51 protein-coding genes, 3 tRNA genes and 1 pseudogene (1 of these 55 running past the window's edge) are annotated in these 57,671 nt (G+C 72.9%); 23 read left to right on the forward strand and 32 right to left on the reverse strand.

The window, feature by feature from the left end:
• The 3 genes and pseudogenes from OO48_RS39635 to OO48_RS09355 form a co-directional block, all read left to right on the forward strand.
• Positions 1–115 (forward strand): annotated as a pseudogene (locus OO48_RS39635) (neutral zinc metalloprotease); the annotation flags it as partial.
• Between the two features lie 458 nt (positions 116–573).
• Positions 574–1,449 carry a hypothetical protein gene (locus OO48_RS09350; protein ID WP_081952007.1) on the forward strand — a complete coding sequence of 292 codons (876 nt, stop codon included), beginning with the start codon at positions 574–576 and terminating at the stop codon, positions 1,447–1,449.
• A 274-nt stretch (positions 1,450–1,723) separates the two neighbouring features.
• Complete coding sequence (locus OO48_RS09355; protein WP_033214393.1) at positions 1,724–3,064, forward strand: peptidoglycan-binding protein; 1,341 nt, start codon at positions 1,724–1,726, stop codon at positions 3,062–3,064.
• Between the two features lie 25 nt (positions 3,065–3,089).
• Here OO48_RS09355 and OO48_RS09360 read toward each other — a convergent pair whose 3' ends face one another.
• From OO48_RS09360 to OO48_RS40605, 5 genes are all read right to left on the reverse strand, one after another.
• A complete protein-coding gene (locus tag OO48_RS09360) occupies positions 3,090–3,746 on the reverse strand; it encodes a TrmH family RNA methyltransferase (protein ID WP_033214134.1) in 657 nt (218 codons plus the stop codon).
• Positions 3,743–5,893: an FUSC family protein gene (locus OO48_RS09365; RefSeq protein ID WP_033214135.1), complete on the reverse strand. Its 2,151-nt coding sequence runs from the start codon at positions 5,891–5,893 to the stop codon at positions 3,743–3,745. The genes OO48_RS09360 and OO48_RS09365 overlap by 4 nt, the downstream gene beginning before the upstream one ends.
• A gap of 35 nt (positions 5,894–5,928) precedes the next feature.
• Positions 5,929–7,017, reverse strand: a complete 1,089-nt coding sequence (locus tag OO48_RS09370; protein WP_033214137.1) for an HTTM domain-containing protein — start codon at positions 7,015–7,017, stop codon at positions 5,929–5,931.
• Positions 7,014–7,640, reverse strand: coding sequence for a DUF5819 family protein (locus OO48_RS09375; RefSeq protein WP_157845411.1), 627 nt, complete (start codon positions 7,638–7,640; stop codon positions 7,014–7,016). The genes OO48_RS09370 and OO48_RS09375 overlap by 4 nt, the downstream gene beginning before the upstream one ends.
• A gap of 61 nt (positions 7,641–7,701) precedes the next feature.
• Positions 7,702–8,823: a rhodanese-like domain-containing protein gene (locus OO48_RS40605; RefSeq protein ID WP_081952008.1), complete on the reverse strand. Its 1,122-nt coding sequence runs from the start codon at positions 8,821–8,823 to the stop codon at positions 7,702–7,704.
• A gap of 216 nt (positions 8,824–9,039) precedes the next feature.
• On the opposite strand from OO48_RS40605, the gene OO48_RS09385 reads away from it, so the two are divergent.
• Positions 9,040–11,679, forward strand: coding sequence for an ATP-binding SpoIIE family protein phosphatase (locus OO48_RS09385; protein WP_033214143.1), 2,640 nt, complete (start codon positions 9,040–9,042; stop codon positions 11,677–11,679).
• 31 nt (positions 11,680–11,710) lie between these two features.
• On the opposite strand, the gene OO48_RS38150 is transcribed toward OO48_RS09385, so the two are convergent.
• The gene (locus OO48_RS38150) at positions 11,711–12,481 is read right to left on the reverse strand and encodes a hypothetical protein (protein WP_157845412.1); all 771 of its coding nucleotides are present in this window, start codon (positions 12,479–12,481) and stop codon (positions 11,711–11,713) included.
• 209 nt (positions 12,482–12,690) lie between these two features.
• Positions 12,691–14,472, reverse strand: a complete 1,782-nt coding sequence (locus tag OO48_RS09395; protein WP_425338525.1) for a phosphatidylglycerol lysyltransferase domain-containing protein — start codon at positions 14,470–14,472, stop codon at positions 12,691–12,693.
• Between the two features lie 179 nt (positions 14,473–14,651).
• Between OO48_RS09395 and OO48_RS09400 the strand changes: the two genes are divergently transcribed.
• Both OO48_RS09400 and OO48_RS09405 read left to right on the forward strand, forming a co-directional pair.
• Positions 14,652–15,320 (forward strand): response regulator, encoded by a 669-nt coding sequence (locus tag OO48_RS09400; protein WP_033214145.1) that lies wholly within the window; start codon positions 14,652–14,654, stop codon positions 15,318–15,320.
• Complete coding sequence (locus OO48_RS09405; protein WP_033214147.1) at positions 15,317–16,474, forward strand: sensor histidine kinase; 1,158 nt, start codon at positions 15,317–15,319, stop codon at positions 16,472–16,474. The genes OO48_RS09400 and OO48_RS09405 overlap by 4 nt, the downstream gene beginning before the upstream one ends.
• Positions 16,475–16,592: 118 nt before the next feature.
• On the opposite strand, the gene OO48_RS09410 is transcribed toward OO48_RS09405, so the two are convergent.
• Positions 16,593–16,676: transfer RNA gene (locus OO48_RS09410), tRNA-Leu, on the reverse strand.
• A gap of 353 nt (positions 16,677–17,029) precedes the next feature.
• Between OO48_RS09410 and OO48_RS09415 the strand changes: the two genes are divergently transcribed.
• The 6 genes from OO48_RS09415 to pknB all read left to right on the forward strand — a co-directional run bounded on the left by OO48_RS09415 (position 17,030) and on the right by pknB (position 25,333).
• Complete coding sequence (locus tag OO48_RS09415) at positions 17,030–17,908, forward strand: FHA domain-containing protein (RefSeq protein ID WP_033214149.1); 879 nt, start codon at positions 17,030–17,032, stop codon at positions 17,906–17,908.
• A 12-nt stretch (positions 17,909–17,920) separates the two neighbouring features.
• The gene (locus OO48_RS09420) at positions 17,921–18,445 is read left to right on the forward strand and encodes an FHA domain-containing protein FhaB/FipA (RefSeq protein WP_033214152.1); all 525 of its coding nucleotides are present in this window, start codon (positions 17,921–17,923) and stop codon (positions 18,443–18,445) included.
• 45 nt (positions 18,446–18,490) lie between these two features.
• A complete protein-coding gene (locus OO48_RS09425; protein WP_033214153.1) occupies positions 18,491–20,014 on the forward strand; it encodes a PP2C family protein-serine/threonine phosphatase in 1,524 nt (507 codons plus the stop codon).
• 34 nt (positions 20,015–20,048) lie between these two features.
• Positions 20,049–21,554, forward strand: coding sequence for an FtsW/RodA/SpoVE family cell cycle protein (locus OO48_RS09430; RefSeq protein ID WP_245194574.1), 1,506 nt, complete (start codon positions 20,049–20,051; stop codon positions 21,552–21,554).
• Positions 21,551–23,008: a peptidoglycan D,D-transpeptidase FtsI family protein gene (locus OO48_RS09435; RefSeq protein WP_033214154.1), complete on the forward strand. Its 1,458-nt coding sequence runs from the start codon at positions 21,551–21,553 to the stop codon at positions 23,006–23,008. Before OO48_RS09430 ends, OO48_RS09435 begins: the two co-directional genes overlap by 4 nt.
• Positions 23,009–23,287: 279 nt before the next feature.
• Positions 23,288–25,333 carry a Stk1 family PASTA domain-containing Ser/Thr kinase gene (gene pknB, locus OO48_RS09440; RefSeq protein ID WP_033214155.1) on the forward strand — a complete coding sequence of 682 codons (2,046 nt, stop codon included), beginning with the start codon at positions 23,288–23,290 and terminating at the stop codon, positions 25,331–25,333.
• Between the two features lie 75 nt (positions 25,334–25,408).
• Here the strand turns inward: pknB and OO48_RS09445 are convergent, their stop codons facing one another.
• From OO48_RS09445 to OO48_RS09465, 5 genes are all read right to left on the reverse strand, one after another.
• Positions 25,409–26,137 carry a class E sortase gene (locus tag OO48_RS09445; RefSeq protein WP_033214156.1) on the reverse strand — a complete coding sequence of 243 codons (729 nt, stop codon included), beginning with the start codon at positions 26,135–26,137 and terminating at the stop codon, positions 25,409–25,411.
• Positions 26,138–26,153: 16 nt separating this feature from the next.
• Complete coding sequence (locus OO48_RS09450) at positions 26,154–27,116, reverse strand: class E sortase (RefSeq protein ID WP_081952009.1); 963 nt, start codon at positions 27,114–27,116, stop codon at positions 26,154–26,156.
• Between the two features lie 5 nt (positions 27,117–27,121).
• Entirely contained in the window at positions 27,122–27,802 is a 681-nt protein-coding gene (locus tag OO48_RS09455; protein ID WP_033214158.1) for an aminodeoxychorismate/anthranilate synthase component II, read from the reverse strand.
• Positions 27,803–27,860: 58 nt separating this feature from the next.
• Positions 27,861–28,031: a hypothetical protein gene (locus tag OO48_RS38835; RefSeq protein WP_033214160.1), complete on the reverse strand. Its 171-nt coding sequence runs from the start codon at positions 28,029–28,031 to the stop codon at positions 27,861–27,863.
• Between the two features lie 102 nt (positions 28,032–28,133).
• Positions 28,134–28,904 carry a DUF881 domain-containing protein gene (locus OO48_RS09465; RefSeq protein ID WP_209439455.1) on the reverse strand — a complete coding sequence of 257 codons (771 nt, stop codon included), beginning with the start codon at positions 28,902–28,904 and terminating at the stop codon, positions 28,134–28,136.
• Between the two features lie 154 nt (positions 28,905–29,058).
• On the opposite strand from OO48_RS09465, the gene crgA reads away from it, so the two are divergent.
• The gene (crgA, locus tag OO48_RS09470) at positions 29,059–29,313 is read left to right on the forward strand and encodes a cell division protein CrgA (protein WP_033214161.1); all 255 of its coding nucleotides are present in this window, start codon (positions 29,059–29,061) and stop codon (positions 29,311–29,313) included.
• A 260-nt stretch (positions 29,314–29,573) separates the two neighbouring features.
• On the opposite strand, the gene OO48_RS09475 is transcribed toward crgA, so the two are convergent.
• Together OO48_RS09475 and OO48_RS09480 are read right to left on the reverse strand one after the other, a co-directional pair.
• Positions 29,574–30,485, reverse strand: coding sequence for a rhomboid family intramembrane serine protease (locus tag OO48_RS09475; RefSeq protein WP_051731926.1), 912 nt, complete (start codon positions 30,483–30,485; stop codon positions 29,574–29,576).
• A gap of 121 nt (positions 30,486–30,606) precedes the next feature.
• On the reverse strand, positions 30,607–31,134 hold the full coding sequence (locus tag OO48_RS09480) for a peptidylprolyl isomerase (protein ID WP_033214162.1): 528 nt from the start codon (positions 31,132–31,134) through the stop codon (positions 30,607–30,609).
• A gap of 162 nt (positions 31,135–31,296) precedes the next feature.
• Between OO48_RS09480 and OO48_RS09485 the strand changes: the two genes are divergently transcribed.
• Complete coding sequence (locus OO48_RS09485) at positions 31,297–32,229, forward strand: DUF5324 family protein (RefSeq protein WP_051731927.1); 933 nt, start codon at positions 31,297–31,299, stop codon at positions 32,227–32,229.
• A 95-nt stretch (positions 32,230–32,324) separates the two neighbouring features.
• Here OO48_RS09485 and OO48_RS09490 read toward each other — a convergent pair.
• The 14 genes from OO48_RS09490 to dnaA form a co-directional block, all read right to left on the reverse strand.
• Positions 32,325–32,397: transfer RNA gene (locus OO48_RS09490), tRNA-Ala, on the reverse strand.
• Positions 32,398–32,507: 110 nt separating this feature from the next.
• Positions 32,508–32,636, reverse strand: a complete 129-nt coding sequence (locus tag OO48_RS39185; RefSeq protein ID WP_014137031.1) for a DLW-39 family protein — start codon at positions 32,634–32,636, stop codon at positions 32,508–32,510.
• 100 nt (positions 32,637–32,736) lie between these two features.
• On the reverse strand, positions 32,737–33,108 hold the full coding sequence (locus tag OO48_RS09495) for a DUF6191 domain-containing protein (RefSeq protein ID WP_342449634.1): 372 nt from the start codon (positions 33,106–33,108) through the stop codon (positions 32,737–32,739).
• 95 nt (positions 33,109–33,203) lie between these two features.
• A complete protein-coding gene (locus OO48_RS34990) occupies positions 33,204–34,139 on the reverse strand; it encodes an endonuclease/exonuclease/phosphatase family protein (protein WP_051731928.1) in 936 nt (311 codons plus the stop codon).
• Between the two features lie 283 nt (positions 34,140–34,422).
• Positions 34,423–34,496: transfer RNA gene (locus OO48_RS09505), tRNA-Ile, on the reverse strand.
• A gap of 16 nt (positions 34,497–34,512) precedes the next feature.
• Positions 34,513–35,916: an SAM-dependent methyltransferase gene (locus tag OO48_RS09510; RefSeq protein ID WP_033214164.1), complete on the reverse strand. Its 1,404-nt coding sequence runs from the start codon at positions 35,914–35,916 to the stop codon at positions 34,513–34,515.
• A gap of 223 nt (positions 35,917–36,139) precedes the next feature.
• Positions 36,140–36,772, reverse strand: a complete 633-nt coding sequence (locus OO48_RS09515; protein ID WP_033214166.1) for a DUF3566 domain-containing protein — start codon at positions 36,770–36,772, stop codon at positions 36,140–36,142.
• Between the two features lie 151 nt (positions 36,773–36,923).
• The gene (gene gyrA, locus OO48_RS09520) at positions 36,924–39,524 is read right to left on the reverse strand and encodes a DNA gyrase subunit A (protein WP_425338526.1); all 2,601 of its coding nucleotides are present in this window, start codon (positions 39,522–39,524) and stop codon (positions 36,924–36,926) included.
• A 37-nt stretch (positions 39,525–39,561) separates the two neighbouring features.
• Positions 39,562–41,553 carry a DNA topoisomerase (ATP-hydrolyzing) subunit B gene (gyrB, locus tag OO48_RS09525; protein ID WP_209439456.1) on the reverse strand — a complete coding sequence of 664 codons (1,992 nt, stop codon included), beginning with the start codon at positions 41,551–41,553 and terminating at the stop codon, positions 39,562–39,564.
• 273 nt (positions 41,554–41,826) lie between these two features.
• The gene (locus tag OO48_RS09530; protein ID WP_033214170.1) at positions 41,827–42,339 is read right to left on the reverse strand and encodes a DciA family protein; all 513 of its coding nucleotides are present in this window, start codon (positions 42,337–42,339) and stop codon (positions 41,827–41,829) included.
• A gap of 68 nt (positions 42,340–42,407) precedes the next feature.
• A complete protein-coding gene (gene recF / locus OO48_RS09535; protein ID WP_033214171.1) occupies positions 42,408–43,544 on the reverse strand; it encodes a DNA replication/repair protein RecF in 1,137 nt (378 codons plus the stop codon).
• A gap of 35 nt (positions 43,545–43,579) precedes the next feature.
• Positions 43,580–44,455 carry a phosphogluconate dehydrogenase (NAD(+)-dependent, decarboxylating) gene (gene gnd / locus OO48_RS09540; protein ID WP_033214173.1) on the reverse strand — a complete coding sequence of 292 codons (876 nt, stop codon included), beginning with the start codon at positions 44,453–44,455 and terminating at the stop codon, positions 43,580–43,582.
• A 143-nt stretch (positions 44,456–44,598) separates the two neighbouring features.
• The gene (dnaN, locus tag OO48_RS09545) at positions 44,599–45,729 is read right to left on the reverse strand and encodes a DNA polymerase III subunit beta (protein ID WP_033214174.1); all 1,131 of its coding nucleotides are present in this window, start codon (positions 45,727–45,729) and stop codon (positions 44,599–44,601) included.
• 1,253 nt (positions 45,730–46,982) lie between these two features.
• Positions 46,983–48,854 (reverse strand): chromosomal replication initiator protein DnaA, encoded by a 1,872-nt coding sequence (gene dnaA, locus OO48_RS09550; RefSeq protein ID WP_081952010.1) that lies wholly within the window; start codon positions 48,852–48,854, stop codon positions 46,983–46,985.
• A gap of 429 nt (positions 48,855–49,283) precedes the next feature.
• On the opposite strand from dnaA, the gene rpmH reads away from it, so the two are divergent.
• The 9 genes from rpmH to OO48_RS09590 all read left to right on the forward strand — a co-directional run bounded on the left by rpmH (position 49,284) and on the right by OO48_RS09590 (position 55,865).
• Positions 49,284–49,421, forward strand: coding sequence for a 50S ribosomal protein L34 (gene rpmH, locus OO48_RS09555; RefSeq protein ID WP_033214180.1), 138 nt, complete (start codon positions 49,284–49,286; stop codon positions 49,419–49,421).
• Between the two features lie 19 nt (positions 49,422–49,440).
• Positions 49,441–49,869 (forward strand): ribonuclease P protein component, encoded by a 429-nt coding sequence (rnpA, locus tag OO48_RS36060; RefSeq protein WP_081952011.1) that lies wholly within the window; start codon positions 49,441–49,443, stop codon positions 49,867–49,869.
• The gene (gene yidD / locus OO48_RS09560) at positions 49,866–50,180 is read left to right on the forward strand and encodes a membrane protein insertion efficiency factor YidD (RefSeq protein WP_033214182.1); all 315 of its coding nucleotides are present in this window, start codon (positions 49,866–49,868) and stop codon (positions 50,178–50,180) included. The genes rnpA and yidD overlap by 4 nt, the downstream gene beginning before the upstream one ends.
• Positions 50,181–50,183: 3 nt before the next feature.
• Positions 50,184–51,353: a membrane protein insertase YidC gene (gene yidC, locus OO48_RS09565; protein ID WP_051731929.1), complete on the forward strand. Its 1,170-nt coding sequence runs from the start codon at positions 50,184–50,186 to the stop codon at positions 51,351–51,353.
• Positions 51,354–51,410: 57 nt separating this feature from the next.
• The gene (locus OO48_RS09570; protein WP_033214184.1) at positions 51,411–51,932 is read left to right on the forward strand and encodes a Jag family protein; all 522 of its coding nucleotides are present in this window, start codon (positions 51,411–51,413) and stop codon (positions 51,930–51,932) included.
• 139 nt (positions 51,933–52,071) lie between these two features.
• A complete protein-coding gene (gene rsmG, locus OO48_RS09575; protein ID WP_033214186.1) occupies positions 52,072–52,851 on the forward strand; it encodes a 16S rRNA (guanine(527)-N(7))-methyltransferase RsmG in 780 nt (259 codons plus the stop codon).
• Between the two features lie 257 nt (positions 52,852–53,108).
• Positions 53,109–54,074: a ParA family protein gene (locus tag OO48_RS09580; protein ID WP_051731965.1), complete on the forward strand. Its 966-nt coding sequence runs from the start codon at positions 53,109–53,111 to the stop codon at positions 54,072–54,074.
• Positions 54,071–55,129: a ParB/RepB/Spo0J family partition protein gene (locus OO48_RS09585; RefSeq protein ID WP_033214188.1), complete on the forward strand. Its 1,059-nt coding sequence runs from the start codon at positions 54,071–54,073 to the stop codon at positions 55,127–55,129. Before OO48_RS09580 ends, OO48_RS09585 begins: the two co-directional genes overlap by 4 nt.
• A 118-nt stretch (positions 55,130–55,247) precedes the next feature.
• Complete coding sequence (locus OO48_RS09590) at positions 55,248–55,865, forward strand: GNAT family N-acetyltransferase (RefSeq protein WP_033214190.1); 618 nt, start codon at positions 55,248–55,250, stop codon at positions 55,863–55,865.
• Between the two features lie 252 nt (positions 55,866–56,117).
• On the opposite strand, the gene trxA is transcribed toward OO48_RS09590, so the two are convergent.
• The 3 genes from trxA to OO48_RS34995 all read right to left on the reverse strand — a co-directional run.
• Entirely contained in the window at positions 56,118–56,444 is a 327-nt protein-coding gene (gene trxA / locus OO48_RS09595; RefSeq protein ID WP_033214191.1) for a thioredoxin, read from the reverse strand.
• Positions 56,445–56,539: 95 nt separating this feature from the next.
• Positions 56,540–57,508 (reverse strand): thioredoxin-disulfide reductase, encoded by a 969-nt coding sequence (gene trxB / locus OO48_RS09600; RefSeq protein ID WP_033214193.1) that lies wholly within the window; start codon positions 57,506–57,508, stop codon positions 56,540–56,542.
• 153 nt (positions 57,509–57,661) lie between these two features.
• Positions 57,662–57,671: the final stretch of an anti-sigma factor family protein gene (locus OO48_RS34995; RefSeq protein WP_051731930.1), read on the reverse strand. 911 nt of this gene lie beyond the right edge of the window; 10 of the gene's 921 nt are visible here — the last part of the coding sequence; its start codon lies off the right edge, out of view — the gene reads right to left on this strand; the stop codon is at positions 57,662–57,664.

Consider the following 57,671-nt stretch of genomic DNA (forward strand, 5'->3'; position numbering starts at 1 on the left):
CATCGACCTGTCGGCCTACGCGGGCCAGAGCGTCACGGTGAAGTTCAACGCGGTCGAGGACTCCTCGCTGCAGACCTCCTTCGTGATCGACGACACCGCGCTCGCCGTGTCCTGACCCGCCGTCGGCACCACGGCCGGGAGGGCCCTCCGGGGTTCTCCCGGCCGTGGTGTGTCAGCTGTGTTGCCGGTTCGCTCCGCCTGCGAAATGCTTGTCGTGACCACTGTCATATGTCCTGATTAATGACGTAGCCTCTCAACCCTCATAGGGTTCCCACACGCTCGGCGGCGCACCACCGACGCACCGCCGGGCAACGTGGAGCCGGGGGTGATCCCGCCGAACCCGCCGGGTGGGGAAGGTGTCGCATGGGCTCACAACAACCGCAGCACGCCGGCCGGCTCCGACTGGTCGGACAGCGCGACCGCGGTGCCGAGCAGCCGCCGGCCCCACCGGCCCCGGCCGCGCCGGCCGTGCCTCCGGCCCCGGCGGTACCGGCGGCCCCGCTGGCTCCGCTGGCCCCGCTGGCCCAGACGGCCGCGATAGTCCCGGCGGCACCGGGGGGCGGTTTCGCCGAGGTGCTGAACACCGCCATCGAGAACAGCGGCCTGAGCCTGGACCGGATCCGCGCCGCGCTCGCCAAACAGGGCGTCAGGGTGAGCGTCACCACGCTCAGTTACTGGCGGCGCGGCCGCAGCCAGCCCGAGCGCGCCACCTCGCTGCGCGCCGTCCACCTGCTGGAGGAACTGCTCGGCCTGCGCCACACCTCGCTGACCGCGCTGCTCGGCCCGCCCCGCCCGCGCGGCCGCTGGGTCGCCCAGGGCCCCGCCCCCGACGGCCTGCGGCTGGAGCAGGTCTGGCCCGGCCAGGCCGAGCTGGTCGAGGTGTTCGCCGAGCTCGACGCCCCGCCGGCCGGCCAGCTGGAGCGCCAGTCGATCCACGACGCCTACTACGTGGACGCCTCCCGCCGCGGCCACCTGCTGCGGATGCGCCAGGTGGTGCGCGCGACGGTGGACGGCGTCACCCGGCACGTGGTCGTCCACAAGTCCGACGAGGGCGTGCAGATCTGCCCCGAGATCACCTCCGTCCGGCACGCCCGCCTCGGCCGGGTCCGCCGCCGCCCGCTCAGCGGGCTGCTCGTCGCCGAGCTGCTGCTCGACCGGCCGCTGGCGCTGGGCGACTCCACCGTCCTGGAGTACGAGGTCCACATCCCCGACACCGGCCCCACCACGGACTACGGGCGGTTCTTCCCCGCGCCGGTGCGCGAGTACGTCCTGCAGGTGCACTTCGACCCGGCCGCCGTACCGGTGCAGTGCGAGCGCTTCGACCGCGCCCCCGGCACCGAGGTCGACCGGCACCGCGAGCCGCTGTGGATCGGTGCCTCCGCCAGCGCCCACGTGCTCACCGCCGACCAGCAGCCCGGGCAGGTCGGCATCCGCTGGCAGTGGGAGTAGTCGGCGGGGTCCTCCTTCCCTCCCGATTCTTCCCTATCCTTCCCTTTCCCTCCCATTCGCTCCCTTTTACTACCTTTCCTTCCACTTCGTGCGCTTTCGCCCCTTTCATCCCTTCGGACCCGTTTCGTCCCTCGCCACGCCCGACCCCGTGGTACGCCCGTTCACCCGAACCGCCCTGCCCGGCGCCCCATCAGGTGGTCCGCGCCGCCGCCCACGGGGAACGTGAGTCCCACTCAGCGAGCTCACCGAGGAAAGGCGGGACCAACCCGTGCTGATGGAGTTCAGCGATGTCGAGCCGGACGACTCCTGCGCCTGCGGCGGCTGCGCCGACCGCCGCCGGATCCGGCTGCACGCCGTCCGGTCGCCCCGCCGCCGCCCCCTCGGGGCCCGTCGCGCGGCCGTCCTGATCGCCGCCGCCGGCAGCGTGCTGGGCGGCTCCGCCGTCTCCCTGGCCGCGGCCGCGCCGCGCACCGACAGCAGCCCGCTCATACCCGACACGCCCCAGGGCGAGGTCGCCGGGCCCTACGGCGCCGACGCCGGAGCCCTCCGCTCGGCGGCCCCCCGGCCCGCCACCACCCGGGCCGAGATCATGCGCCGGGCGCAGACCTGGGTGGACCAGAAGGTGCCGTACAGCATGAGCAAGTACTGGTCGGACGGCTACCGCCAGGACTGCTCCGGCTTCGTCTCGATGGCCTGGGGCCTGGGCAGCAGCCAGACCACCTGGACGCTGCCGGACTTCGCCGACCGGATCTCCAAGGACGACCTGCAGCCGGGCGACGCGCTCGTCTACAACAACCCCAAGGACCCGGAGGGCGGCTCGCACACCGTCCTGTTCGGCGGCTGGGTGGACGCCGCGCGCACCACGTACACCGCACTGGAGCAGACCCGGCCGGGCACCACCAAGCGCAGCACCCCGTACGCGTACTGGAGCAACGCGAGCGGCTACCTCCCGTACCGCTACAGGGGGCTGAGCCAGCCGGTGCCCGCGCCGGAGGACTCCGACGCCTTCCCGGGGGCGGACGAGTTCGGGCCCGGCAAGGTCAACCCGTACGTGACCCGGCTGGGGAAGATGCTGGTGGAGCGGGGCGGCGGGCGGTTCTACCGGGAGGGACCCGGCCCGGACTGGGGCGAGGCCGACCGGAAGGCCACCGAGGCGTTCCAGCTGGCCCAGGGCTGGCGCGGCGCGGAGGCCGACGGCTACCCGGGCAAGGACACCTGGGACCTCCTGGTGCACCACAAGGGCAACGACATCCCGCCCGTCGTCACCGCCCCGACGAGGCCGCCGACCCCGACGGTCCCGACGACACCGACACCGACGCCGACAACACCGACGACACCGCCCCCCGGCACCCCGAGCCCCCCGCCGCCCGGCCAGGCCCCGCCGTTCCCCGGCGCCGACCGGTTCGGCCCCGGCAAGGTCAACGACGACGTGCTGCTGCTCGGGCAGCGGCTGGTCGCCAAGGGCTTCGGCGCCGCCTACCGGGAGGGCCCGGACCGGAGCTGGGGCGAGGCCGACCGGCTCAACACCGCCGCCTTCCAGCGCGCCCAGGGCTGGAGCGGCGCCGAGGCCGACGGCTACCCCGGCCCGCACACCTGGCAGCTGCTGTTCTCCTGACGGCCCGCGCGGGGGCCCGCCGCGCTCAGGGCGCGGCGTGCTCCCGCACCCAGGCGTGCATGGCGATCGCGGCGGCCGCGCCCGCGTTGATCGAGCGGGTGGAACCGAACTGCGCGATCGAGCAGACCGCCGCCGCGTGCTCCCACGCCTCGGCGGTCAGACCCGGCCCCTCCTGCCCGAACAGCAGCACGCAGCGCTCCGGCAGCCGGAAGGTCTCCAGCGGCACCGCGCCCGGCAGGTTGTCGATCCCGATCACCGGCAGTCCGCGCTCCGCGGCGTGGGCGGCCAGCGAGGCCACCGAGCCGTGGTGGCGCACGTGCTGGTAGCGGTCGGTGACCATGGCGCCGCGCCGGTTCCACCGCCGCCGCCCGACGATGTGCACCTCCTGGGCCAGGAAGGCGTTCGCGGTGCGCACCACCGAGCCGATGTTGAAGTCGTGCTGCCAGTTCTCGACCGCGACGTGGAAGCCGTGCCGCCGGGTGTCCAGGTCCGCGACGATCGCCTCGTGCCGCCAGTACCGGTAGCCGTCCACCACGTTGCGCCGGTCCCCCGCGGCCAGCAGCTCCGGGTCCAGCCGGGGGTCGTCGGGCCACGGCTCGGGGTGCGGGCCGACGCCGATCTCGCGGTCGTCGCCAAGGTCGTCGTACTGCTCGCCCAGCTGGGGCACCGAGGTGTCGCTCACGCCCCCAACGGTACGGGCTCGGGCCTGGCCGGCCGCTGCCGCGTCCGCACCGAGCGCTCCAGCTCGGTCAGCGCCTGCATGACCAGCCGGGCCCCGGCCCGGACGACGTCGATCCGGTCGTCCCGGGGCAGCCCGGCCAGCTGGTGGTCCCAGGTGCGGTGGGCCTCGCGCAGCGCGGTGAAGTCGACGTCCTGGCCGAGCAGCACGGCGGCGGCGGCCAGCGCGGTGGCGTCCCGCAGCTCCTCGCCGAACGCGGCGGCGCCGGGCACCGGCGGGGCGTCCTCGCCCGGCAGGTGGGCCTCCAGCAGGACGGTGGAGCGGTCCAGCATGCCGACCGCCGAGCGGGCCTTGTCGAACTGCTTGCGGGTCAGCTCCCGCAGCACCTGCTCGTCGTGCCGCACCGGCTCCACCTCGGCCCGGTCCAGCGCCGCCAGCATCTCGCCGCGCGCCTCCCGCACGTCCAGCAGCGCCGGCCGCACGTCCTTCTCGGCCCGCCCGCCCGCCGGGTCCCCGTACGCCCCGAACACCGCCGCCGCGTACCGCCCCGCCGAGGCCAGCCACTCGGCCAGCCGCTCCGGCAGCCGGGCGGTCTGCCAGGTCGGGAACAGCGCGTACGCGGCCAGCGCGACGAAACCGCCCAGCAGCGTCATCGACACCCGGTCCACGGCCAGCTTCACCGGGTCGCCGGGCTGCAGGCCGAGCAGGAACACCACGTACGAGGAGATCGCCACCGTCATCACCGCGTACCCGGTGCGCATGGTCAGGTAGGCCAGGCCCATGCAGCACACCGCCAGCACCGCCAGCACCCAGCCGCCCGGGTCGAAGACCTGGACGACGGCGGTGGAGAGCAGCACCCCGGCGGCGGTGCCCGCCACCCGGGCCACGCCCCGGCTGAAGGTCTGCGCGAAGTCCGGGCGCATCACCATCGCGGAGGTCATCGGCGCCCAGTAGCCGTGCTCGATCCGCAGCAGCCGCGCGGCCAGGTAGGCGGAGGTGACCACCACGGCCATCCGCACCGCGTGGTGGAAGATCGCCGAGTGCCGGTGCAGCTGCCGGCCGACGGTGGCCAGCGCGGCGGGCGCGACCTTGACCAGCGGCGGACGGCGCAGGCCGGTGGCCGGCTCGGTGCGGGACTGCACGGTGGTGCGGTCCTGCCGGTCCAGCCGGTCGGCGGCCCGGCTCAGCAGGCCGGACAGCCGGCGGGCCGAGCGGCGGGCGCCGCCGCGCAGCAGGTCCTCGCCGCTGCCGCTGCCCGGGCGGGCCAGCGCCAGGCCCGGGGTGTCCTTGGGCAGCCGGAGCGGGTCGCCGCTGCGGATCGCCCGGGTCAGCGCGTCCAGCACCTCGGCGGCGGCGGCCAGCACCTCGCGGGCCCGGTCCCGCTCGGGGCCCTCCTCGGCGGCGCCGACCCGCGGATCGGCCAGCGCGGCCAGCGCCGGGCGGATCCGCTCGGCGATGGTGCGCAGGCCGCGCAGCTCGGGCGGGCGGCGCCTGGCCTGCCGGGCGGTCAGCCGGGCCGCCTGCCGGCCGACGATGAACGGCTCCGGGTCGACCTGCGCCACCGGGTCGTGCCGCAGCCGCCGGGCGTAGTCGCCGAGCCCGGCGTAGATGTCGGCGAGCGCGTCGCGCTGGGCCCGCCAGCTGTCGATCGGCCAGAGCGTGACCACCAGGGCCTGGACGGCGCCGCCGACCGAGCAGAGCAGCCCGTGCTCGATCGCGGTGGGCACCGACACCGGCAGCTGCACCACCACCATCATCACGGCCAGCGTGTTGGCGGCGACCACGCCCGCGGTCGGCCCGATCGCCCAGGCCAGCCCGGCCCCGAACGCCCACAGCGCCAGCAGCACCGGGTACGCGCCCGGGATGCCCACCGCGACGTACCCCAGGAAGGTCGACAGGCCCAGCCCGGCGGCCGCCGCCAGCGCCAGCGAGGCGCGCGGGCGGAACGAGCGCTGGAAGGTCGCGGTGCCCGCGATGAAGGCGCCCATCGCGGCCGAGGTGGCCTGCGCGGGGCCGTACACGAACAGCGCCGGGAAGACCACCAGCGCCGCCGCCAGCGCCCCGCGCAGCGCCCGCTTGGGGTTGGTCAGCGAGCGGTCCACGGTCAGCCCGGCCTTCGCGGTGTCGCGCAGGGCCGTGAACCAGGACATACCGCGAGCTTAACGACTTTTCGCCCACGGGCTCGTCAGTCGCCGCGACCGCCCACCGGCTCCCCGCCCGCGCCCGCGTCCACCGCCGTGCCCGCGCCCGCGTCCACGCCCGCCGCACCGTCCGCGCCCGTCCCGTCCGCCGCCCCGGACGTCCGCCGCCCGGCTCGCAGCGCCGCCCAGCGGCCCGCCAGCCGCTCCCGCACCGCGAGCAGGAAGGCGGTGGGCAGGAACACCGCGTCCGCCGAGACCATCGCCAGCGAGAAGAACGGCAGCCCGAGCAGCACCGCGATCGCCAGGTGCTCGCACACCATCACCGCCAGCAGCACGTTCTTCAACCGCCGCGCGGCCAGCGAGAACGGGAAGCCGACCTGCATGATCACGGTGCCGTAGGTCAGCGCGAAGGTCACCAGCAGGCTGCCGCCGAGCAGCCCGGACAGCTCCGGCCAGGGCGTGAAGTAGCCCAGCTTCAGCGGGTAGAAGACGGCGGTGCCGTCCTGCCAGCGGGTGCCCTGGACCTTGTACCAGCCGGCCGCCGCGTACACCAGCACCACCTGGACGGCGATCACCAGCATCGCGCAGTTGTGCAGCATCGCGGCCAGCGCGTCGGCCACCGCCCGCGGCTCGCCCCACTCGGACGGGTCCCTGCCCGGCCTGCGGGCCCGGCGGCGGGCGTCCAGCGACCAGACCCGGCCGCACCGGGTGAACACCAGGTAGATCGCCATCAGGTGGACCAGGTTGTCGCCGCCGTCGCCGAGGAACACGTTCCGGTTCTGCAGCGACAGCACGGTCAGCGCGAACAGCACCGTGGACGCCCGGGTGCGCCAGCCCGCCGCCACCGCCACCGCGGACAGCAGCGCCAGCAGGTAGACCGCCTCGAACCACCAGCGGCCGTCGCTCCAGGACAGCGCGGTGAACGCGTGGGTGTCGGCCAGCAGCCGGTCGTTCAGCTCCGCCGACCACGGCGAGCGGTCCCCGTACAGCACCCGCCGGTGGGGCCACTCGCGCAGCAGGTAGGCGCCCCAGGTGCCGGCGACGCCGATCCGCACCACGGCGGCCTGGTACGGCGCGAGGGTGGTCAGCAGCCGCGGCAGCGCGGCCCGGACGGCGGTGGCGGCGGACGTCACGACAGGCCCCGCCGGTCCTCGGCCTGGACCGGCCACCAGGGCAGCTCGCGGACGTGCGGGGCGGTGTCCACCTGCTCCCGGCTCCAGGCCGGCGGCGCGACGGAGGTGACGGTGGCCCGCAGCTGGACCTGGATCACCCGGTCGCCGCCGGGGCCGATCCGCTGCAGGGCGATCCGCTCCAGGTACCGCTCGGCCATCCGCCCGCGCGAACCGTCCGGCGCCTGCGCGTCGCCCTCGCCGTGGGTGGACTCGTAGAAGTCCCAGGCCCGGCGCAGCAGGTTCTGGTCCAGGTGGCTGGGCGCCGGGTCGTGCCGGATCGCCGCCCAGTCCCCGGCGGTCAGTCCGTGCCACGCGCCGGTGGCCACCTGCCCGTCCGCGCCGATGGTCTGCACCCGGGCGTCCACCTCGACGTTGCGCTGCAGCGGGTCCGGCGCGAACAGCTTCCAGTTCTGCTCGAACTCCGGGTAGACCACCCAGTCGACCTGGTCGCGGTACTCCTTGGACACCGAGTTCGCGGGCGCCACGTGCAGGAAGAGCGCGCCGAGGAACGCCAGGACGCAGGCCCCCAGGCCCACCCCGGCGACCACCAGCACCACCCGGGCGGGTGTGGACCAGACGCGCACGGCGGACATCCTGCCGCACCGCCCGCACGTTCGAACAGGGGCCGGGACCCTCGCGCCCGCCCTACAGGACGAACGGCTCCTGCCCGGTGCCGCTCACCATCGGACGGCCCGCGGCCTCCCAGGCGAACATCCCGCCGTCCACGTTGACCGCGTCCCGGCCGCCCGCGACCAGGTACTGCACCACCTGCGCGGAGCGGCCGCCGACCCGGCACATCACGTACAGCCGGCCCTCGGGCAGCTCGTCGAGGCGGGCCACCACCTGGCCGATCGGGATGTGCAGCGCGCCGTCCACGTGCCCGGCGTCCCACTCGTCCTGCTCGCGGACGTCGAGCAGGACGGCGTCGTCGGGCACCGAGGCGGCGTCGGCGGTGGGCAGCTGAGCGAACATCGGGGGCGTCTCCTGAGGGGTGTCGGACGGTTCGTTTCCGCCATTGTCGGGCAGCAGGGCGGCGAGCTTCGCCTGCCGTTCGGCGGCGGTGGCCAGCAGCTGCTCGGCGAGGTCCTCCAGCAGCCGCTCCGGCTCGTCGGGGCGCAGCAGCAGCAGCTCGCCCATCGGGGTGCGCTCCAGGCGCACCCGCTCCACCGCCAGCGCGGTGATCCGGCCGGTCAGCCACTCCAGGCGCTGGCGCAGCCAGGCCAGCCGGTCCGGGGAGTCGGCGGCGGGCGCCGAGTCCGGCGAGGAGGACCACTCCTCGGCCAGCCGCTCCAGCCCCTCGGTGTCGGCCAGCGCGTACGCCTCGTTGACCCGGGCGATGAACGCCGAGCGGCGCTCCTGCTCGGCCGGGTCGGTGGTCAGGTCGGGGTGGGCGCGGCGGGCCAGCTCGCGGTAGACCCGCTGGGCGTCCTTGTCCGGGCGCACCCGGCGGGCCTCCGGCTCGCCCTCGCGCGGGCCGCGCTCCTCCGGCGGCTCGACCCGCTCCCGGGCCTCCCGGGCCCGCCGCAGGTCCTCCGGGTCGCCGCTGAGCGCCGCCACCGTCTCGGCGATCAGCGCGTCCAGCTCGTCCAGTTCGGCGTACAGCGGGCCGAGCAGCTGGTGGTGGGCCAGCGCGAAGTTGTCGATCTCCACCCGCAGGGTGGCCACGTCCACGTCCAGGGTCAGCCAGGCCAGCTCGGCCGCGGCGACCCGCTCCTCCAGGTCCCGCCGCTGCGGGTCCGCCCACACCTCGACGCTCGGTACGCTCACCCTGGCCACCCTACCGGGGGCCCGGCGCACCGCCGATCGGGTGGTGACGCGGCCCCCCGGGGGCGCGCACCGGGCGACACGCAACTGATACTGACGAATCTGCCCGATTACCTACCTCCCCCAGCCGACTCCGTGCTTCATTGGAGGGCGCGCGCAAGGACGCGCGCACCCGGCCAGGAGGAGCAGCAAGCACAACAAAGGGGCAGACCGATACCCATGGTGGACCAGACCGACTCCACACCCCCCGCCGGAGTGGTCGCCCTGCTCCGGATCGCCGCCGTGCTGGTCGATCCGGACGGCCGGATCGCGCTGTGGAACCGCACCGCGGAGGAGCTGTTCGGCCACCGCGCCGAAGTCGCCCTCGGCCGCACCGCGCACGGTCTGCTGCCCGCCCTCGAACCCCGCCCGGACGGCACCGGCCCGGCCCGCCGCGGCGACGCCCTCGACACCCTCGACGACCTCGCGCTGCACGGCCCCTGGGCCGGCCCGATGGTCGTCCAGGACCGCGAGGAGCGCCCGCGCGACGTCCTGTGGTGGGCCTACCCGCTGATCGAGCCGTCCGGCCGCTCGCTGCTCGCGCTGGCCGCCGACGCCCGCCCGCTGCGCGCCGCCGGCCCGCGGATCGCCCTCGGCGAGCGCCTCGTCCCGTACGCCGCCGCGCCCGCCGCGGCCCGCCCGCAGCAGGTCGACGCCGCCTTCGCCCCGCCCGGCCCGGCCGCCGCCGAGGCGCTCGCCGCGCTGCTCCCGCCCGGCTCCGAGGAGCGCCGCCGCCGGCTGCTGGACGCCCTCGCCCAGGCCGGCCCGCCCGCCCTGCGGGTGGACGCCGCGACCCGGCTCCCGGTGGTGCCCTACCAGTCCTCCCCCGAGGGCACCGGCACCGCCCGGGTCGCCGCCGGCCTCGGCCGCCGCTACCCCACCCCGCAGCAGCGCGCCCGCCGCGCGGACGGGCCGCCGCCCGGCACGGGCGCCCCGGGCCGCCCCGGGGTGCGGACAGCGCCCGCCGGGCCGGCCGCACCGCGGTCCGGCAGCACCGTCCCCGGCCCGCGCGAAGCCGCCGCCCACGGCCCGAACCCGGAAGGCCCCGCCATCGACCCCGCAGCCGCCGCCGCACCCGAACCGACCGCCGCCCCCGCCGCCGTCCCGCCGAGCCGGGCGGCCGCCCCCGGCACCGGCGTGGAGGTGGTCCGCGGGCTGCCCGACGACGGCGACCTCGCGCTGCTCGCCTCGGTCGGCAGCCAGGTCGGCACCACGCTCGAACTGGACACCACCGCCCGCGAGCTGTGCGAGGTGCTGGTCCCCCGGGTCGCCGACTTCGCCTGCGTCGACCTGCTCGACAGCCTGATCTCCGACGCCGAACTGCCCGCCGGCTCCCCCGACGACGCGACGATGCTGCGCCGGGTCGCCCGCACCTTCAACCCGTCCCAGCAGCGCTGGAACCACGTCCTGGACGAGGGCGCGCTGCTGGCCATGCCGCGCTCCACCCCGCCCGGCCTGGCCCTGCAGGAGAACCAGCCGGTGCTGGTGCCGATGATCTCGGCGGACGTCGCGGTCGACTACGCGGCCTCGCTCGGCGGCCCCGAACTGGAGCCGGCCGTGGTCGGCCGCTCGATGCTGGTGCTGCCGCTGTCCGCCCGCGGCGCGGTGCTGGGCATCCTCAAGCTGCTGCGGCTGTCCGACCGGGCGCCGTTCACCCGCTCCGACGCCGACACCCTCAAGGAGATCGCCGCCCGGGCCGCGCTCTCCCTGGACAACGCCCGGCTGCACCGCGCCGAGTCCAAGGTCGCCACCACGCTGCAGCGCTCGATGATCCCGACCCGCCCGCCGCGGATCCCCGGCGTGCAGGTCGCCCACCGCTACATGCCGGGCGACCGCAAGGCCGAGGTCGGCGGCGACTGGTTCGACGCCATCCAGCTGCCCGGCAGCCGGGTCGCCCTGGTGGTCGGCGACGTGATGGGCCACGGCCTGCACTCGGCCGCCGCGATGGGCCGCTTCCGCACCGCCATGCAGACCCTGGCCGCCCTCGACCTGCCGCCCGGCCAGCTGCTGCGCCACCTGGACAACCTGGCCCACAAGCTCGGCGACGACCACCTGGCGACCTGCCTGTACGCCGTCTACGACCCGATCAACCGCACCTGCGAGCTCGCCTCGGCCGGCCACGTCCCACCGGTCCTGGTCCACCCCGACGGCCGCGGCGAGCTGCTGGAACTGCCCTCCGGCGCGCCGATCGGCGTCGGCGGGGTGCCGTTCCAGACCAAGAAGATCGACGTCTCGGACGGCTCGATGCTGGTGATGTGCACCGACGGCCTGGTGGAGGTCCGCGGCGGCGACATAGGAGAGGGCCTGGCGGCGCTCTGCGGCAACCTGATCGACCCCAAGCAGACCCCGGACGAGGCCTGCGACACCGTGCTGAACACCCTGCACTCCGAGGACCGGCAGGACGACATCGCGCTGCTGGTGGCCCGCTTCGACGGCGTCCCGCCGACCGAGGTCGCCACCTGGCAGCTCGGCGTCACCGAACTGGAGGTCGGCCGGGCCCGCCGGCTGGTGCGCGACCAGCTCGCCACCTGGCAGCTCGACGCCCTCGCCGAGACGGTCGAGCTGCTGGTCTCCGAACTGGTCACCAACGCGGTCCGGGTCGCCCGGGCCGAGGTGCAGCTCCAGCTGATCCGGGTCGACAAGCTGCTGGTCGAGGTCAGCGACGACAACCACAACCTGCCCTCGCTGGAGCCCGCCGACGCCGACGCCGAGCACGGCCGCGGCCTGAACCTGGTCAGCAAACTGGCCGAGAAGTGGGGCACCTCCCGCAAGGCCGTCGGCAAGGTCGTCTACTTCGAGATGCCGCTGCCGCGCGGCTGACCGCCCGGGAGCGGAGCCGGTCGGGGCGGGCCTACGGCGCGACCGCCGCCCTGGTCCGGCCCTTCGCGGCCACCGACGCGGCCGCCCCGACGCCGCTCAGCACCCGCGGCCAGTAGTCGCCGAACACCTCGACCCAGACCGCGATCAGCGCCGCCGCGCTGATCGCCACCAGGTGCTCCAGCCCGGCCAGGTTCGGCAGCAGCAGCGCCTCCACCGCCATCGACACCACCACCGCCCCGCCCGTCCACCAGGCCCGGCAGCGCAGCGCCACCACCACGGCCAGCGCCACCACCGCCGCCGAGGGCCCGGTGTCCCGCACGTGCGCCACCCAGCGCGGGAAGCCCATCGCGTGGTGCGGCCCGAGCGCCACCCCGATCCGGGCGAACAGCGTGCCCGCCAGGGTGCAGACGTACGCCACCACCAGGGTCAGCCGCCGCCCCAGCACGATCTCGGCCACCCCGAACACCAGGAACACCTGCGCCAGCGCACCCCACACCGGCAGGTCCAGGGCCGGCACGTACAGCGACAGCGGGGTGCGCAGCAGCGACACGTCCAGCGGCAGCGCCGCCTTCACCACCCCGATGTCGGCCACCAACCGGTCCCCGCCCGGCAGGTGCTGGACCACCGAGAACAGCAGCACCAGCGCGGTCGCCGCGGTCGCCAGCGGCACGGCGGCGAACTTCCGCCGCACCACCTGGTCCTTCACGGAAGCGAACAGCTCCCCCCACTCGGCGACCGCGGCCCGGCGGAGCACCGCCCACCACCCCGGTCGCGCGCCCCCCGCGCGGGTGATCTGCTTCACGAGCCCGTCTCTCCCGTCCGTTTCCGTTCCGTCCCGCGTCACCGCTGCTTCCCCGCCCCGTCTCCGACCCTACGCACCGGGTCCGGCGGCGGCATCGGCCTCGGAGACCATTCCCGCCGTCCTCCCGGAGGCCGACCCCCCCGGGTCCGCTCCGCCCCCCGGCGGAGGGACCACCCCGTCCCGCGCCGTGTCCGGCCGGGAAACCGTGCTCACCCGTGCCGGCGGCGGAACAGCGCCGGCATGCTCGGCACCGTGATGAAGCCCTCCGCGCGGGCCGAGGCGATGCCGATCCGGGGGATCTCGCCGCTCTTCTGGAAGAGCAGGTAGCGCGGCTCCCAGATCGGGCGGTACTTCGCGTTCGCCCGGTACAGCGACTCGATCTGCCACCAGCGCGAGAAGAAGCCCAGCACCGAGCGCCACAGCCGCAGCACCGGCCCGGCGCCCAGCTTCGAGCCGCGCTCGAAGACGGAGCGGAACATCGCGAAGTTCAGCGAGACCCGCTCCAGTTCCACCTCCTTCGCGCGCTGCAGGAGCTCGATCACCATGAACTCCATCAGGCCGTTCTCGCTGTCCCGGTCACGGCGCATCAAGTCCAGCGACAGGCCGTGCTCGCCCCACGGGACGAAGCTCAGCAGCGCCCGCAGTTCGCCGTCCCCGTCGAAGCACTCCAGCATCACGCAGCGCCCGTCGCCCGCGTCGCCCAGCCGGCCCAGCGCCATCGAGAAGCCGCGCTCGGTCGCGCCGTCCCGCCAGTGGTCGGCCTTGGCCACCAGCTCGGCCATCTCGCACTCCGGGATGTCCCCGTGCCGGCGGATCCGCACCGTGTACCCGGCCCGCTTGACCCGGTTGTACGCCTGCCGGACCACCCGCATCGCCCGGCCGTCCAGCGAGAACTCGTCCAGCTCGACGATCGCCTCGTCGCCCAGCTCCAGCGCGTCCAGCCCGTGCCGGGCGTAGATCACCCCGGCCTCCTCGGAGGCGCCCATCACGGCCGGCACCCAGGCGTGCTCGCGGGCCTCCGCCAGCCAGGCGTCGATCGCCCCCGGCCACGCCTCCGGGTCGCCGATCGGGTCGCCCGAGGCCAGCGTGACGCCACCGACCACCCGGTACGCGATCGCCGCCTTCCCGGACGGGGAGAACACCACCGCCTTGTCCCGGCGCAGCGCGAAGTAGCCCAGCGAGTCCCGCTCGCCCTGCTTCTCCAGCAGCTCGCGCAGCCGGGCCTGGTCCTCGTCGCTCTGCAGCTCCTCGCCGCGCGGCGAGCGGAACGCCACCCACAGCACGAACAGGAACAGCACCGCGCCCATCGCGTTGATCGTCGCGTTCGCCCAGGTCGGCACCGAGACCACGTCGCGGACCCGCTCCGAGGGCTCCAGCGTGATCATCCGGTGCACCGCGTAGCTGAACCGGGTGCCGAAATCGCCGCCGGAGACCTCGTTGGTCAGCTGCACCAGCACCGAGCCGACCAGCCCGCCCACCAGCAGCCCGCCCACCGCGGCGGCCGCGGCGGTCTTCGGGTTGGAGCGGTCGCCCTTGGAGGTGAACGCCCGGCGCGAGACCAGCAGCGCCACCAGGAACAGCCCGGTCAGCCCGACCGAGAAGTAGTTCCACGGGTGGTCCCGGTACCGCTCGCCCCAGGCCATCCAGACCAGGCAGCCGAGGAACGTCACCCCGGCCAGCCCGGTGTTGAAGATCCACGCCGCCCGCTTGCGGCGGCGCATCGCCACCGCCAGGAACAGCGAGGCCAGCATCGAGGTCAGGCCCGCCGTCATCAGGTACGGGGTGAAGTACTCGCCCGTGTTGTGGCGCTCCACCTCGTCCCGGAAGGGCACCGAGAGCACCGCCACCAGGTTCAGCAGCGCCATCAGCCGCAGGTACCAGACGGTGGACGCGGCGGCCCGCGGCCGCCACCGTGCCAGCGGACCTTGACCTTCGCCCCGGGTCGGGGACACGGCCGAGGAAGCCGTCTTCACAGTGGACACAGCAACCATTCCAGACGATCGATCAGCGGGGCGCATCCGCTCGCGGTTCCGCGCACTCCACCCCGATTTCCATGGTTGCCCAGCGGCGATGAGAATTGCGTGAATCCGGTAGCGGATTCCCACCCCCGCCGTTCGGCGGGGGTGCCGGAGCGCCGACCGGGACCGAACCCGCCCCAGCAGGGAGAGACATGCCGCCGACCCGGGTCCTGATCGTGGACGACGAGGTGCTGGTCCGCTCCGGGCTCGGCCTGATCGTCGGCACCGCGCCCGACCTGGAGGTGGTCGGCGGCTGCTCCGGCGGCCAGGCCGAGCGGATGGTCCGCGAGCTCGCCCCCCAGGTGGTCCTGCTCGACGTCCGGATGCCCGACCTGGACGGCATCAGCGTGCTGCGCCGGCTGCGCGCGCTGCCCGAACCGCCCGCCGTCGCGATGCTCACCACCTTCGACACCGACGAGCACATCGGCACCGCGCTGCGGGCCGGGGCCGCCGGCTTCCTGCTCAAGGACACCGCCCCCGAACAGCTGGTGCACGCCGTCCGGGTGCTCGCGGCCGGCGGCAGCGTGCTCTCCCCGACCGTGGCCCGCACCGTGATCAGCGGCTACGTCGAGGGCGGCGGCCCCGACACCGCCGCCGCCACCCTCACCGGCCGGCTCACCGGCCGCGAACTGGACGTCCTGGCACTCCTCGGCGAGGGCCTGTCCAACGCCGAGATAGCCGACCGGCTGTTCCTCGGCACCGGCACGGTCAAGGACCACATCAGCGCCATCCTGGCCAAGCTCGGCGCCGCCAACCGCGTCCAGGCCGCCGTCATCGCCCACCGCGCCGGGCTGGTCCGCGACCGGCGGGACGGGGAGTGACCCCCGAGGAGCCCGCCGAGCCGCGCCGCCGGGCCCCGGCCTGGCTGCGCTCCCCGCGCACCACCCTGCTCGCCCCGGTGCTGCTCGCCGCGATGGACTCCGCCCTGGTCGCCAGGGACTCCGCGCCCTGGCAGCTGGCCCTCTCCGCGCTCTCCGTCGCCGTCCTGCTCTGGCGCCGCCGGCACCCCCTGCCGGTGGCCCTGCTCACCCTGCCCGGGGCGTTCTTCAACGAGATCTGGCTCTCCCCCATCACCGCCGTCTACTCGGTCGCCGCCGCCTGGTCCCGGCCCCGCGTCCCGGTCGCCTGCGCCACCGCCTTCGCCCTGGTCGAGTTCTTCCACTGGCCCCTCGACCCCGGCCTGTTCGAGCTCAGCCGGGACAACGCGCTCTACGCCATCCAGTCGGTGATGCTCGGCGCCGGCCCCGCCGCCCTCGGCATGCTCGCCCGCACCCGCGGCGAACTCGCCGACCGCGTCACCGAACTCACCGCCGGCCGGCAGCGCGAGAGCCGGCTGCTCGCCGAGAAGGTGCTCTCCGCCGAACGGGCCAGGCTCGCCCGCGAGATGCACGACGTGGTCTCCCACCAGGTCAGCCTGATCTCCATCCAGGCGGGCGCGGTCCAGGTCTCCAGCACCGACCCGGCCGCCCGCGAGGGCGCCCGCACCATCCGCGAGCTCTCCGTGCGCACCCTCGACGAGCTGCGCCAGATGGTCGGCGTGCTGCGCGCCGCCGGCGTCCCCGGCACCCCGCTCGCCCCGCAGCCCACCCTGGCCGACCTGCCCCGGCTGATCGACGGCAGCGGCCTGGCCGTCACCAGCCGCCTCGACCCCGGCCGCCGGCCCTGGCCCGAGGCCGTCGAACGGGCCGCCTACCGCACCGTCCAGGAGGGCCTGACCAACATCAGCAAGCACGCCCCCGGCGCCCCCGTCACCGTCCGGATCGCCGCCCGCGGCGGCAAGCTGCACGTCGAGGTCCGCAACGGCCCCCCGCCCGCCCGCACCCCGGGCGCCGGCGCGGACGACGCCCCGCTGCCCGGCGGCGGCCACGGCCTGATCGGCCTGCGCGAACGCGCCGCCCTGCTCGGCGGCACCTTCACCGCCGCCCCCGCCCCGGACGGCGGCTTCGTCCTGCACGCGGTGCTCCCCGCGCACTGAGGCCGACCGGCCCCGGGGACCGCCGGGGCCGGGTCGGGCCGGACTGGGCCGCCCGGGCCGATCCGGTTCCGGACAACGAGAAAGCCCCGCAGATCCGTAGATCTGCGGGGCTTCGCTGTGCGCGAGGGGGGAGTTGAACCCCCACGCCCTTTCGGGCACTGGAACCTGAATCCAGCGCGTCTGCCTATTCCGCCACCCGCGCATGGGTGTTGTCTTCAGTTGCTTACCGCTTCTTCCGACCTGTCGAGAAGCTTACCGCATCTCTCGGGGTCTTCCGTTCGGCTCCCTCTCGGGCGCCCCTTCCGACATGGAAAACATTAGCACGCCCCTGGCCGCACCTGCGAATCCATTCCCACCGGGCCCCCGGCACGGACTCCGGCGGCCCGCAACCGGAGGCGGGGGGAACGAGTGAGCGGGCCGTCCGGCGGGTACCCCTCCGGGCGCGACCTAGGCGGGGAACCGTACGGAAGGGCCGGGCGTGGATACGATCAGTACGGAAGTACCGCTTTCCAGCCGACGAGCCGGCCCGTCCGACGCCCTGAGAGGGGGTGCCCCGTGGGAGTCCTGAAGAAGTTCGAGCAGCGACTCGAAGGTCTCGTGAACGGCACCTTCGCGAAGGTGTTCAAGTCCGAGGTCCAACCGGTGGAGATCGCCGGCGCCCTGCAGCGCGAGTGCGACAACAACGCCACCATCTGGAACCGGGACCGCACGGTCGTCCCGAACGACTTCATCGTCGAGCTCAGCCCGCACGACCACGAGCGGCTCAGCCCCTACTCCACCCAGCTCGGCAACGAGCTGGCCGGGATGGTCCGCGAGTACGCGGAGGCGCAGCGCTACAGCTTCATGGGCCCGCTGCAGGTCGCCCTGGAGAAGGCCGACGACCTGGACACCGGCCTCTACCGGGTGCGCAGCCGCACGCTGACCGCCGAGGAGCCCCAGCGCGCCCCGGCCCAGCCGCCCGCCGCCCCCCAGCCGGGCTACGGGCGCCCGCCGACCCCGCCCGCGCCCGGCGCGCCCTGGCACCAGGGGGCGGCCGCCGCCCCGTACGGCGCCCCGCCGCCGCCCGCCGCCCCGCCCGCGATGCCGTCCGCCCCGCCCGCCGGGGCCCCCGGGAACGTGCGGCCCTTCCCCGGAGCGGGCCACGGCGGCGCCGGCACCCGGCGCTGGGTCGAGGTGAACGGCGCCCGGCACCAGATCAGCCAGAACGCGGTGGTGCTGGGCCGCTCCACCGAGGCGGACATCCGGATCGACGACCCCGGGGTGTCCCGCAAGCACGCGGAGATCCGTCCCGGTACGCCCGCGATGGTCCTGGACCTGGGCTCCACCAACGGCATCGTGGTGGACGGGCAGCACACCCAGCGCGCTACGCTCCGCGACGGCTCCCGGATCGTCCTGGGGTCGACCACCATCGTCTACCGACAGGTCGAAGGGTAGAAGCGGGCCGGTATGTCTGATCTGACCCTGACGGTCATGCGGCTGGGCTTCCTCGCCGTCCTCTGGCTGTTCGTCATCGTCGCGGTGCAGGTGATCCGCAGCGACCTGTTCAACACCAAGGGCGCGGCGCGCGCCGCCCAGCGACCCACCGCCCCCGCCCCCGCCGGGGCGGGCCGACCGCCGCAGGGCCAGGGCGCCCCCGCGGCGGCCGCCCAGCAGGCCCAGGCCAGGCAGCGCCGCGGCCAGCCCACCCACCTGGTGGTGACCCAGGGCTCGCTGGCCGGCACGACCGTCGCGCTGCAGGGCCAGACCATCACGCTGGGCCGGGCGCACGACTCCACGATCGTGCTGGACGACGACTACGCGTCCTCGCGTCACGCCAGGATCTACCCGGATCAGACTGGGCAGTGGACGGTGGAGGATCTAGGCTCCACCAACGGCACCTATCTCGACCGGCAGCGGCTCACCACGCCGATGCCGCTCCAGATCGGCGTGCCGATCCGAATCGGCAGGACCGTCATCGAGCTGCGGAAGTAGTCAGCGCATGAGGACCAGCTCCACCCGAAGGAGGGCCCGGACAGCATGAGTCTCGTGCTGCGCTTCGCCGCCGGCTCGCACAAGGGCCTGATCCGTGAAGGGAACGAGGACTCCGGCTACGCCGGGCCCCGGCTGCTCGCGGTGGCCGACGGCATGGGCGGGGCGGCGGCCGGCGAGGTCGCCTCCTCCGAGGTCCTCGGCTCGATCGTCCGGCTCGACGAGCCGCACCCCGGCGCCGACCTGCTGAGCCTGCTCAACGAGGCGGTGCAGACCGCCAACGACCGGCTGCGGCAGATGGTCGAGCAGGACCAGCAGCTGGAGGGCATGGGTTGCACGCTGACCGCGCTGCTCTGGGACGGCCAGCGGATGGGCCAGGTGCACATCGGCGACTCCCGCGCCTACCTGCTGCGCGACGGCCGGCTCGACCAGATCACCCAGGACCACACCTGGGTGCAGCGGCTGGTCGACGAGGGCCGGATCACCGCCGAGGAGGCCGAGACCCACCCGCAGCGCTCGCTGCTGATGCGCGCCCTCGACGGCCGCGGCCAGGTCGAGCCCGACCTGTCGATCCGCGAGGTCCGGGCCGGCGACAGGTACCTGATCTGCTCCGACGGCCTGTCCGGGCCGGTCAGCCACCAGACCCTGGAGGAGACGCTCGGCAGCTTCTACGCGCCCGAGCAGACCGTCCAGGAGCTGATCCAGCTGGCGCTGCGCGGCGGCGGCCCCGACAACATCACCTGCATCGTCGCCGACGTGATCGACGTCGGCGCCACCGACCCGCTCAGCGGCCAGGCCGCCGAGGCACCGGTGGTGGTCGGCGCGGTCGCCGACAGCCAGCCGCACCACTTCAACGACCCGCAGCTGCTGGACACCCCGGCCGGCCGGGCCGCCGGCCTCGGTCGCGGCCAGGGCCCGCAGCCGCAGGCCCCGCAGGGCGCCTTCGGGCCCGCCCAGGGGTACGAGGGCGGCTACGAGCAGCAGCCCGGCTTCGGCGCCCCGGCGGGCGACTTCGGCCCCCCCGAGGGCTTCGGCGCCCCGGCCGCGGGCTTCCCGGCCGGCGAGGGCGGCTACGGCGAGGCGGGCTACGGCGCGCCCGGCGAGGAGTTCGAGCCAGGCGAGCCGGTCGACCGCCGGAAGAAGAAGCGCGGCCTGAAGCTCACCCTGATCGGGGTGCTGGTCCTCGCGGTGCTCGGCGCCGGCGGCTTCTTCGCCTGGCAGTGGAACCAGGACCAGTACTACGTCGGCTCCGAGGACGGCCACGTCGCGGTCTACCGCGGCCTGGACCAGAGCCTGGTCGGCATCGAGCTCAGCTCGGTCTACCAGCAGTTCTCCGACGTCGAACTCAAGTACCTGCCCGCCTACCAGCGCGACCAGGTCACCAAGAAGATCCAGGCCGACGGGCTGGACGAGGCCCGCAAGCAGGTGGACGGCCTGCGCGCGCAGGCCGCCGTCTGCAAGAAGGTCGCCGATTCCAAGGCCGCCCCGGCCACCGGGGAGGGCACCGAGCCGTCCGCGCCGCCGCTGACCGAACAGGAGCAGCAGCTCGCCGCGTCCTGCCCGGCCCAGTAGGGCCGCGGTCGAACCCGGGGGGTTTCACACAGGCATGAGCACCTTCGACGTGAGCGGCGGCCGCACGCCCGCCGCCCGGCGGCGCCGCGCCGCCGACCGGCCCGCCGCGGACACCGTGCCCAACCGGCGCAACACCGAGCTGCTGATGCTGGCCTTCGCGCTGGCCGTCCCGATCCTCGGGTACGCCAACGTGGGTCTGGCGATGGACGGCACGCTGCCCGCCAACATCCTGGCGTACGGCCTGGGCCTGGCCGTGCTGGCCGGCGCCGCGCACCTGGCGGTGCGCCGCTTCGCCCCCTACGCCGACCCGCTGCTGCTGCCGCTGGCGACGCTGCTGAACGGGCTCGGCCTGGTGATGCTCTGGCGCCTCGACAAGGCCGGCAAGCTGCTGCGCAACAACTTCCCGGCGACCACCAACCAGCTGATGTGGTCGGGCCTGGGCATCGCGCTGTTCATCGGCGTGATGTGGCTGCTCAAGGACCACCGGATCCTGCAGCGCTACACCTACATCTCGATGGTGGTGGCGCTGGTGCTGCTGGCCGCGCCGGCCTTCTTCCCGTCCCGGGAGGAGGACTTCGGCGCGAAGATCTGGATCCGCTTCGGGTCCTTCTCGATCCAGCCGGGCGAGTTCGCCAAGATCATCCTGACCATCTTCTTCTCCGGCTTCCTGATGGTGAAGAAGGACGCCCTGGCGCTGGCCAGCCGCAAGTTCATGGGCCTGTACCTGCCGCGCGGGCGCGACCTCGGCCCGATCGTGGTGGTCTGGCTGCTGTCGATCCTGATCCTGGTGTTCGAGACCGACCTCGGTACGTCCTTCCTGTTCTTCGGCCTGTTCGTGGTGATGCTCTACGTGGCCACCGAGCGGACCAGCTGGATCGTCTTCGGTCTGCTGATGTCCTTCGGCGGCGCCGCGTTGGTGGCCACCAAGGAGCACCACGTCAAGACCCGGATCAACGCCTGGCTGGACCCGATGGCCGCGTTCGGGCCGCACCCGCCCAAGCAGTCCTCGGAGCAGATCGGCCAGACCCTGATGTCGCTGGGCTCCGGCGGCACCGTCGGCACCGGCCTGGGGCAGGGCCGCAGCTGGCTGATCCAGTTCGCCGCGAAGAGCGACTTCATCCTCGGCTCCTTCGGCGAGGAGCTCGGCCTGGCCGGCCTGATGGCGATCTTCCTGGTCTACGGCCTGGTGGTGCAGCGCGGCCTGCGCACCGCCCTGGCGGCCCGCGACCCGTTCGGCAAGCTGCTCGCGGTCGGCCTCAGCTCGGCGTTCGCGCTGCAGGTGTTCGTGGTCGCCGGCGGCGTCACCGGCCTGATCCCGCTGACCGGCATGACGATGCCGTTCCTCGCCCAGGGCGGCTCCTCGGTGGTCGCCAACTGGGCGCTGATCGCCGTCCTGATGAAGATCAGCGACACCGCCCGCCGCCCGGCCGCCGAGCCGGCCGCCGAACCCGCCCCGGCCATCCCGGAGCCCGCCGGTCCCGACCGCTTCGGGCCGCCCGGTCACGGCGCGCCGGGCCAGAGCAGGGGAGCGTCCTCGTGAACAAGCCGATCCGCCGGGTCTCGATCTTCTGCCTGGTCCTGATCCTGGCGCTGATGGTCCGGGTGAACTGGGTGCAGGGCGTGCAGGCCTCGGCCTGGGCGAGCAACCCGCACAACGAGCGGACGAAGTACGACAGGTACGCCTACCCGCGCGGCAACATCATCGTCGGCGGCCAGCCGGTCACCAAGTCCGACTTCGTCAACGGCCTGCGCTACAAGTACAAGCGCTCCTGGGTCGACGGGCCGATGTACGCCCCGGTGACCGGCTACTCCTCGCAGGTCTTCGACGCCAGCCAGCTGGAGAAGTTGGAGGACGACGTGCTGTCCGGCACCGACTCCCGGCTGTTCTTCCGCAACACCCTGGACATGCTGACCGGCAAGACCAGGCAGGGCGGCGACGTCGTCACCACCATCGACCCGAAGGTGCAGAAGGCCGGCTTCGAGGGCCTGGGCAACCGCAAGGGCGCCGCAGTGGCCATCGACCCGCGCACCGGGGCGATCCTGGCGCTGGTCTCCACCCCGTCCTACGACCCGGGCACCTTCGCCGGCGGCAGCGACGCCGACTCCGCGGCCTGGACGGCGCTGAAGTCCGACCCGAACCAGCCGATGCTGAACCGGGCGCTGCGCCAGACCTACCCGCCCGGCTCGACGTTCAAGCTGGTCACCGCCGCCACCGCGTTCGAGACCGGCAAGTTCAAGGACCCGAACGACGAGACCCAGACCCCGGAGACGTACATCCTGCCCGGCACCAGCACCCCGCTGGTCAACGACAGCCCCGACGAGCCCTGCACCGACGCCACCCTGGCGGCGGCGATGGCGCTGTCCTGCAACACGGTGTTCGGCAAGATCGGCGCCGAGCTCGGCGGGGACGCGGTGCGCGCGCAGGCCGAGAAGTTCGGCTTCAACAACGACAAGGTGGACGTCCCGATCCGGGCGGCCGCCAGCTACTACCCGAGCGGCTCCTCCCCCGACGGCACCGCGATGGACGCCATCGGCCAGCACGACACCCGGGCCACCCCGCTGGAGATGGCCATGGTGGCCGCCGCCATCGCCAACAACGGCTCGCTGATGCAGCCGTACCTGGTCGCCCAGGAGGGCGCGCCCGGCCACGCCATCTCCACCCACTCCGAGCACCAGATGAGCCAGGCCGTCTCGCCAGCCACCGCGCAGAAGCTCCAGCAGCTGATGGAGGGCGTGGTGAAGAACGGCACCGGCCAGCGGGCGAACATCCCCGGCGTGACGGTCGGCGGCAAGACCGGCACCGCGCAGCACGGCCAGGACAACGCGGGCAAGCCGTTCGCCTGGTTCGTCTCCTACGCCAAGGACTCCTCCGGCAAGCAGGTCGCGGTCGCGGTGGTGGTCGAGGACGGCGCCGCGCAGAGCTCCGAGATCTCCGGCGGCTCGCTGGCCGCGCCGATCGCCAAATCGATGATGCAGGCGGCCCTCGGCAAGTAGTTCCGGTCGCATGCGTCACATTCCGGCCGCCGGTCCTCGATCGGCGGCCGGAATTGTCACAATGGAACCTTCCCGGTCGGTACCGGTCTGGTCTCAGCTGACGGCCTGCTCGGGTCGGCCCAGGTTCGCCCGGTAGCGTATCCGCCAGCAGCGGGTGTACCCGCAGCCGGAAAGTCGCCCCGGCCGTGAAACCGCGGCGGCGGCCGACGCGTCCGAAGAGAGCGTGCGGGGACACCTACGTCACATCCTCACCTGCCGGTGGGGGAGAGGGTCGGAGATATGGAAGAGCCTCGTCGCCTAGGCGGCAGGTACGAGCTCGGCGGCGTCCTCGGGCGCGGGGGCATGGCCGAGGTGTACCTCGGCCACGACACCCGGCTCGGGCGCACCGTCGCGGTGAAGACCCTCCGCACCGACATGGCCCGCGACCCCTCCTTCCAGGCCAGGTTCCGCCGCGAGGCGCAGTCCGCGGCCTCGCTCAACCACCCGGCCATCGTCGCGGTCTACGACACCGGCGAGGACTACATCGACGGGATCTCCATCCCGTACATCGTCATGGAGTACGTCGAGGGCTCCACCCTGCGCGAACTGCTGCACAGCGGCCGGCGGCTGCTGCCCGAGCGGGCGCTGGAGATGACCATCGGCATCCTGCAGGCGCTGGAGTACTCGCACCGCGCCGGCATCGTGCACCGCGACATCAAGCCCGCCAACGTGATGCTGACCCGGCAGGGCAACGTCAAGGTGATGGACTTCGGCATCGCCCGCGCGATGGGCGACGCCGGCATGACGATGACCCAGACCTCCGCGGTCATCGGCACCGCCCAGTACCTCTCCCCCGAGCAGGCCAAGGGCGAGACCGTCGACGCCCGTTCCGACCTGTACTCCACCGGCTGCCTGCTGTACGAACTGCTCACCCTGCGGCCGCCGTTCGTCGGCGACTCGCCCGTCGCGGTGGCCTACCAGCACGTCCGCGAGGAGGCCGCCCCGCCGTCCTCGTACGACCCCGAGGTGCGCCCCGAGATCGACGCGATCGTGCTCAAGGCGCTCGCCAAGGAGCGCGACTACCGCTACCAGTCCGCCGACGAGATGCGCGACGACATCGAGCGCTTCCTCGACGGCCTGCCGGTGGCCGCCGCCCAGCAGGCGGCCTACGGCATGGGCGCGGCCGGCTACGGCTACGACCAGGGCGGCAACCAGTACGACCCGTACGGCCAGACCAACATGCTGCCCCAGCAGGGCGGCGGCCCGACCACCATGATGCCGCCGGTCGGCGGCCAGCAGCCCGCCCCGTACGGCGGCTACCAGGACAACGGCTACGGCGGCGACGGGGACGGCTACGAGGGCCGCGGCAGCCGGCGGCGCGAGGAGCAGCCGAAGAAGAGCAACACCTCCTGGATCGTGCTCGCCGTCGCGGCGGTGCTGGTCCTGGTCGGCGCCTTCTTCGTGGTGCAGTCCATGGTGAAGACCGGCGGCACGGGTGCCGGGAAGACCAGCGTGCCGAACCTGGTCGGGATGACCCTGGACGAGGCCGCGAACGCCGCGAAGGCGCAGAGCGCCAACCTCAAGGTGACCGCCGGGGACCCGGCGGCCGACTGCCCCGACACCAAGGTCCAGAAGGACCGGGTCTGCACCCAGAGCCCGGCCGCGGCCGGCCAGATGGCCGCCGACGGCACCATCACCGTGCACCTGGCCGCCGCCGCGGCCCAGGTCGACGTCCCGTCCGTCGCCGGCAAGTCCAAGGACGACGCGACCAAGGCGCTCCGGGACAAGGGCTTCGACGTCAAGTACGCCTACGCCAACGACGACAAGATCGATCAGGACAAGGTCGTCTCGCAGGACGTCACCGGCAAGGCCGCCCCCGGCGCCACCGTCACCCTGACCGTCTCCTCCGGCCAGCAGAAGGTCGCCGTGCCGAGCGTGATCGGCAAGGCCCAGGACGAGGCCACCCGGATCCTCTCCGAGGCCGGCTTCACCGTCACGGCGACCAACAAGACGGTCACCGACCCCACCCAGGCCGGCCAGGTCCTCGACCAGAGCCCGAAGAACACCCAGGCCAAGACCGGCTCCACGGTCAACATCACCGTCGGCAAGCAGGCCGACAAGGTCCTGATGCCGATCACCGAGGGCCGCACCTACAAGCAGGTCATCGCCGACCTGCAGAAGAACCACCTGCAGTCGGTGGTCGTGAACGGCGGCCCGCAGGACGAGAACGCGATCGTGATCAAGAGCGACCCGCCGGCCAACTCCTCGGTCGACCAGGGCACCACCGTCCAGCTGTGGACCAAGCCCGGCGACAAGGCGACCGACCCGATCACCCCGAAGCCGTAGCCGCGGCGGTGACAGCCCGAGGGGCCGCCCCGTTCTCCCCGAACGGTGCGGCCCCTCGGCCGTCCTGTCGCCCCGTCAGCGCAGCTCGGGCGGCGGGGTGCGCCGCGCGTCCACCGGGTCGGTGCGGACCAGCTCCGCCCAGACCGCCATCCGGTAGCGGGAGGTGTACACCGGCGTGCAGGTGGTCAGCGTCAGGTAGCGGCCCGGGCCGGTGAACGGCGAGCCCTCGGGGACGGGCGCCACCACGCCCACGTCGTACTTGGAGGTCTGCGGCAGCGTCCCGGCGACCTCGTAGACGTACCAGGCGTCCTTGGTCTCCACCACCACCGGGTCGCCCACCGCCAGCCTGTCCAGGTCGTGGAACTTCGCGCCGTGCCCGTCCCGGTGCGCCGCCAGCGCGAAGTTGCCCTCCGCGTCCCACGGCATCGCCGAGCGGTACGGCTCCTCGTACACCCCCGCCACGCCCTCGTCGAGCACCTCCGCGGTGGTGCCCATCCGGATCAGCGTCTGGTCGCCCGGGCCGAAGGCCGGCACGTGCAGGAAGCCCACCCCGTCCCCCGCCCCGTACTGCGGCGCCCGGGCCGCGCCGGAGCCGTCCGGGGGCGCCGCCGGGACGGTCCAGGTCTGCCGCAGCCGGTCCCCCGCCCGCCCGGCGGCCCGGTCGGCCACCACGTCCGTCCACCACAGCGAGTACCCGACGAACAGCGCCAGCACCAGCCCCAGGGTGATCAGCAGCTCCCCCAGCAGCCCCAGGGCCACCGCCGGCCTGCCGCGCCGCCGCCCGCCCCGAATGGCTGTGCCCATGGTGCCGCCTCGCTGGTCAGTGCTGCCCGGTCAGCGCCTCCGGCTGCCCCTGGCTCCTCGGCCGTTCCTCGACCATCTTGCCAAACACGATCAGCCTTCCCCGGGCACTGAACTCCGGCGTGCATGTCGTCATCGTCAGGTAGCGGCCCGCGGCCGTGAACGGCGAGCCCCTGGGCACCTTCTGCAGCACCGTCACGTTGCTCGGCGGGGTCTCCGGGATGCCGCCCGCCACCTCGTACGTGTAGTACGCCGTCGCGGTCTCCACCACGATCCTGTCGCCCGGCACCAGCTGCCCGATCTTCCGGAACGGCTGCCCGTGCGTGGTGCGGTGCGCGGCGACCGCGAAGTTGCCCTGCGGGTCGGACGGCATCGCGGTGCCCGCGTAGTGGCCGACCAGGCCGTGGTCGAGCACCTTCTGCTTGTCGGTGCCCTCGGCGATCGGGTAGTCCAGGCCCAGCTTCGGGATGTGGATGATGGCGAAGCCCTGCCCGGGCTCGAACCTGGTCTGCGGCGCGGGGGTGCTCCCCCCGCCGGCCCCGCCGCCGGACGGCACGGGCTGCTGCGCCCACTGCTGCTCCAGCCGGTCGCTGGCGGCGCCGGCGTCCCGGTCGGCCATCACGTTGGTCCACCACAGCTGGTAGGAGACGAACAGCAGCATCACCGCGCCGAGGGTGATGAACAACTCCCCCAGCAGCCGGGCCAGCACCACCCGCTTGCGCTCCTTGGGGCGCGGCGGGCGCGGCCCGGCGGGTCGGCCGCTGGCCCGGCGGCGGCCGGTGCCCGCCCCGCGACGGCCGGTCCGGCGGCGCTCGGCCCGGCCGCCGTCCGCCCCGGGTGCCGGCGCGGGCACCGACCCGGCCGCGGCGGGGTCGGACAGCCGCAGCTTCAAGGTCTGCTCGACCGGGGGCTCGTAGACGCTCCAGTCATCCGGCTCCCCCGGCCCCTCGGGCACGCTCCCCTCCGGACGCACGGCGGTCACCGGCGTCACCCCCGGCCGATGACCGGGGCGAGGCCGGCCGAACGGCCCACCGCCTCCGGGAAGCCGCACTCGGCGAGCCAGTTGGCGAGCATCCGGTGGCCGCCCTCGGTGAGCACCGACTCCGGGTGGAACTGGACGCCCTCGATGAGGAGTTCGCGGTGCCGCAGGCCCATGATCACGCCGCTGTCGGTGCGCGAGGTCACCACCAGCTCGGCGGGCACGGTGGCCGGGTCGACCGCCAGCGAGTGGTAGCGGGTGGCGGTCAGCGGCGAGGGCAGGCCGGCGAAGACGCCGCCGTCCTCGTGCAGCACCGGCGAGGTCTTGCCGTGCAGCAGCTCGGGCGCCCGCCCGACCACCGCGCCGTGCGCCACCGCGATCGACTGCAGGCCCAGGCAGACCCCGAACAGCGGCAGCCCGGTCCGGGCGCAGTGGTGCACCATCTCCACGCACACCCCGGCCTCCTCGGGCGTGCCGGGCCCGGGGGAGAGCAGCACCCCGTCGTAGCCCTCCCCGTCCGCCCCATCCGCCCCGTCCGTCCGCGGCCGGGCGTCGGCCACCGACAGCTCGTCGTTGCGGACGACCTCGCAGACCGCGCCCAGCTGGTACAGGTACTGGACGATGTTGAAGACGAAGCTGTCGTAGTTGTCGACCACGAGGATCCGGGGCGCTCTGTCGGCGGAGGTCATCGCTACTCCTGGGGTGGGGTGCGTCGGAGGACGGAGGGGCTCGGTACGGCGCCGGGACTCAGCCGCCGGTGCCCTGGTCCACCGTCACGTTCCCGAAGGGGAGCAGCGGCTCGGCCCACGGGAAGACGTACTGGAACAGGACGTAGACCACCCCGAGGACGAGCAGCAGCGCGATCAGCGCGCGGACCGGCGCGGGGCCCGGGAGATGCCGCCAGATCCAGCCGTACATGGTGCTCCTCGGTCATTCGGGTCTGCACAAGCGTAGACGCCCGACCGACCCGCCCAGGAGGGTATCCGCGCATCGGCCCGCGCGCGGCGGCACCGGGCGCCGTCAGGGGGCCGAGGCGGCCCGCAGGTCGGCGGAGCCGGTGTACCCGGGCAGGGTGAGGTCGCCGTTCTCCTGGACCTTCCAGCCCAGCCCGTACGCGGTGACGTAGCCCAGGTAGTTGCGGACGGTGGGGTCGGCGTCCACCGCGGAGCGCAGCGCGTCGGTCCGGCCGACCGCGCGGATCACGTACGGCGGCGAGTAGACCCGGCCCTGCAGCAGCAGGGTGTTGCCGACGCAGCGCACCGCGCTGGTGGAGATCAGCCGCTGGTCCATCACCTGGATGCCCTCGGCGCCGCCCCGCCACAGCGCGTTCACCACGGCCTGGATGTCCTGCTGGTGGATCACCAGGTCGTTGACGCCGGGCTCGGGGACGCCCGGGATCCGCGCGGTGGCGTCCGGCGGGGCGTCGTCCAGGGTGACGGTCAGCCCGGGCCCGTGCAGCGCGTCCAGCCCGGCGGCCCGCTGGAGTTCGGCCAGCCTGGCCGCGTCGTCCGGGCTCTGCCCCTGCCGGGTGGCCAGCCGGTCGGCCCGGTCGCGGTCCGCGGAGACCTGCTCGGACAGCTGCTGGTTCTGGGTGGAGCGCTGCTGTATGACGTCGCTGAGCTTGAGCAGCGAGTTGTCGGTGCGCAGGTCGGTCCCGTGCGCGGTCCGCGCGCTGACGTAGAAGAGCAGGCCGGCGAGCGCGAAGACGGTGCAGGTCAGGGCACGTCCGACAATTCGCCCACGACGCGGGCGCGGAGCCGGGGACGGGGAAGAAATCGTGGAATCAGGCACCGTACCCTTATCTCCTTATGACCCGGCGAGCCACTACGCTAACGGACGCCGGTGGCATGTGCGGAGGACCAACCGTACGGACCGGCCCACCATTTGCCGCCCGCCCACGCTGACCCACCCGCGCGGTCACAGCGCATCGACAGGAGAACCCCTCGTGCCGAAGTCTCGACTCCGCAAGAAGGCCGACTACACGCCGCCGCCCAGCACCTCGACGGCCGTGAAGATCAGTTCCGGCCGGAGCTGGGTGGCACCGCTGATGCTGGTGTTCTTCCTGGTCGGCCTGGTCTGGATCGTCACCTACTACGTGACGAGCGGCGACTGGCCGGTCGGCAGCTGGGGCAACTGGAACATCCTGGCCGGCTTCGGCTTCATCGCGGCGGGCTTCGGCGTCTCCACGCAGTGGAAGTGACGCCGGGCCGGTCCGCCCCGCGCGACACCCCGTGACGCGCCCGCACCGCTCCGGCCGCCGCGCCGGGGCGGTGTCCGCGCTGCCCGGGCCCACCCGGGTCGTGACGGAACGTCCGAACGTTTATCCACAGGGTTGTCCACACTGGGGAAAACTCCGCCCAGCCTGTGGATAACTCGCAACGCGGCAGCATAACGCGCGTAGAGCCGGGAAATCCAATCGGCGGGCGCGCCCCGGCGCCCACCGACTGTGCACAGCCCCGCTCACCCCGGCAGGCGCGCCGTCCCGGCCAGCAGCATCAACAGGGTCACGGCCAGCCCCCCGGCCACCGCCAGCCCCTGCACCAGGTTCCGGCGCTCCCGCGGGGCGTAGAACATCCCGGCACCGATCGCCGCGCCCGCCACCAGGCCGCCGACGTGGGCACGCCAGTCGATCCCGTGCAGCGAGAAGCTCAGCACCAGGTTGACCACCAGCAGCGCGATCACCGGCTGCATCGGCGTCCTGGTCGCCTTGAACAGCACCGCGGTCGCGCCCAGCAGGCCGAAGATCGCACCGGAGGCACCGACCGTGAACATCTCCCGGCCGACCAGCAGGTAGGCGAACGCGTTGCCCGCCAGCCCGGACGCCAGGTACAGGGCCAGGAACCGCAACCGGCCGAGCAACCGCTCCAGCTGGGGGCCGAGCACCCAGAGCGAGAACATGTTCGTCGCGATGTGCAGCACCCCGGCGTGCACGAACACCGCGGTCACCAGCCGGTACCACTCCGTCGGCCCCTCGGCCACGCCGAGCCGCACCCCCGGCACCTGTGCCCAGCTGACCATCCCCAGCCGGGCCTGCCAGCCGGTCACCAGGTACTCGGTGAACAGGAACACCGCCAGGTTGATCCCGATCAGCACCTTGGTGACCAGGGCCCCGTCACCGAGCGCCAGCACCGCACCGGCCGTGGTCCGGGGCCGCTGCCGGTCCCGGTCCTCCCGGGCGGCCTCCCCGCGCACGCACTCCGGGCACTGGAAGCCCACCGAGGCGGGCACCATGCACTCCGGGCAGACCGGCCGGCCGCACCTGGCGCAGCCCACCCCGGTCTCCCGCTCGGGGTGCCGGTAGCAGCCGGGCAGCCCGCTCCCCTGGCCCTGGCCGTCCGCCGGTGTCGGTCGCACGGGCTCCTCCGGATGCATCGCCGCTGATCCTCCTCAACGAGACGGTCCCGGCGCCGCCACCGTCGAGAACGGGGCACCGCCGGGACCGCCCAGGCTACTGCGCGCGGCCCCCGCGGGGAGGGCGGCGCGGAACCGGGTCTCAGCCGCGGGAGACGACGACCTGCTGGATCACCACGTCCTCGACCGGGCGGTCGTACGGCTTGGTGGTGGCGGTGGTGGCGATGGCGTCCACCACCTTCTGGCTGGCCGCGTCGGTGACCTCGCCGAAGATGGTGTGCTTGCCGGTCAGCCAGGTGGTCGGGGCGACCGTGATGAAGAACTGCGAGCCGTTGGTGCCCGGGCCGGCGTTGGCCATCGCCAGCAGGTACGGCTTGGTGAACGCCAGGTCCGGGTGGAACTCGTCGGTGAACTTGTAACCCGGGCCGCCGGTGCCGTTGCCCAGCGGGTCGCCGCCCTGGATCATGAAGCCCTCGATGACCCGGTGGAAGACGGTGCCGTCGTACAGCGGCTTGGCGGCCACCTCGCCGGTCTCCGGGTTCTTCCACTCGCGGGTGCCCTCGGCCAGTTCCACGAAGTTGGCGACGGTCTTCGGCGCGTGGTTGGGGAAGAGCGCGACCACGATGTCACCGTGGTTGGTCTTCAGGGTGGCGGTGAGTTCCTGGGCCACGGGAGATGCCTTCCTGTTTTCTACCGACTATCCGGGGAATCATCCCACGCGGCTCGCGTACGGCTCAGTCGAAGGTGCCCGACGGGCGGTAGGCATGATCTCCTATCAAAGGGAAAGGTGCATACCGGACAACGCCGGACACCCGCCGAGAAGGAGAAGCCCGTGAGCCGTACGGACACCGCGCGCGAGACCGCCGGACGGGCGAAGGACGCCGTCGCGCCCTACGCCGTCTCCGCGAAGGAGGCCGCCCTGCACTACGCGGAAGGAGCCAAGCAGGTGCTCGGCCCCAAGCTGGAGGCGTTCGGCCCGAAGGCCTCGGCCGCCGGGGCGCAGGCCAAGGCGGGCGCCGGCCAGGCCGCCCACGCCGCCCGGGTGCAGTACGCCAAGTACCTCGCCCCGCACCTGGAGCACGCCTTCTCCAGCCTCCCGCCGGAGACCCAGAAGGCCGCGCTCCGGGCCGTCCACCGGGCCCAGGAGGCCGCCCTCGCCGCCAAGATCTCGGCCGGGCAGGCCGCCGGGCAGGCGAAGGCCACCGTGGTGCCCAAGGTCGCCGAGACCTTCCAGACCGCCAAGGAGACCGTCACGCCGATCGCCCAGGAGGCGCAGCAGCGCGGCGCCGCCGCGGTGACCGCGCTGCAGGGCCACGTCAGCGCCGCCGAGATCAGCGCGCTGGCCGCGAAGAACGCCAAGAAGCAGCACCGCAACGGCTGGGCCACCGGCCTCGCGGTGGCCGGCACCCTGGCCATCGGCACCGGCGTGCTGGCCTGGCAGTGGTACCGCAAGCAGAACAACCCCGAGTGGCTGACCGAGCCCCCGGCCCCGGCCACCCCGCCGAGCACCTCCTCTTCTTCGTCCGTCTCCTCCTCCGCCCCCACGTCCCCGACCGCCACGCCGTCCCCTGTCGTGTCCTCCCCCACCGCGCCGCCCTCCGGCAGCACCGTCGGCGACCCGATCGGCGGCGTGTCGGTGAACGGCTCCGTCCCGCACGAGGAGACCGACCCGGACGAGAGCGCCCCGCAGTCCGCCGACACCGAGGCCGCCGCCGACACCGACGACGACCGCCCCAAGCCGCACGACCCGCGCAAGCCGCACTGAACACGCCCCGGCCCGCCACCGGCCGGCCGGACCGGCTCCGGACACGCGAACGGCCCCCGACCTGTTTCCCCAGGTCGGGGGCCGTTCGGCGACTGTGGAGCCTAGGGGAGTCGAACCCCTGACATCTGCCATGCAAAGACAGCGCTCTACCAACTGAGCTAAGGCCCCGAGCAACGGGGGATAGCCTACCCGCTCCCGGACAACCGCCCGCGCGGGTTTCGGACCGGCCGCGGCCCGTGCACCGCGGGCCGGCCCGAGAAGACTGCGTCAGTCGGCGCTCAACGGCCGGCCGGGACCGGGTCGGTCGCCTCGGTCCACAGGTCCTGCTCGGCGCGGTCCGCCTGGACCTGACGGTAGACAAAGAAGCCGCCGAGGGCGACCAGGGCGACCAGGAGAAGCTTCTTCACCGCGGGACCTCGTCCTTCTTGCTTGCTTGGATGTAGGAGCACGAACCAGCGGTCAGGGTGCAGACCGCCCTGGGGCCGATGATACACACCGGTAACCCGTTCAAGAGCGGCCCCCGCCACCGCCAACCGACCGATCCGCCACCGGCTTTGACACCCCACCATCAGTGCGATCGTCCAACCGCCGGTCCGCCGCCCGGATCACCGCCACGCCCCCGTCCAGGTCCACCGTGGAACGCGGCGGGGCGCCCTCGCCCTCCTCGTCCCGGAGCATCAGCGTGGTGCTCCGCTGCTCCAGCTCGGCCTGCTTGCCGGCCGCGAACCGGGCGTGCAGCTGCTCGAACCCGGTGGACGAGACCTGCCCCTCCCGACCCGTCCCCCGCCAGGGCACCCAGCGGCTGCGGCTGGCCCGCAGCGCGACCTGGTCCACGAAGGCCAGCACCACCAGGGCGCAGACCAGCCCCGGCAGACTCATCGCCCAGAAGACGCCCATGCACCCGACAACGCGCCCGGGCGCGCCGCCGTTCCCGCCCGGCGGCGCGCCCGGAACACTCCCGCTACGGATGCGGCCTACCGCCGGCGGCGCCGCCGCAGGTGGGCCACGTCCCGGCGGATCGCCCGCACGTCCTCGGCCAGGGCGTCCTGCCGGGCGCCCATGCCGTCGAGCCGGGCGTCCACGCTGTCGAGCCGCGACTCCTGCCGGGAGATCCGCTCACCGATCGCGGTGATCAGCACCCCGTGCGCGTCGAGCCGCCGCTCGACCGACCCGACCGACACCACCAGCCCCGCGACCAGCGCCGGCAGGTCCTCCGCCGTGAACGCGACCTCCGGCTCCTCGACGTACGGCGGCACCACCGGCCCGTCCTCCCCCGGCGGGTACGCCCCGAACGGCTCCAGCCCGTCGATCCGCCGCTGCCAGGCCGCCACCGCCGGGTCCCGCCGCCCCGCCTCGTACTCGTCCCACCGCAGCTCGCTCCACCGCCGCCACGGCCGCCCCCGGAACGCGTGCACCACCGGCGGCACCACCACCGGCCGCGCCGCCGCCTCCACCGCGTCCAGCAGCCGCCCGCGCACCCGCCGGGCCACCTCGCTGTCGCGCAGCAGCATCGCGACGTTCAGCACGGCCCGCCGGGAGTAGAGGGCCACGCCGTTGCCGCCGCCCTGGGGGCGGAAGTCGCCCGCGGACGGGGTGGGGGCGTACGGGGCCCCACCACCTCCTTCGGTACCGCTGACCTGCCAGCCATTCGTTTTGAATGTCTGGTTCACGGGGTTGTCCACAGGCTTGAGGACGGTGTATCCGTTGCTCTCCAGCTCCTGCCGGTGACGGCGGAGCAGGCTGTAGAGGGCGGGTTCGCCGACCTCGAAGTAGTCCGCCACCATCCGCGTGGTGGCGTACAGCCCGTCGGGCAGCAGGACGAGGGCCTTGACCTCGTCGAGGACTTCGGTGCGCTCGCACAGGCCGCTTCGGAGCGTCCTGGACTCGAGCAGCGCGGCTTCCATGGACATGGGTTGCCTCACAGGGTGAACGAAGACATGACGTGGGAACCGCCCGGGAGCCCGGGGCGGGCGGGGCCGGATCATCCGCCGACCGGAGCAGAGGTCGCGCTACGTCCCACGTCACCCAATGACCGGCTCTGTCGACCGGCTATCCCCGACTTCACATCAGTTTCGAGTCAGCTCACCCTGTGTTGCCTCTGCGCACCGGGCCCAACGAGCGGGCGGGCGGCGGGGTTACGGGCGGAACACGTCGAAGGCCCCGATCACCAGGTGATCGGGGCCTTCGCGCCGGTGGGCCTAACAGGACTTGAACCTGTGGCCTCTTCCTTATCAGGGAAGCGCTCTAACCGTCTGAGCTATAGGCCCTTGCCGCACTGAAAGATTAGCGGACCGACGGCCGATCTCCCAAATCCGTATCCCGGGACCCTCCCGGACGGACCTGCTCGCGGTGCTGCTCAGGGGCCCCGGCGGCCTCCACGGCCTCCGCGAGCCACTGCGGGCGGGTCGGGGGGAGGCCGGAGGCGCCGACGGTGGTGGGACGGACGGCGAGGACCTGGTTGATGCCGATGTGGTTCTGCTCGAAGGAGACGGCGGAGGCCGCCATGTAGAGCCGCCAGACCCGGGCCCGGCCGCGGCCGGCCAGGGCGACCGCCTCGGGCCAGCTCGCCTCCAGGTTGGCGACCCACTCGCGCAGGGTGCGGCCGTAGTGCTCGCGCAGGGCCTCGACGTCGCGGACCTCGAAGCCGGCCTCCTCCAGCCGGGAGACGGTGGTGCCGATGGGGGAGAGCTCGCCGTCGGGGAAGACGTAGCGGTCGATGAAGGGGGAGAGCCGGTACTTCTGGCCGGGGGGCAGCGGGCGGCGGGCGATCTGGTGGTTGAGCAGCCGGCCGCCGGGGGCCAGCAGCTCGTACAGCCGGCGGGCGTAGACCAAGTACTGGTCGGAGCCGACGTGTTCGGCCATGCCGACGCTGGAGACGGCGTCGAAGGGGCCGTCGGGGATCTCCCGGTAGTCCTGGAGCCGGATGTCGATCCGGTCGGCCAGACCTGCCTCCGCGGCCCGCTGCCGGGCCAGCGCGACCTGCTCGGTGGAGATGGAGACGCCGACCGCCCGGACGCCGTAGTGGCGGGCGGCGTGCAGCACCAGCGAGCCCCAGCCGCAGCCGACGTCCAGCAGGCGCATGCCGGGGCGCAGGCCGAGCTTGCGGCAGATCAGGTCGAGCTTGGCCGTCTGGGCGTCCTCCAGGCTCTTGGCGGCGGGCTCCCAGTAGGCGCAGGAGTACACCATCGTGGGGCCCAGGACGAGCCGGTAGAAGTCGTTGCCGACGTCGTAGTGGTGGCTGATCGCGGCGCGGTCACGGCGGCGGCTGTGCGCCCGGCCGCGGCGCTGCCCGACCTCCTCGGCCGGGGGAGCGGGGTCGGGGCCGACGGCGCCCAGCCGCAGGCCGGTGGCGAGCAGCCGGCGGCTGGGGGCGCCGAGGTACTCGCGGAGGCCGATCTCCGGACGGGGGGCGTTCGGGTCCTCGGCGAAGGCGGTGACGGCGGCCAGCACCTCGTACAGGTCGGTGTCGGGGGCGAGTTCGAGGTCACCGGAGACGTAGGCGCGGGCCAGGCCGAGTTCGCCGGGGGCCCAGAGCAGGCGGCGCAGCGCGCGGCGGTTGCGCAGGACGACGGTGGGGGCGCCGGCCGGGCCGGCCTGGGAGCCGTCCCAGGCGCGCACCCGCAGGGGGATCGGGCGCCCGAGCAGACCCTCCACCGCGCCGACCAGTTTCTGTGCGTGCTGAGCCACGACGGACCTCCACCCAAGTCGTACCCGTCGGGCCGCCCGGTGGCCGCCGGAAGCGGCCGGGCGGCCCACTGGACCGTTCCCGTTCTTCCATCTGTGCGCTGCGGGCCGCACCGCCAATCCCGGCTCGCCGGGCGGTCACCCGGTTGCCTCCCCGGGACGGCGAAGGACCCCGGAGGCTTCAACGGCCGCCGGGGCCCGGGGAATTCCGCCGGACCGACCCGGGTCAGTCCTCTTCGGCCAGGGTCAGCTCGATGCCGCCGGTGAAGCCGGCGGCCGAGTTGTAGATGAACGCGGCGAGGGTGGCCAGGGCGGTCATCAGGACGATGTCGACCAGCGCGATCAGGACGGTGAAGAGCATCACCTTGCCGAACCCGATGTAGTCCATCAGGTTGAAGGCGCTGGAGCTGTCCGAGCCGCTGCCGGTGACGTCCTTCAGGGTGCCGCTGAGCGAGGAGAAGACGCCGAGGCCGTCGAGCGTCATCCAGAGCACGGCGGCGGCCACGATGATGATCACGCCGAGGGCCAGCGACAGCAGGAAGCTGACCTTCATCACCGACCAGGGGTCGGCCTTGGTGACCCGCAGCCGGGCCTTGCGGGTCCGGCCGGTGCCGCCGCCGGAGGACGGCCCGGGGCCGGGGCGGCGGGCCTGGCCGCCGCCCTGACCGGGAGCGCCCGGGGTGCCGGGGACGCGGGTGCCGCGCGGCGGGGTGGGCTGGCCCTTGGCGTACGTGGTCGGCTGGGAGAAACCGCCCGCGGGCGGAGTGCTCGGCGGCGGGGGCGGGGTCGGGCCGCCGTAGGCCTGCTGCCCGCCCGCCAGGCCGCCCGTGGCACCTCCAGCACCCGTGGCTCCGCTCACCGTGGTCCTCCCGAACCGTCCGCCAGGGCGGTGGCACACCGCCCTGGACCGCTTTGTGCTCCTGTACCGCGTGCCCCGATGGCCCGCGGTTCAACCCGTGGTGCCCGCTCCGCCGGACGGCGGGGCGGGCACCACGGCTGTGCGTCGGGCGTCAGCCCTGGTCGGGCGTGCCGTCCGCGTCCTGCTCGGTGGCGGTCGCGGTGTCCGTCTCGTCGACGGCGTCCTCCACGACCTCCTCCTCGTCGGCCTCCGCGTTGCGGGCCATGCCCACCACCGCGTCGCGCTTCCCGAGGTTGATCAGTTGGACGCCCATGGTGTCACGTCCGGTTTCACGCACTTCGGAAACCCTGGTCCGGATCACGCCGCCGGACAGCGTGATGGCCATGATCTCGTCGCTCTCCTCGACCACCAGGGCACCGACCAGCGAGCCCCGGCCTTCGACGATCTTCGCCGCCTTGATACCGAAACCACCGCGTCCTTGGACACGGTACTCGTCAACCGAGGTCCGCTTGGCGTACCCGCCGTCGGTGGCGGTGAAGACGAAGGTGCCGGGCCGCACCACGTTCATCGAGAGCAGTTCGTCGTCCTCGCGGAAGGCCATGCCCTTCACGCCCGAGGTGGCCCGGCTCATCGGGCGCAGCGCCTCGTCGGTGGCCTTGAAGCGGATCGACTGGGCCTTCCTGGAGATCAGCAGCAGGTCGTCGTCGGCGGAGACCAGCTCGGCGCCGATCAGCTCGTCGTCCCGGCCCTCGTCGTCCTGGCGGAGGTTGATCGCGATCAGGCCGCCGGAGCGCGGCGAGTCGTAGTCCTTGAGCAGGGACTTCTTGACCAGGCCGCCGCGGGTGGCGAGGACCAGGTACGGCTTGTCCTCGTAGGTGCGCACGGCCATCACCTGGGTGATGTGCTCCTCCGGCTGGAAGGCCAGCAGGTTGGCGACGTGCTGGCCGCGGGCGTCGCGGCCGGCGTCGGGGAGCTCGTAGCCCTTGGCGCGGTAGACCCGGCCCTTGTTGGTGAAGAACAGGATCCAGTTGTGGGTGGTGGTCACGAAGAAGTGGTCGACGATGTCGTCCTGCTTCAGCTGCGCGCCGCGCACGCCCTTGCCGCCGCGCTTCTGCGAGCGGTAGAGGTCGGAGCGGGTGCGCTTGACGTAGCCGCCGCGGGTGATGGTGACCACGATGTCCTCCTCGGCGATGAGGTCCTCGATGGAGAGGTCGCCGTCGGAGGGGATCAGGGTGGAGCGCCGCTCGTCGCCGTACTTCTCGACGATCGCGGTGAGCTCCTCGGAGACGATCTCGCGCTGCCGGACGGGCGAGGCGAGGATCGCGTTGTACTCGTTGATCTTGGCCTGGAGCTCGTCGTGCTCGCTGAGGATGCGGGCGCTCTCCAGGGCGGCCAGCCGGCGCAGCTGCATCTCGAGGATGGCGTTGGCCTGCAGCTCGTCGATGGCGAGCAGCTGCATCAGGCCGGAGCGGGCGGCGTCGGCGCTCTCCGAGGCGCGGATCAGGGCGATCACGGCGTCGATCTGGTCGAGCGCCTTGAGCAGGGCGCGCAGGATGTGCGCGCGCTCCTCGGCCTTGCGCAGCCGGAAGGTGGTCCGGCGGACGATGACCTCGATCTGGTGGGCGACCCAGTGCCGGATGAAGGCGTCCAGCGAGAGGGTGCGCGGCACGCCGTCGACCAGGGCGAGCATGTTGGCGCCGAAGTTGGTCTGCAGATCGGTGTGCTTGTACAGGTTGTTGAGCACGACCTTGGCGACCGCGTCCCGCTTGAGCACGATGACCAGGCGCTGGCCGGTGCGCGAGGAGGACTCGTCGCGGACGTCGGCGATGCCGGCGATCCGGCCGTCCTTGACCAGGTCGGCGATCTTGAGCGCGAGGTTGTCCGGGTTGACCTGGTAGGGCAGCTCGGTGATCACCAGGCACTGGCGGCCCTGGATCTCCTCGACCTCGACCACCGCGCGCATGGTGATCGAGCCGCGGCCGGTGCGGTAGGCGTCCTCGATGCCGCGGCGGCCGACGATCAGCGCGCCGGTGGGGAAGTCGGGGGCCTTGATCCGCTCGATCAGGGCTTCCAGCAGCTCCTCGTTGGAGGCCTCGGGGTGCTCCAGCGCCCAGAGCGCGCCGGAGGCGACCTCGCGCAGGTTGTGCGGCGGGATGTTGGTGGCCATGCCGACCGCGATGCCGGTGGCGCCGTTGATCAGCAGGTTGGGGATGCGCGAGGGCAGGACGGTCGGCTCCTGCTGCCGGCCGTCGTAGTTGGCGGCGAAGTCGACGGTCTCCTCGTCGATGTCGCGCATCATCTCCATCGCCAGCGGCATCATCTTGCACTCGGTGTAGCGCATCGCCGCGGCCGGGTCGTTGCCCGGGGAGCCGAAGTTGCCGTTGCCGTCGACCAGCGGCATCCGCATCGACCAGGTCTGGGCGAGGCGGACCAGGGTGTCGTAGATCGAGGTGTCGCCGTGCGGGTGGTAGTTGCCCATCACGTCGCCGACCACGCGGGCGCACTTGTAGTAGCCCTTCTCGGGCCGGTAGCCGCCGTCGTACATCGCGTAGAGCACGCGCCGGTGCACCGGCTTGAGGCCGTCGCGGACCTCGGGCAGGGCGCGCGAGACGATGACGCTCATCGCGTAGTCGAGGTAGGAGCGCTGCATCTCGGTCTCGAGCTCGATGAGCTCGACCCGGTTGCCGGCCTGGGCGGGGATGGTGCTGTCCTCGGGCTGCTCGCCGCCGTCCGGACGGTTGTCGTCGACCACTGGTGGTCAGTTTCCTTTCAACGATCCTGGGCGGACGTCAGACGTCCAGGAAGCGGACGTCCTTCGCGTTGCGCTGGATGAAGGAGCGGCGGGCCTCGACGTCCTCGCCCATCAGGACGGAGAACAGGTCGTCGGCGCGGGCGGCGTCCTCCAGGGTGACCTGGAGCAGCAGGCGGTGCGCGGCGTCCATGGTGGTGATGCGCAGCTCCTCGGCGTTCATCTCGCCGAGGCCCTTGAAGCGCTGGATCGCGTCGTCCTTCGGGAGTCGGCGGCCGGCCTCGACGCCGGCCGCGATCAGCGCGTCGCGCTCGCGGTCGGAGTAGGCGTACTCGAACTCGTCCCGGCCCCACTTGATCTTGTACAGCGGCGGCATCGCCAGGTAGACGTAGCCGGCCTCGACCAGCGGGCGCATGAAGCGGAACAGCAGGGTGAGCAGCAGCGTGCGGATGTGCTGTCCGTCGACGTCGGCGTCGGCCATCAGCACGATCTTGTGGTACCGCAGCTTCTCGGCGTCGTAGTCCTCCTGGATGCCGCAGCCGAAGGCCGAGATCAGTGCCTGGACCTCGGTGTTCTGCAGCACCTTGTCGATCCGGGCCTTCTCGACGTTCAGGATCTTGCCGCGGATCGGGAGGATCGCCTGGGTGCGCGGGTCGCGGCCCTGCTTGGCGGAGCCGCCGGCCGAGTCGCCCTCGACGATGAAGATCTCGCACTCGGACGGGTCCTTGGACTGGCAGTCCGAGAGCTTGCCGGGCAGCGAGGCGGACTCCAGCAGGCCCTTGCGCCGGGTCAGGTCGCGGGCCTTGCGGGCGGCGACCCGGGCGCTGGCGGCCTGGATGGACTTGCGGACGATGTCCGCGGCCTCGTTGGGGTTGCGGTCCAGCCAGTCGGCCAGGTGCTCGTTGACCACCTTCTGGACGAAGGTCTTGGCCTCGGTGTTGCCGAGCTTGTCCTTGGTCTGGCCCTCGAACTGCGGCTCGCCGAGCTTGACCGAGATGATCGCGGTCAGGCCCTCGCGGATGTCCTCGCCGGAGAGGTTGTCGTCCTTCTCCCGGAGCAGCTTCTTGTCGCGCGCGTAACGGTTCATCAGACCCGTCAACGCGGCCCGGAAGCCCTCCTCGTGGGTGCCGCCGCCGTGGGTGTGGATGGTGTTGGCGAACGAGTACACGCCCTCGGTGTAGGACGAGTTCCACTGCATGGCGATCTCGACCGAGATCGTCTTGTCCTTGTCCTCGGCCTCGAAGTCGATCACCGAGGGGTGGACCGCCTCGCCCTTGCGGGAGTTGAGGTGGGCCACGAAGTCGGCGATGCCGCCGTCGTACCGGTAGGTGACGGAGAGCGGCTTGCCCTCCTCGTCCAGGTGCTCGGGGCGCTCGTCGGTCAGGACGATGGTCAGGCCCTTGTTGAGGAAGGCCATCTCCTGGAAGCGCCGGGAGAGCGTCTCGAACGAGTAGACGGTGGTCTCGAAGATGTCCGGGTCGGCCCAGAAGGTGACCGTGGTGCCGGTCTCCTCGGTCTCCTCGTGCCGCGCCAGCGGGGCGGTCGGCGCGCCGGACTTGTACTCCTGCGTCCAGCGGGCGCCGTCGGTGCTGATGTCCACCGCGAGGCGGGTGGAGAGCGCGTTCACCACCGAGATGCCGACGCCGTGCAGACCGCCGGAGACCGCGTAGCCGCCGCCGCCGAACTTGCCGCCGGCGTGCAGCACGGTCAGCACGACCTCGACGGCGGGCTTGTCCTGGCCCGGCATGATGCCGACCGGGATGCCTCGGCCGTTGTCCACCACCCGCACGCCGCCGTCGGCCAGGATCGTGACGCCGATGGTGTCGGCGTGGCCCGCCAGCGCCTCGTCGACCGAGTTGTCGACGATCTCGTAGACGAGGTGGTGCAGGCCGCGCTCACCGGTCGAGCCGATGTACATGCCCGGGCGCTTGCGGACGGCGTCGAGGCCCTCCAGCACCTGGATCGCGCTGGCGTCGTAGGCCTTCTGGTCGGTCGGGTCTGGGGTCTGGCTGGGGTTGCCGGAATCGGCCACGAAGCGCCCTCTCTGGCACAGCGCGGGTCGCGCCCCTCCCCGCTTGCCCGGGCAGGTGTGCGACCACGGCGTTTCGACTCTGTTGCTCCACGCAACGGTGTTTGCGTTTCAGTCTACCGGTACGACCGACAGAGAGGGGCGTTTGGCAGCCCCTGAGGGCAGATGTGCCGCCCTGAATCCCCTCGGGACGTGTCCCGATACTCGCCAGGGGGGCTCAGAGCGCCTGGCAGGGCTGCCAGCGATTCCGGAAGATCCCGATCCGCTCCGCCCGGGTCAGCCCCAGGTGTCGCCCGGCCCCTTGCTCCCGGGCGCCCGCAGCCGCCCGTAGCCGCGCACCGGCGCGTCCGGCCCCAGCACCTTGATCACCCGGACCGTGCCGTGCCCCAGCTCGTGGTTCAGCCGCGCCACCAACTGGCGTGCCAGCAAGCGGAGTTGGGTCGCCCAGGCGGTGGAGTCGCACTGCACGGTGAGCACCGCCTCGGCCTCCGCGTACGACTTCGGCTCGCAGTGCGCCGCGATGTCCGGACCGACGATCTGCGACCAGCGGCCCATCACCCCGCCGACCGCGGCCGGCGCCTCCCAGCCCCGCTCGGTGATCAGCCGGTTCAGCGCGGCCCCCAGCGGCACCGGGTCCCGGCCGTCCGCCCGGGCGCCGCTGCGCAGCCCGGTCCGCTTGGCCTCGCGCCGCTCGCGCACCTGCTCGCCGCGCTGCCTGGCCTGCTCCTTGGCCGCCCGCAGCGCCACTCTGGCCAGGTCCACGCCCGAGAGCTCCGCACCCTCCGCCATCCGCGCTCCATCCCCAGGCTGTGGACAACTGTTCCGACGAGCCGCCCAGAGTACGTGGTTCCCGGGACTCACGGGGTGAGCCGGTCCACCGTGCCGCCCGAGACGCCGTACCGGGCGCCGTGCAGCACCTTCGGCACGTCCTCCGCGACGGCGGCGGTGACCAGCACCTGCTCGCCGCCGGCCACCAGCTCGGCCAGCCGGTCCCGGCGGCGGGCGTCCAGCTCGGCGAACACGTCGTCCAGCACCAGCACCGGCTCGCCGCCCTCGGCGCGCAGCAGCTCGTACGAGGCCAGCCGCAGCGCCAGCGCGTAGGACCAGGACTCGCCGTGGCTGGCGTAGCCCTTGGCGGGCAGCGGGCCCAGCCGCAGCAGCAGCTCGTCGCGGTGCGGGCCGACCAGGGTCAGGCCGCGGTCGACCTCCTGCTTGCGCATCGCCCGCAGGGCCTCCAGCAGCTGCTGCTCGGCCTGCTCGCGGCTGGTGGGCAGCTCGCCCTCGAAGGAGGAGCGGTACTCCAGGACGGTGTCGCCGGCGCCGGGGGCGAGCTGCCGGTAGGCCTCGGCGACCAGCGGCTGCAGGGCGGCCACCAGCTGGATCCGGAAGGCGGTCAGCTCGGCGCCGGCCCGGGCCAGGTGGCCGTCCCAGACCTCCAGCGTGGCCAGGTCGGCGGACTTGCCGCCGCCCGCCCGGCGGGCCATCGCGGCGGTCTTCAGCAGGGCGTTGCGCTGCTTGAGCACCCGCTCGTAGTCGGAGCGCACCCCGGCCAGCCGGGGGGCCCGGGCGGTCAGCAGCTCGTCCAGGAAGCGCCGGCGCTCGCCCGGGTCGCCCTTGACCAGGGCGAGGTCCTCGGGGGCGAACAGCACGGTGCGCAGCACTCCCAGCACGTCGCGCGGGCGGACGCTGTCGGAGCGGTTCAGCCGGGCCCGGTTGGCCTTGCCGGGGGTGATCTCCAGTTCGACCAGGGTGGTGCGGCCGCCCTGGGAGACCACGCTGGCCCGGACCACCGCCCGCTCGGCGCCGAGCCGCACCAGCGGGGCGTCGGTGGCCACCCGGTGGCTGCCCAGGGTGGCGACGTAGCCGACCGCCTCGACCAGGTTGGTCTTGCCCTGGCCGTTGGGGCCGACGAACGCGGTGACGCCCGGGTCGAGCGGGACCTCGACCCGGGCGTAGGAACGGAAGTCGGCGAGCGACAGGTGCGCGACGTGCATGACGGTGGACTGCGCTCGCCTTCTGTCCGGGGCGGTTACTTGGACTCGACCGCGTGGCCGCCGAACTGGTTGCGCAGCGCGGCGATCATCTTCATCTGCGGGGAGTCGTCCTGGCGGGAGGCGAACCGGGCGAACAGCGAGGCGGTGATCGCGGGCAGCGGCACCGCGTGGTCGATGGCGGCCTCGACCGTCCAGCGGCCCTCGCCGGAGTCGGCGGCCCAGCCCTTGAGCTTGGCCAGGTGCTCGTCGTCGTCCAGCGCCCGGACCGCGAGGTCGAGCAGCCAGGAGCGGATGACGGTGCCCTCCTGCCAGCTGCGGAACACCTCGCGCACGTCGGTGACCTCGGGGGCCGCCTCCAGCAGCTCCCAGCCCTCGGCGAAGGCCTGCATCATCGCGTACTCGATGCCGTTGTGGACCATCTTGGCGAAGTGGCCGGCGCCGACCTTGCCCGCGTGCACCGAGCCGAAGTCGCCCTCGGGCTTGAGCGCGTCGAAGACCGGCTGGACCTTGGCGACGTCGGCCGCCTCGCCGCCGTACATCAGCGCGTAGCCGTTCTCCAGGCCCCAGACGCCACCGGAGACGCCGCAGTCGACGAAGCCGATGCCCTTCTCGGCGAGCAGTTCGGCGTGCTTGACGTCGTCGGTCCAGCGCGAGTTGCCGCCGTCGACCACCACGTCGCCGGGGGAGAGCAGGTCGGCCAGGCGCTCGACGGTCTCCTGGGTCGGGCCGCCGGCCGGGACCATCACCCACACCACGCGGGGGGCCTCCAGCTTGGTGACCAGCTGCTCGATGCTGTCGACGTCGGCGAGGTCCGGGTTGCGGTCGTAGCCGATGACGGTGTGGCCGGCGCGGCGGATGCGCTCGCGCATGTTGCCGCCCATCTTGCCGAGACCGATGAGGCCGAGCTCCATGACAAGTCCTTCACTGTGGTGTCGTGCCTGATGACGGCGCCGTTGCCGCACCCACTGAGCCTACGCCGACGAGGAGGGGGCGCCGGGCAGCCACAGGGGCGCGGAGGCTCCTCGCCCGCGCGCCCCAGGTGGTCGGTGCCGGATCAGCCGGAGAGGCGGACCGGCATGATCAGGTACTGGTAGGCCTCGTCCGACTCCGCGTCGACCGCGGGCTTGCCGGTGAGCAGGGCCGGCTTGGTCGGGGTGGTGAAGCTCAGCTGCGCGTACGCGGCGTCGATCGCCTTGAGCCCCTCCTCCAGGTAGCCGGGGTTGAAGGCGATCGAGATGTCGTCGCCCTCGAGGTCGGCGTCGATCCGCTCGGTGGCCTGCGCGTCGTCGCCCGAGCCGGCCTCCAGGGTGAGCACGCCCTGCTCGAAGTTCAGCCGGACCGGGGTGTTGCGCTCGGCCACCAGCGAGACGCGCTTGAGCGCCTCCAGGAAGGGCTGGGTCTGCACCGCGGCGACCGCCGAGAACTCGGTCGGGAAGATCGACCGGAACTTGGGGAACTCGCCCTCCAGCAGGCGGGTCGTCGTCCGGCGGCCGGCGCCCTCGAAGCCGATCAGGCCCTCGCCCGCGCCGCCGGCGGACAGCGCGATGGTGACCTGGTCGCCGCTGCCCAGCGACTTGGCGATGTCCTGCAGGGTCTTGGCGGGGACCAGCGCGACCGCGTTGATGTCGTCCTGCTCGGGCTTCCAGAGCAGCTCGCGGACGGCGAAGCGGTACCGGTCGGTGGCGGCCAGGGTGATGCCGCTGCCGTTGATCTCGACCCGGACGCCGGTGAGCACCGGCAGGGTGTCGTCGCGGCCGGCGGCCACCGCGGCCTGGCTGACCGCGGAGGCGAACACGTCGCCCGGGACGGTGCCGGTGGCGGTGGGCATCTGCGGCAGCGCCGGGTACTCGTCGACCGGGAGGGTCGGCAGCGTGAAGCGGGAGGTGCCGCAGACCACGCTGACCCGGGCGCCGTCGGTGGAGATCTCCACCGGGCGGTTCGGCAGGTTCCGCGAGATGTCGTTGAGCAGCCGGCCGGAGACCAGGACGGTGCCGGCCTCCTCGACGTCCGCCTCCAGCTCGACCCGGGCCGACACCTCGTAGTCGAACCCGGAGAGCGCCAGGGCGCCCTCCTGCGCGGTCAGCAGCAGGCCGGCCAGCACCGGCACCGGCGGCCGCGCGGGGAGGCTGCGGGCAGCCCAGGCCACCGCCTCCGCGAGGACATCACGCTCCACCCGGAACTTCACCGGTAACCGCCTCCTGGCTGCTGCTGTCGCCGCACGGCCGGCCGGTACCGCCCGCCGTGCTGTCGATCGTCTGATCCTCTTCCGGCCCCCGGTCGGGCCCGGGCGGATCCGCTCCGCCCCGTCCTGCTCCCGGTTGCCGAAGGACAGTCTGACGTACTCGGCTGACAGCCGGGGCAGACGGGCACAAGTGAGCCGAACAGATGTCGGGGCCCGGTTGTCCACAGATTCGGGGCACCCCCACTGTTGATCAAGGTCCGAGCTCTCTATGTGTAGCAGTAGTAGTAGGGCCTGTGGATACCGTGGATAACCCCGTTTTCGCAGCTCAGAGGCCGGATTTTGTCCACAGGACCTGTGGACGGCGGCTGTGGACAACCAGGCCCTCCTGTGGACAGCGGAGAGTAATCCACAGGGCACGCTGAGTATCCACAGGTTATCCACAGCTCTGTCCACAGAAATCCCCCGAGTTATCCACCGGGCCGGATCAACATCACGTGACGCCTTTCACACCCAGGGCTGACAAGGGAGTTGATGTTGCCGAACTGTGGACGCAGCTGTGGAAAACCTGGGGATAACTCACCCATTCCTGTGGACAGCCGGTGGATAACTCCGTGGACGGGCTGACGGGGCCTCAGTTCTCCACAGCCTGTGGATAACCGTTGTGCACAAGTCCACAGACGGTTGACCTGCGCGGAAGAGCGTAGCCGTGATCCGCCTGTGGAGGAACCTCTGGATAACTCGCCCCCGCGCACCCTGTGGACGGGGAGGACCCACCCGTTCCTGTGGAAAACCGGGGTGCGCGCCCGAACCGTTCGATTCGCTGCGCAGACGTTCGGTGCGGTGGGCGGCCCGCGGACCCGGCCGCCGGGCGGATTCCTGCCCCGGCCCGGGCCCCTCCACACTTCCGGGGCCCGCCGGCCGGCCCCGACCGGTGCGATCCGGCCACCCCGGGAGGCCCCCGGCGGCCCCCTGCCGCCCTCGGAGGAGGCCCGGCGGGCAGCTCCGCGTTCGATCGGCATCCCTCTACTACGGCGGGCCCGGCCCGGTCTGCGGAAAGGGCTCCCGTGCACTCGGACGAGTGTCTTCCGCCGCAGGCCCGCCACTCGTCCGAGTCATGCTCAGGGCATGCGGAAGGGGAGCCGGGCCGCCTCGGCCTGACTCCCCTTCGGTGCTTCAACTACCGCTCTACTGAAGGTTTTTGACTCTCCGACAGAATTCCGTCGAGACCTCTGCGCACGGTGTCCGACTTTTGTTAGCTAGCTCTTGATGCGGTTGGTCAACTCGGTGACCTGGTTGTAGATGGACCGGCGCTCGGCCATCAGCGAGCGGATCTTGCGGTCCGCGTGCATCACCGTGGTGTGGTCCCGGCCGCCGAACTGGGCGCCGATCTTCGGCAGCGACAGGTCGGTCAGCTCCCGGCACAGGTACATGGCGATCTGGCGGGCCGTCACCAGCACCCGGCTGCGCGAGGACCCGCACAGGTCCTCGACGCCCAGCCCGAAGTACGCGGCGGTCTGCTGCATGATCACCTGCGCGGTGATCTCCGGTCCGGCGTCCTCGTCCCCGCCCGGGATCAGGTCCTTGAGGACGATGCCGGCCAGCTCCAGGTCCACCGGGGCCCGGTTCAGGTTGGCGAACGCGGTGACCCGGATCAGCGCGCCCTCCAGCTCCCGGATGTTGCGGGTGATCCGGGAGGCGATGAACTCCAGCACGTCGGCGGGGGCGTTCAGCTGCTCCTGGATCGCCTTCTTGCGCAGGATCGCGATCCGGGTCTCCAGCTCCGGCGGGGTGACGTCGGTGATCAGCCCCCACTCGAAGCGGTTGCGCAGCCGGTCCTCCAGGGTGATCAGCTGCTTGGGCGGCCGGTCCGACGAGAGGACGATCTGCTTGTTCGCGTTGTGCAGGGTGTTGAAGGTGTGGAAGAACTCCTCCTGCGTCGACTCCTTGCTGGCCAGGAACTGGATGTCGTCGACCAGCAGGATGTCGATGTCCCGGTAGCGCTTGCGGAACGCGTCCGCCTTGCCGTCCCGGATCGAATTGATGAATTCGTTGGTGAACTCCTCCGAGCTCACGTAGCGCACCCGGGTGCCCGGGAACAGGCTGCGCGAGTAGTGCCCGATGGCGTGCAGCAGGTGGGTCTTGCCGAGGCCGGACTCGCCGTAGACGAAGAGCGGGTTGTACGCCTTGGCCGGCGCCTCGGCCACCGCCACCGCCGCGGCGTGCGCGAAGCGGTTGGAGGCGCCGATCACGAAGGTGTCGAACAGGTACTTGGGGTTCAGCCGGGCGTTCGGCTCGTCCTTGCGCGGGCCGCCCGCCGGGGGGGCGCCGGGCGGGGCCGGGACACCCGGGGGGCGCTCGACCGGGGAGTGCGCCTGGGCGGCGGGCCGGGCGCCGCGGCGCGAGCCGCTCTGCCGCGGCCGGTCCTCGTCCGGGGAGCCGAGCGCTCCGCCGAACAGGTCGCCCTGCGCGGAGTCCGGTCCGGGCCGGTGTGAGCGCCGCGGGGCCGGGTCCGGGCGCCGCTCGGGCATCGGGGCCGGCTCGCCCCAGCCGCCGGCCTCCGCGCCGGGCTGGTGGTCGCGGTACGGGGCCTGGGCCGGCGTCCGGTAGGGCTCGGCCGCCGGGTAGCCCGCGGGCGGGTACGGCGGCCGCTGGTAGTCGTCCCCGCCCCGGCCGGGCCAGGCGCCGGGCGGCGGGCCCGGCTGCTGGTAGCCCCCGGGAGCGGCCGGGTACGGCTGATCGGACCTGGCGGGGTAGGACTGCTCGACGCGGGACGGGTAGGACTGCTCGGGGCGCGGGTGCGGCCACTCCGGGACGGGCTCGGGGTCGAGCTCCTGGTCCTGGTCGGGCTCGCCGGCCGGGGCGGCGTTGGCGTCCACCATCACCGCGATCCGCACCTGGCGGCCGAACTCCTGCGAGATGGCCTCGGTCAGCTGCGGCAGCAGCCGGCCCTCCAGCACCTGCTTGGCGAACTCGTTGGGCGCCGCGAGCAGGGCGGTGTCGTGCATCATCCACATCGGCTGGGTGCGGCGCACCCAGTTCTTGTCCTTCTCGACGACATCGCTGTCGCTGACCAGTCGCTCGACGACCCTCGACCACATCAGGACGAGATCGCTGTTGACATCAGCCACTGGTACACGCTTTCTCGTTCCCCGAGCAGGGGGAGCCAGGCAGGTCAAAGGCAAGGGGGTTCGGGTGGCGCGGCGGCGGTGCGGCCGAGGCGCAGAACAAAAGAGACAAGTCCTGCAACGGTAGTCAGCGGGCAGAGCTGATTCAAGTTGCTGTCCACAGGCTGTGGGCAACGGGGCGGCGGCCACCTGGTTTGACCCTCGGACCCGCTCCCGCGTACCGTAACCAGGTCGAGTTGTCGATGGCCGCTGCCGCATGTCCGCGGGTCCGCCCGCTTCCATGACGCGCGCAGCACGGGCGCCGTGGTGGCCCCAGCCCAGCAGATCTGGGTCAGGGAGCCGGATTTCCCAGTCCAAGGGGAGATCGCGCGGACGCACGGTGACGGCCAAGCGATTCCCCGTCATCCTACGATTCATCCCAGGAGCCCCCGAGTGAGCAAGCGCACCTTCCAGCCGAACAACCGTCGTCGCGCCAAGACCCACGGCTTCCGGCTGCGGATGCGTACCCGTGCCGGCCGCGCCATCCTGGCGAACCGCCGTGCCAAGGGCCGCACCGCCCTGTCCGCCTGATCCGCGCAGAGGGTCTGCAGTGCTGCCCACCGAGAATCGGCTGCGGCGGCGCCAGGACTTCGCGACCGCGGTGAAACGCGGTCGCCGCGCAGGTCGGCCCCTGCTGGTGGTCCACCTCCACAGAGAGGCGGACCCCGACGGAGGAGTCGGCCGGAACAGCGACTCACACCCGCACGTCGCCGAGGGGCTTCCTTCGGCGCGTGCGGGTTTCGTCGTGAGCAAGGCCGTGGGGCCCGCCGTGGTCCGCAACGCGGTGAAGCGTCGGCTGCGTCACCTGGTGCGCGAGCGTCTGTCCCGGTTGCCCGCAGGTAGCCTGATAGTGGTACGGGCGTTGCCGGCTGCGTCGACGGCCTCGTACTCGGACCTTGAGCACGACCTGGACGCGGCGCTGCGGCGCCTGCTCAGGTCGGAACCGACCGGCAGTGCCCCGACGGGAACAGGGCGATGAAGTACCTGCTGATGGGCCTGATCAGGCTCTACCAGTGGACCATCAGTCCGCTGCTCGGACCGGTGTGCCGGTATTACCCCTCGTGTTCCCGCTACGGGTACGAGGCGGTTCGCGTCCACGGCGCGATCAAGGGCGGCTGGCTGACCGGCTGGCGCATCCTGCGTTGCAACCCTTGGTCTCCCGGTGGGGTTGACCACGTTCCGCCGCGAAAGCACCCGGTGTGGCACCGCCGGCTGCGCAATCTGCTGAACCCCACGAGCGGGACCGCCGAGCCGGAGCCGGTGGCGAAGCCCGATGCCCAAGGAGTCTGACCGGTGACCTTCGGTTTTCTGAGTCCCCTCTACACAGCGGTGTCCTGGATCATCGTCCAGTTCCACTCGCTGTTCAGCCACGTCTTCGACCCCGACGGCGGCCTGGCGTGGGGGCTGTCCATCGTGATGATGGTGGTCGTCATCCGGATCTGCCTGATCCCGCTCTTCGTGAAGCAGATCAAGGCGACCCGGGCCATGCAGGCGATCCAGCCGAAGATGAAGGCCATCCAGGAGCGCTACAAGAACGACAAGCAGCGCCAGTCCGAAGAGATGATGAAGCTGTACAAGGAGGCGGGCACCAACCCGTTCTCCTCGTGCCTTCCGATCCTCGTGCAGGCGCCGTTCTTCACCGCCCTCTACGGCGTGCTGGCCTCGATCGCCAACGACAAGACGATCGGCGTCATCGACCAGCCGCTGCTGGCGAGCGCCAAGCAGGCGCACATCTTCGGCGCCCCGCTGTCGGCCAAGTTCGTCGGCGCGGACAGCGTCCACATCCAGATCGTCTGCGCGGTCATGATCGTGCTGATGTCGCTGTCGCAGTTCGTCACCCAGCGCCAGCTGATGACCAAGAACGTCGACCTCTCGGTCAAGACGCCGTTCATGCAGCAGCAGAAGATGCTGATGTACGTCTTCCCGATCATGTTCGCCGTGATGGGCATCAACTTCCCGGTCGGTGTGCTGGTCTACTGGCTCACCACCAACGTCTGGTCGATGGGCCAGCAGCTGGTCGTCATCCGCAACAACCCGACGCCGGGCAGCCGGGCGTGGGACGAGCGCCAGGCGCGGTTGAAGAAGGCGGGCCGGATCAACCCGGACGGTTCGATCCAGAAGGCCGGTCTGGCGGCCATGCTCTCCGGCTCCAAGAACCCCAAGGGCGCGGAGGCCGACGCCCAGGCGGCGGTCGCGGAGAGCGTGCAGGTGCGCCGCCAGCAGCCGCGCAAGCAGAGCAAGGCGCAGCGGCAGGCGTCCACCACCCACCAGGCGCAGGCCGCGGAGCCGGCGGAGGGCACGCAGGCCGCGGACGAGACTCCGGCCGCGCCGGCCCCGGCCGCTCCGTCCGGCACCGGGAAGCCCGGTGCGAAGCCGGGCGGGTCGAAGCCGGGGGCCCAGCCGGGCCAGCGCCAGCAGCCCCGGCGCGGTGGCCAGGCCGGCCCGCGGCCGAAGAAGAAGTAGTCCCTCACCCTCGTTCTCGGCCCCACCCGAGGGCCTCGTTTCCGAAGGAGTCCACCTGTGACGGATGGCACCACCTCCGCCGTCGACACCGCGCCGGCCGGTGAGAGCGTCCTCTCGCGTCTGGAGCACGAGGGTGACATCGCCGCCGACTACCTGGAGGGTCTGCTGGACATCGCGGACCTGGACGGCGACATCGACATGGACGTCGAGGGGGACCGGGCGCTGGTCTCCATCGTCAGTGAGGGCGACGACCGGACGCTGCAGCGGCTGGTGGGCCAGGACGGCGAGGTGCTGGAGGCGCTCCAGGAGCTGACCCGGCTGGCCGTGCACCGGGAGACCGGCGAGCGCAGCCGCCTGATGCTGGACGTCGCGGGCTTCCGGGCGCGCAAGCGGGCCGAGCTGGCGGAGCTGGGCGCGGAGGCGTCCGAGCGGGTCAAGAGCACCGGCGAGCAGGTCAAGCTGCGGCCGATGACCCCGTTCGAGCGCAAGGTGGTGCACGACGCGGTGGCTGCCGCGGGTCTGCGCAGCGAGTCGGAGGGCGAGGAGCCCCAGCGGTGCGTGGTCGTGCTGCCGGCTTGACGCCGGTGGTGCTGCCGTTCCGGTGTCCGACCCCGCCCGCCTCGCGCGGGCGGGGTCGTCGCTTCTACGGCGGAGTGGTGTTTCACGTGGAACAGTGCTGGTACGGCGGGTGGATTCGACGGTGAGCGGAGAGGCAGAGATGGACAGGGACGGCACGGAGCCCGAGGCGCCGTTGGAGGGGCCGGGTCAGACGCCGGAGGCGGCGGGGCGGATCTTCGGTGATCGGCTGCCGCAGGCCGTGCGCTACACCGAGCTGCTGGCGACCGCCGGGGTGCAGCGCGGGCTGATCGGCCCGCGCGAGGTGCCCCGGCTGTGGGACCGGCACGTGCTCAACTGCGCGGTGCTGGCCGAGTTGCTGCCCGCCGGGGTCTCGCTGTGCGACGTCGGCTCGGGCGCCGGCCTGCCCGGCATCCCGGTGGCGCTGGCCCGGCCGGACGTGTCGGTGACCCTGCTGGAGCCGCTGCTGCGGCGCACCACCTTCCTGGAGGAGGTGGTCCGCGAACTCGGCCTGGAGAACGTCACCGTGCTGCGCGGCCGGGCCGAGGAGACGGTCGGCAAGCTGGCGGTGGACGTGGTGACCGCCCGCGCGGTCGCCCCGCTGGACCGACTGGCCGGCTGGGGCATGCCGCTGCTGCGCCCGTACGGGCAGATGCTGGCGCTGAAGGGTGACACCGCCGAGCAGGAGCTGACGGACTCGCGGGCGGCGCTGACCCGGCTGGGTGCGGTGAAGTGGTCGGTGATCGGCGTCGGCGAGGGCGTGCTGGTGACCCCGACCCGGGTGGTGCGGGTGGAGGCGGGGGAGAGCCCCGGCGGCGTGAGGGCGGCCACCCGGCGGGCCCGGGCGGCCCGGGCGGGTCGCGGCGGGGGTAAGGGCGGCGAGGGTGCGGGTCGGCGCGGCGGCAGCCGCGGGCGGCGCTGAGCCCTTCGCGCTGGTGTTCGGGGCGGGTGGCCGGTGGGCCGCCCGCCCCGTTCCGTTCGGGCGGGACCCGGAGTGTCGGGCCCACGGATCCCGACATTCCGGGCATGGTGTTCCACGTGAAACGTCGCTTCCTGCTCTCCGGCGTACTTGATCAAGGACTCAATCGGGCCCCGGACCGTCACCCGGACGTGACTGTCGCGGCCCCGGTTTCACGTGAAACACTGACCCCCATGCAGGAGTCGGAGATCGTCGATCAGGTGGATGACACCCCCGTCGCCCGGGCCGCGCACACCGTCGCTCCGGCCACCGGGAACGCCGGGGAGGCGCTGCCCCGGCCCGCCGCGACCCGGGTCATGGTGGTCGCCAACCAGAAGGGCGGGGTGGGCAAGACCACCACCACCGTCAACCTGGCCGCCGGTCTGGCCATGCACGGCCTGCGGGTGCTGGTCATCGACCTCGACCCGCAGGGCAACGCCTCGACCGCGCTCGGCATCGACCACCACGCCGAGGTGCCGTCGATCTACGACGTGCTGGTCGAGGGCAAGCCGCTGGCCGACGTGGTGCAGCCGGTGGTCGACGTGGAGGGGCTGTTCTGCTGCCCGGCCACCATCGACCTGGCGGGCGCCGAGATCGAGCTGGTCTCGCTGGTCGCCCGGGAGAGCCGGCTGCAGCGCGCCATCGCCGCCTACGAGCAGCCGCTCGACTACGTGCTGATCGACTGTCCGCCCTCGCTGGGGCTGCTGACCGTCAACGCGATGGTGGCCGGCCAGGAGGTGCTGATCCCGATCCAGTGCGAGTACTACGCGCTGGAGGGCCTCGGCCAGCTGCTGCGCAACGTGGAGCTGGTGCGGGCGCACCTGAACCCGTCGCTGCACGTCTCGACCATCCTGCTGACCATGTACGACGCCCGGACCAGGCTGGCCGCGCAGGTCGCCGAGGAGGTGCGGACGCACTTCGAGAAGGAGGTGCTGAACACCGCCATCCCGCGGTCGGTGCGCATCTCCGAGGCCCCCAGTTACGGGCAGACCGTGCTGACCTACGACCCGGGCTCCACCGGCGCGCTCTCCTACCTGGAGGCGGCGCGCGAGTTGGCGCTGCGGGCCGAGGTCGCCAAGTCGACGGTCGGGCGGCACCGGGCGGGCGCGGCGGTCGTTCCGCCGCAGAGCGGCGGGGAGACGTCCGCGCCGACGGCACAGCACAGTTCGATGGAGGGCAAGCGGTGAGTGGCACGCGCAGGGGTCTGGGCAGGGGACTGGGGGCGCTGATCCCGGCGACCCAGCCGGCGGCCGCCGGGGGAGCTCCGGCCGAGCCGGCCGGGCCCGTCGCGGCGGCGCCGTCGGTGCCGACCGACCGCGGCACGGTGGCCGCCAAGGCCGCCGCCGAGAGCCTGCGGGAGCTGGCGGGCGACCAGCGCCGCAGCGTCCTGGAGGCGGCCCTGGCCCCGGTGAACGGGGCCCGGTTCGCCGAGCTGCCGCTGGAGTCGATCCGCCCCAACCCGCGTCAGCCGCGCGAGGTGTTCGACGAGGTGAAGCTCGCCGAACTGGTCGCCTCGATCAAGGAGGTCGGCCTGCTCCAGCCCGTGGTGGTCCGTCAGACCGGGCCCGACAGCTACGAGCTGATCATGGGCGAGCGCCGCTGGCGGGCCTCCCGGGAGGCCGGCCTCGACGTCATCCCGGCGATCGTGCGGGCCACCGACGACGACAAGCTGCTGCTGGACGCGCTGCTGGAGAACCTGCACCGGGCCGAGCTGAACGCGCTGGAGGAGGCCGCGGCGTACGACCAGCTGCTGCGCGACTTCGGCTGCACGCACGACGAGTTGGCGGACCGGGTGGGCAAGTCCCGGCCGCACGTCTCCAACACGCTGCGCCTGATGAAGCTGCCGGTGTCGGTGCAGCTGAAGGTGGCGGCGGGGGAGGTCACCGCCGGGCACGCCAAGGCGATCCTGATGGTGCCGGACGCCGAGCGGCAGGAGAAGCTGGCCGCTCGGGTGGTGGCCGAACTGCTCTCGGTGCGGGCCACCGAGGAGATCGCCAAGCTGATGGCCGGCGTCGAGCCGAAGCGGCGCGCCCCGCGCGCCGAGCCGCTGCCCACTCCGGCCTTCGACGAGCTGGCCGGGCGCCTCTCGGACCGCTTCGAGACCAGGGTCAAGGTCGAGGTCTCGCAGCGCGACGGCAAGCTCGGCAAGGGCAAGGTGGTACTGGAGTTCGGTTCGGTCGAGGACCTGAACCGGATCCTGGACAGTCTGGCCCCGGGGGAGCGGGGTCTGCCGCTGTCCTGACCCGGAGACCTCGGGCAGCGAGCCAACGGGTGCGTGTTTCACGTGGAACGTGCACCCGTTCCGTCGGGCGGAGCAGACTGGGTCCGGAGGGTTTCCGCCTGGAGGAGGAGGTGCGGGCGTGGGACGGAGGGTCGTTCCGCTGACGCTGGACAACCTCTCTGATGTGCCGAACACCTGCCGCTCCTGCGTCTTCTGGGAGCTCGACCCGGTCAGCGGGCGGGACGCGCAGGACGCAGGCAAGGGGGAGTTGGAGAAGGAGGGGTGGATCTCCGCGGTGCTGCTGGAGTGGGGATCCTGCGGCCGGGTCGCCTACGTGGACGACCGCCCGGCCGGGTTCGTGCTCTACGCCCCGCCCGCGTACGTACCGCGCGGGCAGTCCTTCCCGACCAGCCCGATCTCGCCGGACGCGGTGCAGCTGATGGTGTCCCGGGTGCTGCCGGGCTTCCAGGGGCAGGGCCTGGGACGGGTGTTGGTGCAGTCGGTGGCCAAGGACCTGGTCCGGCGCGGCTTCCGGGCGATCGAGGCGTTCGGCGCCCAGGGGCGGGAGGTGCCGAGCTGCGTGCTGCCCGCCGACCACCTGCTGGCGGTGGGCTTCAAGACCGTCCGGCCGCACCACAGGTACCCGCGGCTGCGCCTGGAGGCGCGCACCACGCTCTCCTGGAAGGGTGACGTGGAGGGCGCGTTGGAGCGGCTGCTCGGCGGCCGGCGCCAGGAACCGGCGCTGCGGCCGCTCTGAGGGAGCGATCCTCCGCCCCGGGGCGGTCCGCGCGGGCGGGCGGTCTCCGCGCTGAGGGCTTCTCAGCGAAGCCGCCGGAGCACCGGGGGCGCCGCCGCCCGGAGGCCGCCGCGCTCTCGGGGCTTCCTGGCGAAGCCCTCCCGACGGGGCCTCGGACGGATCGGCCCCGGACGCACCCGCCCCGGACGGCTCCGGGAACGCCGCGGCGGCCCGGACGGTGGTGCCGTCCGGGCCGCCGCGGCGTGGTCGGGCCTACAGGTACTCGGCGAGCTCGCGCAGCAGGGCGGCCTTCGGGCGGGCGCCGGTGATGGTCTTCACCAGCTCACCGCCCTTGTAGACGTTGAGCGTCGGGATGGAGATCACGTTGTACGCCGCAGCGGTCTCCTGGTTGGCGTCCACGTCGAGCTTGACCACGGTCAGCTTGTCGGCGTGCTCGGCCGCGATGTCCTCCAGGACCGGGGCGACCTGGCGGCACGGGCCGCACCAGGTGGCCCAGAAGTCGACGAGGACGGGCTTGTCGCTCTTGAGCACCTCGGCGTCGAAGGTGGCGTCGGTTACTTCCTTGGTGGCGCCGGCCACGGGAACTCCTTGGGGTCGGAGGAGAGGTACGTCAGTGATAACAACGGCGGGGGCGGATCTGTTTCTGCTCCCGCCCGGACGGGCCTGGCGGGGCGTCAGACCGCGACGACGGCGGCCGGGGCCTCGTCGGCGTCGGCCAGCGCGGCCAGGTACCGCTCGGCGTCCAGCGCGGCGGAGCAGCCGGTGCCGGCGGCGGTGATGGCCTGGCGGTAGGTGTGGTCCACCACGTCGCCGGCGGCGAAGACGCCGGGGAGGTTGGTGCGGGTGGAGGGGGCCTCCACCTTGAGGTAGCCCTCGGCGTCCAGGTCGAGCTGGCCCTTGAACAGCTCGGTGCGCGGGTCGTGGCCGATCGCGATGAACAGGCCGGTGACGGGCAGCTCGCGCAGGTCTCCGGTGTTGGTGTCGCGCAGGGTCACGCCGGAGAGCTTCGGGTCTCCGTGGATCTCCTCGACCGCGCTGTCCCAGGCGAAGGTGATCTTCGGGTCGGCGAAGGCACGCTCCTGCATCGCCTTGGAGGCGCGCAGCGAGTTGCGGCGGTGGACGACCGTGACGCTGCGGGCGAAGCGGGACAGGAAGGTGGCCTCCTCCAGGGCGGTGTCGCCGCCGCCGACCACCGCGATGTCCTGGTCGCGGAAGAAGAAGCCGTCGCAGGTCGCGCACCAGGAGACGCCGCGGCCGGAGAGCTTGTCCTCGTTCGGGAGGCCGAGCTTGCGGTGCTGCGAGCCGGTCGCGACGATCACGGCGCGGGCGCGGTGCACGGTGCCCTCGGAGTCGGTGACGGTCTTGACGTCGCCCGTGAGGTCGACGGCGACGACGTCGTCCGGGACCAGCTCGGCGCCGAAGCGCTCGGCCTGGGCGCGCATGTTGTCCATCAGCTCGGGGCCCATGATGCCGTCGCGGTAGCCCGGGAAGTTCTCCACCTCGGTGGTGTTCATCAGGGCGCCGCCGGCCGTGACCGCACCCTCGAACACCAGCGGCTTCAGGGAGGCGCGCGCGGTGTACAACGCAGCGGTGTACCCGGACGGGCCGGAACCGATGATGATCACGTTACGGACGTCGCTCACTGCTTCTCCTGGTTCGCCTGGCGTCCCGCTCGCGCGGGGGAGGGCGGTCTGCTCCGCCGCCCCGGACAACGACTCACCAGTCTCCCGCATTCCCAGGCCCGACCGCACCCACCGCCCGCACTCCGGGCGCGGTGGGCCGGACCGGGCGAGGAATCAGGGGGCC

The organism is Kitasatospora phosalacinea (assembly GCF_000716545.1).
GTDB classification, from domain to species: Bacteria; Actinomycetota; Actinomycetes; order Streptomycetales; family Streptomycetaceae; genus Kitasatospora; species Kitasatospora phosalacinea.

Excerpts from the sequence above, each read along its gene's own strand:
- OO48_RS09355 (WP_033214393.1), top strand. The coding sequence starts at position 1,724 with ATGGAGTTCAGCGATGTCGAGCCGGACGACTCCTGCGCCTGCGGCGGC.
- OO48_RS09365 (WP_033214135.1), bottom strand. The coding sequence starts at position 5,893 with ATGTCCTGGTTCACGGCCCTGCGCGACACCGCGAAGGCCGGGCTGACC.
- OO48_RS09385 (WP_033214143.1), top strand. The coding sequence starts at position 9,040 with ATGGTGGACCAGACCGACTCCACACCCCCCGCCGGAGTGGTCGCCCTG.
- OO48_RS09395 (WP_425338525.1), bottom strand. The coding sequence starts at position 14,472 with ATGGTTGCTGTGTCCACTGTGAAGACGGCTTCCTCGGCCGTGTCCCCG.
- OO48_RS09400 (WP_033214145.1), top strand. The coding sequence starts at position 14,652 with ATGCCGCCGACCCGGGTCCTGATCGTGGACGACGAGGTGCTGGTCCGC.
- OO48_RS09420 (WP_033214152.1), top strand. The coding sequence starts at position 17,921 with ATGTCTGATCTGACCCTGACGGTCATGCGGCTGGGCTTCCTCGCCGTC.
- OO48_RS09425 (WP_033214153.1), top strand. The coding sequence starts at position 18,491 with ATGAGTCTCGTGCTGCGCTTCGCCGCCGGCTCGCACAAGGGCCTGATC.
- OO48_RS09430 (WP_245194574.1), top strand. The coding sequence starts at position 20,049 with ATGAGCACCTTCGACGTGAGCGGCGGCCGCACGCCCGCCGCCCGGCGG.
- pknB (WP_033214155.1), top strand. The coding sequence starts at position 23,288 with ATGGAAGAGCCTCGTCGCCTAGGCGGCAGGTACGAGCTCGGCGGCGTC.
- OO48_RS09445 (WP_033214156.1), bottom strand. The coding sequence starts at position 26,137 with ATGGGCACAGCCATTCGGGGCGGGCGGCGGCGCGGCAGGCCGGCGGTG.
- OO48_RS09455 (WP_033214158.1), bottom strand. The coding sequence starts at position 27,802 with ATGACCTCCGCCGACAGAGCGCCCCGGATCCTCGTGGTCGACAACTAC.
- OO48_RS38835 (WP_033214160.1), bottom strand. The coding sequence starts at position 28,031 with ATGTACGGCTGGATCTGGCGGCATCTCCCGGGCCCCGCGCCGGTCCGC.
- OO48_RS09475 (WP_051731926.1), bottom strand. The coding sequence starts at position 30,485 with ATGCATCCGGAGGAGCCCGTGCGACCGACACCGGCGGACGGCCAGGGC.
- OO48_RS09495 (WP_342449634.1), bottom strand. The coding sequence starts at position 33,108 with ATGAGTCTGCCGGGGCTGGTCTGCGCCCTGGTGGTGCTGGCCTTCGTG.
- OO48_RS34990 (WP_051731928.1), bottom strand. The coding sequence starts at position 34,139 with ATGTCCATGGAAGCCGCGCTGCTCGAGTCCAGGACGCTCCGAAGCGGC.
- OO48_RS09530 (WP_033214170.1), bottom strand. The coding sequence starts at position 42,339 with ATGGCGGAGGGTGCGGAGCTCTCGGGCGTGGACCTGGCCAGAGTGGCG.
- recF (WP_033214171.1), bottom strand. The coding sequence starts at position 43,544 with ATGCACGTCGCGCACCTGTCGCTCGCCGACTTCCGTTCCTACGCCCGG.
- gnd (WP_033214173.1), bottom strand. The coding sequence starts at position 44,455 with ATGGAGCTCGGCCTCATCGGTCTCGGCAAGATGGGCGGCAACATGCGC.
- yidD (WP_033214182.1), top strand. The coding sequence starts at position 49,866 with ATGAAGTACCTGCTGATGGGCCTGATCAGGCTCTACCAGTGGACCATC.
- rsmG (WP_033214186.1), top strand. The coding sequence starts at position 52,072 with ATGGACAGGGACGGCACGGAGCCCGAGGCGCCGTTGGAGGGGCCGGGT.